Source organism: uncultured Exiguobacterium sp., assembly GCF_964277885.1.
Classification (GTDB): domain Bacteria; phylum Bacillota; class Bacilli; order Exiguobacteriales; family Exiguobacteriaceae; genus Exiguobacterium_A.
In genome coordinates this window covers 1-55,428 of sequence record NZ_CAXYJR010000005.1, presented here as the reverse complement: position 1 = coordinate 55,428, position 55,428 = coordinate 1, and the positions used below count along the sequence as shown (strand labels likewise).

The window sequence follows — 55,428 nt, the reverse complement described above, 5'->3', positions numbered from 1 at the left end:
CTGCGTTTTTTCCCAGTCGGCGAGGAACTTTTCAATTCCTTGCGTCGTGAGTGGGTGGTGTGTGAGTGACTCGATGACCGAGAATGGAATCGTCGCGATGTCTGCGCCCGCAAGAGCAGCGTTCGTCACGTGAACCGGATTCCGGACCGATGCCGCGATGATCTGTGTTGGAATATCATGTACGACAAAAATTTGAGCAATTGTCTCGACGAGCCCCATTCCATCTTGTCCGATGTCATCTAGACGACCGAGGAATGGCGATACGTATGTCGCACCGGCACGGGCTGCGAGTAGTGCTTGGTTCGGGTTGAAGATCAATGTGACGTTCGTCGTGATCTTCTCTTTTGAAAGGGCTGCGACTGCCTCGAGTCCGGCCGGAGTCATTGGAACCTTAACCGTAATGTTCGGTGCGATCTGGGCAAGTTCCTTCCCTTCACGAATCATTCCTTCTGCATCTAGCGCGATAACTTCAGCGCTGACAGAGACGTCCCCGACGATTTCACAGATTTCACGAAGTCGTGTATGGAAATCGACGCCTTCCTTAGCGACGAGTGACGGATTCGTCGTGACACCATCTAAAATCCCCATTTTATGTGCTTTCTTGATGTCCTCTACGTTTGCTGTGTCAATGAAAAATCTCATCTTTCTCGTTCCCCTTTCATCCCTTGAAATCGCTTACGCCTCTATTATAGGTTTTTTTCACGAGAAGTCCTACTGTTTTCCATTGAATACACGTTCACATGATATGAAAAAAGCACGGTAGACTGAAGTCTACCGCACTTTAAAGAGGAGTCGATTAAGCTTTGTTGCTTGAACCGAACTCACGCATCTTACCGATGACAGTTTGTTTGATTGCTTCACGACCTGGTGCGATGAATACGCGTGGGTCATATGCTTCTGGTTTCTCAGCTAACACTTCACGAACGACTTTCGCGAATGAGATTTGGTTCTCTGTGTTAACGTTGATTTTTGAAGTTCCGAGTGAGATCGCTTTTTCGATATCGTGTGTCGGAATTCCAGTTCCACCGTGAAGAACGAGTGGGAGGTTTGTTGCGTCACGGATTTCTTCCATTTCTTTGAATCCGAGGTTTGGTTCACCTTTGTATGGTCCGTGAACAGAACCGAGTGCAGGCGCAAGCGTGTCGATTCCAGTTTCTTTGACGATGCGTACACACTCGTCAAGTTTCGCGTACATGACATCACCGATGACGTCGTCTTCTTGTCCGCCAACTGTACCAACTTCCGCTTCTACTGAAACGCCTTTCGCGTGAGCGTATTCAACGACTGCTTTAGTTGTTTCGATGTTTGTGTCGATCGGGCTGTGTGAATCATCGATCATGACAGATGTAAATCCAGCGTCGATCGCTTCTTTACATTTCTCAACGCTCGAACCGTGGTCGAGGTGGATTGCAACTGGAACTGTGATTTTCATGTCGTGTACGAGACCTTCAACCATTTTCACGACAGTGTAGAATCCGCCCATGTGGCGTGCTGCACCTTCAGATACTCCAAGGATGACTGGTGACTGCTCTTCTTGAGCCGCACCGAGAATCGCTTGTGTCCACTCGAGGTTGTTGATGTTGAATTGACCTACTGCATACTTACCTTCGAGAGCTTTGTTTAACATGTCTGTCATAGATACTAATGGCATAATGACATCCTCCTCTGTTTTGATCGCTGCTTACACGAACTCGTGCAATTTCAGACTGATTATAACATACTGATTCATCGGAACGTACAGCATTTCGCTCGGTTTTTTGGTTTGTGACGGCGACGTGAAAGATTAACCGCTTACATCGTGAGAAATTTGCACAGTCACTTCTTTTTTCAATTCAAAGATGTCAAATGGCTTCCCGAAAAAGGCGACGACTCCTAATCGTTTCGCTTCTTCCATCGCTTCTTTTTCACCGAGTGCCGTCATTAAAATCGTCCGGACGCGTCGTCCGATTCGGTCCTGATGACGCAACACTTCGATCCCAGTCCGCCCCGGCATGTTGACATCCATCAACAATAGATCGTATGCCGCTTGTTGTAAGTAGACGATCGCTTCCTCTCCATCGACGGCGACGTCCGTTTCATACCCTTCTGCCCGGAATAATTGTGCAAGCAAATTCCGGATTCCCGGCTCATCCTCGACGATTAACAATCTGCCCTTCATCTCTGCCACTCCCCCTCTAGTTATTTCCATTCTACACTAAAGCAAAACTTGCTTTATACTGTCCTTGAGAGAAACATAGAAAGGATGAAGAAAAATGATGAAAATCTTAGCTACACAATTCAACGGAAAATTGCAAACGCTCGCAAAACAAGAAGACGAACTATTCGATGTCGTCCGTCTGCTCGCACAAGCACTCGTCGGAGAAGGCACGGTCTACGTCGACGCCTACGGCGAATGTGAAGGACTCTATCCGATGCTCTCAGAAGGACCAGACCAGATGAAACGCGTTACGAAGATCAAGGATCGAAAGACCTTGCACGCTGTCGATCGTGTCTTAATCTTCACACCGGATACGGAACGCTCGGATCTCCTCGCTTCTCTTGCCCGTTACGACGCATGGCATACGCCTTATGCGATCGTCACACTCAGTGACGTGACAGAGACGCTCGAGCGTTCAATTGCTCCACTCGCATTGAAGTTCAACAAAGGACTACTTCCGGCAGAGGACGGTTCACGACACGGGCTGCCGAGTCTTGCCCTTTGTGCGTTCCTCTTGACGCATATTTTGACGCAACTACAAGAGATGACGGAAGAGTGGGATTGACGTTTTTCTTCTATAATATGTAGTTCTTAATCTAATCAATCAAAAAAGACGCGGTGACCTTCAATGATGCTGAAGGTTACCGCGTCTTTGATTACCTTTCTTTTCATTCACCAAGTGAAGCTTGGATGAAGTCATGGAAGAGCGCTTGTGGGCGTTCTGGACGTGAGATCAATTCTGGGTGGAATTGACACGCGACGAACCATTTGTGTTCTGGAATTTCGATGATTTCAACGAGACGACCGTCTGGGCTCGTACCTGAGAAGACCATGCCATTTGCTTCGAACTGCTCACGGAATTCGTTACCGAACTCATAACGGTGACGGTGACGTTCGTAGACGAGCTCGCTTGAATACGCGGCACGTGCTTTCGTTCCGTCTTCAAGTTTACATGGGTAAAGTCCGAGACGGAGCGTACCGCCGAGATCTTCGATGTCTTTTTGTTCCGGCAACAAGTCGATGATTGGATATGGTGTCGCTGGGTCGATTTCCGCTGAGTGTGCGCCTTCGAGATTGAGGACGTTACGAGCGAATTCGACTGTCGCGAGTTGCATACCGAGACAGATACCGAAGAACGGTACGTTGTTTTCACGTGCGAAACGTGTCGCTTCGATTTTCCCTTCGATGCCGCGTTCTCCGAATCCACCAGGAACGAGGATTCCGTCTGCTGAACCAAGCAATTCGTTGACGTTTTCATGCGTCACGTCTTCTGCATTGATCCAGTCGATTTCGATGTCACTATTGAAGGCGAATCCAGCATGTTTCAATGCTTCCGCGACCGAGATGTACGCATCACGCAATTCGACGTATTTCCCGACGAGTGCGATCTTCGTCGTCTTCTCGAGGTGCGTCACTGTGTGGACGAGTTGTTTCCAAGCCGTCATGTCAGCAGCTGGTGTATCGAACTTGAAGTAGTCACAGACGAGTTGATCCATGCCTTGACGTTGCAAGTTGAGTGGTACTTCGTAGAGAGTCGATGCATCTTGTGCTTCGATGACTGCTTCTGGACGTGTGTCACAGAAGAGTGCGATTTTATCTTTCATCTCTTGTGGAACTGGGTGCTCCGCACGTAAGACGATGATGTCTGGCTGAATACCGTAGCTACGGAGTTCTTTAACACTGTGTTGTGTCGGTTTCGTCTTGAGCTCACCTGCAGCCGCAAGATACGGAACGAGCGTACAGTGGACGTACATGACGTTTTCTTTCCCGATATCGTTTTTCACCTGACGAATGGCTTCGATGAACGGAAGCGATTCGATATCCCCTACTGTTCCACCAATCTCTGTGATGACGACGTCAGCGCCCGTTTCTTTTCCAGCACGGAAGACGCGATCCTTGATTTCGTTCGTGATGTGCGGAATGACTTGGACCGTTCCACCGTTGTAGTCGCCACGGCGTTCCTTCTTGAGGATCGTCGAGTAGATACGACCAGACGTGACGTTCGCGTTCTGGCTCAAGTTGATGTCGATGAAACGCTCGTAGTGACCAAGGTCAAGGTCTGTCTCTGCGCCATCATCCGTAACGAATACTTCCCCGTGTTGATACGGGCTCATCGTACCTGGGTCGATGTTGATGTACGGGTCGAATTTTTGGATCGTGACATTGAGGCCACGGTTTTTCAAGAGACGAGCGAGCGATGCAGCGGTGATCCCTTTACCGAGTGACGATACGACGCCACCTGTTACGAAAATATACTTTGTCATGTTAAATATTGCTCCCTTCTCTAATTCACATCTCAACAATACAGAGGTGGTAAAAACAAAAAAGCAAAAGTGCCCCCATTGGAATAGGAGACACTTTTGCTGAAATAAGCACGTTGCTTAAAGAAGCCCATGACTAACTTACGTCATTCGGAAAACTTCGTCAAGCCTAATTTTTCAAAGAAAAATTTCCGTGCTCGTTCGTCAGCCGTCAACGAAAAAACTGCCATTTCTATAGGGAAATAGCAGCTGTACAGTTGTGGTTGATCGTACTTAGACTTCCTCTTCTTCTTCGAAGTCTTCTAAATCTTCTTCGTCGAGATCGTCATCGAGATCATCGATGGCTGCGACTTTTTTGAACGTATCGTCGTCTTCGCTATCGTCAGCTGAATCATAGTCCGCTGTCTTCGCGAATGTATCGAGATCGTCTTCGATCGTCTCGAACTCATCTTCTTCTGCATCATAGTTGAACTCTTCTTCAAACTCATCGAGTTCTCCACGTTGACGCGCTTCGATGACGAGATCCTCATCCGACTTATCGAACGGATACCAAGCGCGGAGTGACCAACGGTTCGCTCCGACGTTGACGAAGTTTCCGTCGATGTTCATGTCTGTATAGAGTTGAGCAAGTTTCTCGAACTTGTCTTCTTCATCTGTAAACGTATGGTACTTTTCGATTTCTGACGTGATGTCATCGAACGTGATTGGCTGTTCGCCAGCTTCTTGCAACATTTCGTTGACGAATTCGATCAGCGAAAGATCAGTAATCTCTTCTTTACTTAAACGGCTGAGGCTCATTGTGACGGCCACTTCCTTTCATTTGCGTTCAATCCATTACTTCTCATTATACGCAAAACGTCTTTTAAAAATCCAGTCTCTATTTAAAAAAAGCTCGAATTGATTCTCGATTCGTGTTTTTCTAGCTCCTGAAAAAGGAATATCCAAGGGAGAAGAAGGAGGAATGACAGATGGAGATGACAATCGAACGGGTCAACGATTTTGATGACTTCAACTGGTTACCAATCTTATCAAAGAGTACACAGGAAGGCTATCCCTTTATTGAACGGATGCTACGTGAACGACGAAATGAAACGTTTCAAGAGGACGGTGAGGCATTGTTCGTTGCCTTATCTCTTTCCGGACACGTCATTGCGTGCGGGGGTTATATGAAACAAACCGACACGAACGACGTCGGTCGGATTCGTCATGTCTATGTCTTACCGGAAATACGACATCACGGTGTCGGTACGCAACTGCTTGAGAAAATCATCCCAGAAGCGCTGTTGACGTATTCCGAGCTCTGGCTCTATACGGACGATGCGAGTACATTTTATGAACGATTTGGTTTTGAGCCGTATACGGCAACCAAGGTGACACATCGACTTTTAAAGCATGCATTCGTCCAACCTTAAGTGTCTTGGATTGACATATCGAGAATCATCGATTAGTTTAAGCGTATGACAAATCAAGTGGATCTATTCAAGGCATTATCGAACGAGGTACGTCTTGATATCTTACGCTGGCTCAAGGATCCCGAGACTCATTTCAATAAGCCGACGGCCCATCTCGCGACGAATCTGTCGGACAAGGGAGGCATTTGTGTCGGAGATATCCAAGAGAAGGCGAACTTATCTCAATCGACCGTCTCCCAATATCTTGCGATGTTGCAAAAAGTCGGATTGCTCGAATCCGAACGTCACGGCAAATGGACGTATTACCGGCGAAATGAAGAAAAAATCCAGGAGCTCGCAGCGTACCTCAAAGGAGAACTTTGATCCGTTCTCCTCGCTTTACATATCGACATTTCTCGATATTTAGATTCGTGAAAGGGTGAATTCTATTGAAAATCGTGTATTACGTACTCGCGTTACTTGCGGGTATCGCTTTAAGTGTCGAAGGAGCCATCTATGGTGAACTCGGGAACTTCGTCGGAAAACTCGAAAGTAGCTTTTATAACTTCTTCGCCGGTACGATCATCATCGGACTGATCGTTCTCTTCTTCGGAAAAGGCTCGCTCGGCTATACATTCCGCGCACCGAAATGGACCTTGCTCGGTGGTCTACTCGGTAGTATCTACTTGACGATTCTGATCATTAGTATCCCGCTCGTCGGTGTCGGTCTCGCGATGATCAGTGTCATCATCGGACAGATGATCGCCAGTATGGTCATTGAACATAACGGCTGGCTCGGTAGTCCGAAACGTCCGATCAATCGCGATAAGCTGATGGCTTCCGCTTTAATGCTCGTCGCTCTATTTCTTATCTTTTAAGGAGGTTCGCTCATGAATATTCTATTACTCGGTTTTACATTACTCGGCGGCGTGATGCTGAGCGCTCAGTCCTCGATCAATGGTGCCTTCAGTCAAAAGGCAGGAGCTCTCGAAAGTACGTTTCTGACTTTCTTCACCGGGATGCTGATTCTTGCTTTAGCCATCTTGTTCTTTGGTCAAGGAAACGTCTTGCTCTTGCTTGAAGCACCACGTTGGCAACTGAGCGCCGTCTTGTTCGGCGTCAGTTATCTCTTCCTGACGATTCTTGCTGTCCCACAAATCGGTGTCACGGCAGCTAGTATCGCGACCGTCATCGGTCAACTCGCAGCAGGTATGGTCATCGACCACATCGGTGCGTTCGGTGGCGTCGTCGTCCCGCTCGATGGAAAACGTCTGCTTGGTCTACTTGCGATGCTAGCTGCGCTTTACTTCGTCTATCGCGGGAACACACGAAAAGACGTGTCGGCTTCATCTGATTCGATAGCATCCTGACGATTGTCCTCACGATTCGTTCACGCGCTTTCCTCAGGCGAGACACAAGCCAGTCTCGACTGTCAGTGACAGCCGACCCGGGTCTTGTTTGTCTCTGACAGCGCAATATCTTGCGCTTTTTCCTGTAGGAGTCGCGTGAACAACGTGAGTCCTAGTACTTCTCGGAATCCAGCAATAAAGAGAAAAACCGAGATGCTGAAGTGAATCTACTTCAGCATCTCGGTTTTTCGTATCGTACGATCCGTTGATGAACGTGCAAGACGAAGACTCCTGCGCGAAAAGCGGAATGGGTGAGACCCCGTAGGCGCGAATGCGGCGAGGAGGCTCGCCTTCCCCCCGCGGAAAGCGAAGTCTTGCACGAGAATCAACACTTGTGTTTTATAAATACTTTATTGATCCAGCTGTTGTCTCTTAAGTAAGCGCAACGCTTCCGTCGCGAGGCGATGATCCGCTTCCTGCGATAGACCGGAAACGGTGATCGTACCAACGACACCGACTCCTTCGATTCGGATCGGGAACGATCCACCGGCATCGGCATAATCAGCCGGAGAAACGGCATACATCGAGTGGTACGAGCGATGTTTACTCTCATTATACCGGCGCATGTAGAGCGAACTATAGCCATGCCGCAAGACGACGTTCGATTTCCGGCGGATCCATTCTTCCTGATCCGGCGCGGTACCGTCGAGCGCCGCGTAATATAGACGCTGTCCGTTCCGTTTGATTTCAACGGCGATCGATAAGTTCTCCTTCATTGCCCGTCCAATCAACTCATGCCCCATCCCGATCGCTTCCGTGTTCGTCAGTGATGTCAGGACGAGTTCGTCCTCTTCCGCTAGCAACACCTTCAATTCTTCCATGCATCCCATTCCTTTCGTAAGAGGCGTCGTTCTTCATCACTGCTGATACGCACCGCTTCAATCAAACGCATCGTTTTTTCAGCGTCGCGCAAATCGACAGGTACTCGTCCTCCGCGAAGTCCTTCCGCCAACTGTTCATAAAACGTCGCATAACTGCCTGGAAGTGTTGCGAGACGCTCGACGGGTTGATCGGCAATTTGGAGGTAGCCGTAGGAATCCACTTCATCTTCACCAAGCTGTTCGTCCACCGGATGACCTTTCGCAAGCCGTCCTTCTTGCGGATCCATTCCGTACTTGATGTAACTGCCGCGCGTCGCATGAAACTCGAAACGCGGGGTTGGTCCTTGGATGAAAGACGTCGAACGAAGAATAACACGACGCGTACCGTAATGTAGCGTGACATGGAAACCGTCATCGACGACAGCGCCGTCACGTTGCAGATAGACGTCGCCTGTCAGTGCATCCGGTTCTCCGAACAAGGCAAGTGCTTGATCGAGTAAGTGTGAGCCGAGATCAAACAGGATGCCAGAGCCACTTCCCGCTTGTTCCCGCCAGCGTTCCCGAACGACCGGGCGATAGCGATCAAAGCGTGATTCGATGACTTGCCAGTCGCCGATCTCGTTCATTTCCATCAATTGTTCAAGTGTCAGGAAGTCACCGTCAAAGCGACGGTTTTGATAGACTGCGACTTGAACGCCGTGTTGTTTCGCTAACGTTTGCAGCGCCAGTGCTTCTTCGATCGTTACGACGGCCGGCTTTTCGAGTAAGACGTGCTTTTTTGCTTCAATCGCTTGTTTTGCCATTTCGAAATGGAGTGCCGTTGGTGTCGTGATGATGACGAGATCCGTGTTCTCATCCTGTAAGGCTTCAGCAAGTGTCGCGACGACCGTCGCCTCACTGAAATAGCGCGCTACCTGTTCCGGTCGACTGGAGACGACTTGTGTCACTTCAAAAGCCGATAACGCTTGTAAGAACGGGACGTGGAACGTCACCGCTGAAAAGCCGAATCCGACGAGCGTCGTTTGAATCGGGTTCATGTTGTTTCCTCCTCTGTCACGTCGAGATCGACATGATAATGATCTAGTCGTTCTTGCCACGCTGCGTCCGGTACTTGATCGGTAACGAGCACATCGATTTGTTCCCAATCACACACCTTATGCAAAAAACGCTTATTGAATTTCGTATGGTCCGCGAGGACGATGACACGGGTCGCGCTTCGAATCATTGCTTTCTTTACGACCGCCTCTTCGAGTTGTTCCGCAAAAAGTCCTTCTTCCGTCAATCCACATGCTCCAAGAAAAACACAATCGACTTGATAATTCAGAATATCGTCTGCCGTCTTGATCCCACTCAAGCTGCGCGCATGCCGGTCGAAACGTCCTCCCGTGACGTACAGCTCAATATCACTCCGCGCTCCGACCTGATCGGCGATATCGAGTGAGTTCGTGATGACTTGAAGCGGATACGGCGGAAGTGCGCGTGCCATCTCAGATACGGTCGTTGCAGCATCGAGCAACAAACGGTCGTTCGCTTGGACGTGATGCGCCGCGCGCTGTCCAATCCGTCGTTTTTCCGGTTTCTCCGTTCGTTGCTCATACGCAAGCGTTCCACCAGCACGGACTAATCCGTTCTTGACGCGGATGATCTCCCCTTCTTGTTCAAGGACGATGACATCACGACGTGCGGTATCCCGTGAAATCTGATACTCCTGCATTAATTGATCGAGCGAAATTTCAGGACTCGTCTTGATCCATTCGCGCATCTGTTGCAATCTGTCGATTTGCCCCATCGCTCCGTCCCTCCTTTTTTTCTTCATTTTAAGTTTTTTCATTAATTTATGCAATTTTAATGCAAATAGTTCTATCGGAATTCGGGTAAATAATGAAGGACAATTACTTTTAGAACGGAGGAATCTGTATGCAAACGATGTTGATCACAGGTGCTTCTTCCGGCATTGGTCTCGCGACGGCGCGACGATTCGCCGAAGCCGGCTGGTCCGTCTACGCTGGTGTCCGGAGTCCCGATGAAATGACCATATCGTTACCGACACTCACCTTCTTACCGCTCGACGTGACCGATGAAACAAGCGTCAAATCAGCCGTCCGGCAAATCGAACAAGAGGTCGATCACCTCGACGTCGTGTTCTGTAACGCTGGTCATGGTTTGTTGCGCGCACTTGGACAAGCAACGAGTTATGAGATCAATCGCCTGTTCGAAACGAATGTCTTCGGTGTCATTCGGACAATCGAAGCCTGCCTGCCTTTACTCAAACAAGCACCGGACGGTAGTCACTTGGTCGCGACATCAAGCGTCAGCGGTCTCGTCGGTCAACCCATGAACGAGCTGTATTGTGCCAGTAAGTTCGCAATTGAAGGATTGTTCGAAAGTCTTGCGACCTACTATAAACCGTACTTCAACATTGACGTCACCTTGATCGAACCGGCTGCCGTCGAGACAAACTTCACCGCAACCGTCCTCGATCAACTGGAACAGACCGGTGGCTTACACGAAGACGATTTCAAACCGATCATCACCGCTTACCTGCAGACGTACCGAGCGCGTCATGCCAATCGTCAATCAGCGGAAGCACTGGCTGAACTGATCTTCGAAGTCGTTCACGGCGACGAACGCCCGTTACGGATACGAACGACGGAAGCCGACGAACAATTCGTTGCCCATAAGACGCGGCATGATCCGTCAGGACTCGAAGGTCTCGCTAAAATACGACGTCTGACATTAAATCTCGATTGATTCCCCTTCTTTTAAAAATTCATTCCGCCTCATGAATGCGCGCCTACTATACTGAGACTATCTACCTAAAATCATCTAGAAGGGCGGAAAGCCATGCCATCCTTATTTCTTTTTACGATCGTCTATCTGATTCCGACCTTCATCATGTTTTATATGGCGGTCGATATTTTCTTGCGCAATCCATCACGTCCACAGCACCGATTGCTTAGCTTATTCACGTTCGCTTACGGGATGTTGTTCCTCGGTGAATTTTTCCGAAACGCCTCCCCGATCGAGTCGAGTCCGGCGTTCGTGACCTACTGGTTCGGGAATGCCGGTCTAATCGTCTTCAGTACATCGCTCCATTTCATCTTTCGCGTCTCGAATTTATGGAAACGGATGCCACGACTGCTCTATCCGTGGATTTTCTATCTGCCGATGGGCATCGTGCTGACGACATACGTATTCCAGACGAACGTCATCAACAGTCAACAATTCATGCAGGTCGGGCAGTTCATCTACCCGGAATTCAATACGCAATATTTAGTGACGATGACGGTCGGAAACGTCTTTCACCTTCTTGTCATCGGTCTGCTTTTATATGCGCGAACACAGTTGAAGGATGCGCGTCGCGGCATCATTAACGTTTTGTTGAGTGTCGCCGTTCTCGTTCTTGCTTGGGATGTCGCCTTCGGCTACTGGTCGTTTTATGGCATCATGCCACCGTATGCCTATATGTATGGCGGTTTGTTCTGGGCAGGAGCTCTTGCGATTGCGATGCGCCGGTTCGATTATCTCGCGTCATACCAAAAGCGCTTCGCGACGCTTTACAATTTGAATCCTTCGGCAATCCTGCTGCTTGACCGGGACGGGCGGATCGAAAGTGCCAATCCGGCCGCTCATCGCCTGTTTGAGACAGACGACTTAACGGCATGTACATTTTCGAGTTACTTACCGGACAAAAAACAAGCCGATTGGTCGTTGCATTACATGACGCACTTTTTGTCGCAACGGAAATTCAACGAATTCGAGACGAAGATTTTAACAGCACAACGACAAGAACGCTACGTCGTCATGGATGCCGACTTCGTCTTCATCGAACAAGAGCTGCACGGAATGCTGTTGATCCGCGATATTCAGTCCTTCAAGGAAGCGGAGCAAACGATTCGTTTCTTCGCCTACCACGATCCGTTGACGAAGATTGCGAATCGTCGGAGCTTTTACGAACGCGCGGCGCAAGAGTTACTCGAACTTAATCGAGTTGCGATCATCGTCGTCGACCTCGACGGTTTCAAAGCAATTAATGATACGTATGGACATCAAATCGGTGACGCTTTCTTGATTCACATCGCTCGTTTGCTTGAGGAACGGGCTCGCGCACACGGGTTCGCAGCTCGTGTCGGCGGAGATGAGTTCTTCTTACTCTATCGTCATCCGACCGTCGCCGCGCTCCATGCCTATGCCGCAGACCTGTTGACGTATTTGCAAGACAACCCTTACATGTTCGCTGAAGTAACGATTGAAATCCGGACGAGCATCGGACTCAGCTACTCGTCGGACCATGGTGTCGATCTCGATACGCTGATTCAGCATGCTGACCAAGCGATGTACCGCGTCAAACATGCCGGAAAGAACGATTATCTCATTCATGATACGATGGACTCGACGCAACGATCCTAAAGGAGAGATTCGATGATTTCTGTAGTGACGATTTTTTCACGCTTATTCAAAGGATTGCGCCGCGCCTTTCACTTATCCTATTTTCGTGGTCTATTGATTCTCTGCCTGTTGACGCTCGTCTCCGGAACGATCTTCTATAGCACGGAAGAAAACCTCTCGGTCGTCGATGCGCTATACTTTTGTATCACGACACTCAGTACAGTTGGGCATCCAACGTTCGTTCCGACGACGACGCTCGGTAAGGTCTTTACGATGGCGTACATCACGATTGGATGTGGATTGTTCTTGACGTTAATCGCTACGTTGTCGTACGTTTTGATCAAACAACCGGAAGAGGATTAAGGAGGAAGGAACTATGCGTCAAGCTGCCATCCAAAACAATTTCGATTGGTGTCGCCTCGTTTGTGAACAAGCCGGATGCCAAGTGACGGAAACTGAGTCGACCTGGCTTGCTCAAGGGAGCGTTCCGAGTTATTATCCGGAACTGATGGTCCGCCTTCCTCATCAACGAATTGGTGCGACTGGTGTTTACAGCATCAAGGACTGCACGGCGAGCTATGATTTCTCAAGCATCGGTCTCAGTCACCTGTTCACAGCAGAATGGATGACAAGGCCTGCTATACTCGATCGCCGCGCCCTCCCTGTCGATTGGTCTGTCGTAACGGATGCCGCGCATTTCACTCGCTTCCAAGCAATCCAGGCGACACCGGAATTACCGGAGTCGTTATGGCACCATCCGGACGTCCGCTTCTTCTATTCCGAAGCACAACAGGCCAGTTGCATCGCTTACTCGAATCAGATGACGACCGGATTGATGTACGTTAGTTCCGACTATCTTGATGAACGCTTATGGGACGATATCGCCCGCTTGTGTTCGGCACACTTCCCTGGTCAACCACTCGTCGGATATGAGTACGGCGACCACCTGATCACGGCGCTCGAAGCCGGCTTTGACGACGTCGGTCCACTGGCGGTCTGGATTCGGACGACGTCTGAAGACGCATAAAAAAACCGAACCAATTCCCTTTCTCCTCAGGAGAAGGCGAATCGGTTCGGTTTTTTACATCAAGCGGCTGATGAATGCGGTCGCGATCCCGAAGTAGACGAGGAGCGACAAGATATCGTTCAACGTCGTGATCAGTGGTCCGGACGCAATCGCTGGGTCAATCTTTAAGCGATGCAAGATCAACGGAATGATCGTTCCAGCTAGTGTTCCGAAAATCAACGTGATGACGAGCGAGCTACCGACGACAAGACCTAAGACAGCACTCCCTTGCCAGACGTAGGCGATGATGGCGATCAAAACTCCACAAATGACACCGATGATCAAACCGACCCAAAGTTCCCGTAGAATCAAACGAGTCGCGACCCGCTTATCGACTTCACGCGTGATCAATCCCCGGACGACGACCGCGAGCGATTGGGTACCGGTATTTCCGGTCATCCCCGCAATCATCGGCATGAAGAAGGCGAGCGCGACGACTTTCGAGAGCGTCTCTTCAAACTGACTGATGATTGATCCGGAGACGAGCCCGATGAACAGTAATAAGACGAGCCACGGCAAACGCCGAGTCGCAGCAATCCACGGCTTCGTCTCGAAATCAATCGATTTACCGGACGCCGAGAGTTTCTCGATGTCTTCGTTCGCTTCTTCCCGTAAGACATCAAGCGCATCATCGACCGTGATCAGTCCGACGAGAATGTCGCCCTCGACGACGGGTAACGAGACGAGATCATAGCGTTCGAACAATTGCGCGACTTCTTCTTGATCGGTCTCTGCTGCGACCCGGATCACCTTCGTCTCCATGACGTCACTGATCCGTTCCGTATTTTCAGCTAAGATGACATCCCGGTATGAGATGACCCCAACGAGTTCACTGAGTTGATTGACGACGTAGACGTAGTTGATCGTTTCCGAGTATTCGATATAGTCGCGCATCTTCTCGACCGTCTCACCGACCGTGAAATCCTCACCGACCCAGATGAACCGGTTCGTCATCAAGCGCCCTGCCGTTTCCGGTGGATACGTCAAGAGATTGCGGACGATCAGTGCTTCGTCTGTCCGCATGCTGCCAAGCAAACGGTCGGTCTCTTCCGGTCCCAGTTCCTCAAGTAAATCCGCGACATCATCGTTCTCCATTAAATCGAGGACGTGCCCAGCACGCTCGACGTCTAGACGACGCAAGACAGCGAGACGCTGCTCTCCTTCAAGCTCCTCGAGCACATCCGCCAACCGTTCGTGATCGAGATAATCGAGGAGTCGTGCCTGATCGTCTTCTCCTAATTCTTCATACACTTGTGCGATGTCATACGGATAGACTTCTTCGATGACTTGCTGTGCTTGCTCCCGCTTTTCCTTCGCAAGCGCATCGAGCAATAGCCACTTCCATTCTTGTTCTGCTGTCTGACGCAATCTCCTCACCCCCTGCATTCTGCCTTTTTATCTTAGCACGAGTTGATTCGCGATCGATATCGAAAAACAGTTGACATCTGTTTCCCGCGGCTTTAAAGTTTGCCTTAAGGAAACATTATTTGCAGATCGAATCTTTTCCCAGTGATTGGAACCAAAAATTTTTATCCCACTTTTTGCCCTAAGGAAACTTTCCTTCTCTATACCACAAACTAAAGGAGTGATCATTCATGTACGCCCTTGACGTTGATCGTCTCACCGTCTCCTATTTTGATACCCATGCACTCGACGATGTATCCGTCCGTCTTCCGGTTGCTTCATTGATTGGCATCATCGGACCAAACGGTGCTGGTAAATCAACTTTCTTAAAAGCCATTCTCGGTCTGATCCCGGCCCGGATCGAGCATTTATGCGTGCTCGACCAATCACTTGAAGCCGTCCGGTCGCGCGTCGCTTACGTCCCGCAACGAAGTGCGATCGATTGGGACTTCCCGGTTCGTGTGCAGGATGTCGTGTTGATGGGCTGTTATCCGAAGCTCGGCTTATTCAAACGACCATCGAAAGCTCAAAAAGCGTTCGCTATGGAATGCCTCGAGCGCGTCGGTATGGCGGATCATGCCGAACGCCAAATCGGTGAACTGTCAGGCGGACAGCAACAACGGGTCTTTCTGGCGCGTGCCCTTGCCCAAGAAGCAGAACTACTATTGCTGGACGAACCGTTCGTCGGGATCGATGTCGCAAGTGAGCAGATGATCATTGAACTCTTACGGACACTTCGGGCCGAGGGACGGACGATCGTCGTCGTTCACCATGATTTGCATAAAGCAGAGGACTACTTCGACACATTGATGCTGTTGAACAAACAACTGATCGCTGTCGGTCCGCCGTCTGATATTTTGACGCCGGAATGGCTCGAACCAGCATATGGCTTACCCCTATTCGAGCGACGCAAGGAGGAACAAGGATGACGTTCATCGAGGCATTACTTCAGTATGAGTTCTTACAAAAAGCGATGATCACCGCTGTCATGGTCGGCATCATCTGCGGTGTAATCGGTTGTTTCATCATCCTTCGCGGGATGTCGTTGATGGGTGATGCGATTTCACACGCTGTCTTACCAGGCGTAGCCATCTCGTATTTGCTTGGTATCAACTTTCTGATCGGTGCTGTCGTCACAGGTCTCGTGACGGCGCTTGGAATCGGCTTCGTCAGCCAGAACAGTCGTATCAAAAACGATACGGCAATCGGCATCCTGTTCACGTCCGCCTTTGCCCTCGGGATCATCCTGATTTCGTTCTTACGCAGCAGTAGCGATCTCTATCACATTCTGTTCGGCAACGTCCTCGCGGTCCGGCCAAGCGACATGTGGATGACCGTCATCATCGGATTAATCGTCCTCAGCGGAATCTTCTTGTTCTACAAAGAGTTATTGATCAGCTCGTTTGATCCGACGATGGCGAAAGCCTATGGACTATCGACACGCTGGATTCATTACGGACTGATGACGTTACTGACACTCGTCACCGTCGCTTCACTCCAGACCGTCGGCATCATCCTCGTCGTCGCGATGCTGATTACACCGGCAGCAACCGCGTATTTGCTGACGAACCGTCTCTCACGGATGCTGTTTCTAGCAGCTGGATTCGGTACGTTGTCCGCCATCGTCGGACTATATTTCAGTTTCACCTATAATCTATCTTCCGGTGCGTCGATCGTCCTCGTCGCGACGACGTTGTTCGCACTCGTCTTCGTCTTCTCACCACGTCACGGTCTGATGCGTCACCGGAAACAAAAGGAGTCCACTGTATGAGATTAAAACTTTTTCTGTTCGTCCTCCTCAGCACAGTTTTGCTCGTTGCTTGTTCGACACCAGCAGAAGATAACGGCAAGCTGAAGGTTGTTACGACGTATTCGATCCTCGCTGACCTCACACGTGAGGTCGGTGGTGAACATGTCGATGTCCACAGCATGGTCAAGATCGGGGCAAACCCGCACGAGTATGACCCACTTCCAGCAGACGTACAAGCGATGGCAGATGCTGACGTTGTCTTCTACAACGGGTTGAACTTAGAAGCCGGCGGTGCGTGGTTCGATAAACTGCGGGCAACGACTGGCAAAGACGCGTCTGATGCGCCTGTCTATCGTTTAAGCAAAAGCGTCGAACCGAAATACCTGACGACGAAAGGTAAGGAATCGGAGACCGATCCGCACGCGTGGCTCGATCTAAACAATGGCATCCGCTACGTCGAAAACGTCAAGCAGGCATTAATCAAGGAAGATCCGAAGCACAAAGCCGACTACGAAAAAAATGCCGATGCCTATATCGAAAAACTGCAGACGCTTGATCAGGAAGCGAAACAGCAGTTTGCCGCTATTCCGAAAGCAGAACGTCATCTCGTCACGAGCGAAGGAGCCTTCAAATACTTCGGAACTGCCTATGACGTCAAAGCGGATTATATTTGGGAGATTAACTCGGATAATCAAGGGACTCCGGCACAAGTCCGCCGGATCGTCGATACGATCAAGGAGCAAGATATCCCTGTCTTATTCGTCGAAACGAGCGTCGATCGACGGAGTATGGAAACCGTCTCAAGGGAGACTGGCGTTCCGATCGGTGGCACACTCTTCACCGATTCGCTTGGCGCACCTGGAAAAGACGGTGATACGTATTACAGCATAATGCAAACAAACATCGAGACGATCACGGAAGCACTCGCCAAGTAAGCGTCAACAAATCGTCACGCCTTCTGGATACGTCTTTCCTTATAATGAAGGCAAGACGATGAAAGAGAGGCACATTATGCAAACACGACTATATCGTTACGCCTTTCCCCTCAGTATCAGCCTGTTGCTCGCTGCATGCGGGACGGCTGATCAAACGGGTGCTCCGAAAACAGAACAGACGAATCACGGAGATCATGCGGACCATGCCAGCAACGGTGCTGATGATCAACTCGAGAAGACCGCGGGATCAGACACGTTACCCGCTTTTCTGAACGAACAGGATGAGTCGATCCAGACAATTTACCGCTCCGTCGCTAAACATCCTGATCTCTTGAAAAAGATGCCTTGTTATTGCGGTTGTGGTGAATCTGCCGGTCATACGAGCAACTATGAATGCTTCATCGAAGAGCAGACTGCTAGTTCCACGACCTGGACGACGCACGGCATCACGTGCGGCACCTGTCTCGATATCGCGGCACAGTCGATCGTCGCTTATCAAAAAGGTAGCTCTGTTAAAGAAATCCGGACTGCCATCGATCAAGCGTACGCGAAGACTGGTGTCACACCGACGCCGACGCCAGCGATTTAAAAATAGCCTGCTTCTTGTCACGAACCATGTGATCTGAAGCAGGCTATTTCGTTTAGACCGTCACAGCAACTTGCGCCGTCAACGCCATCGTATTTTGTTCCGAATCCTTAAAGAACGCCATCCACGTCTCTTCCGTCTCGGAACGCGTGATCATGTGTGGTTCTCCGAGAAAAACGACACCTTGTTCTTGCATCCGCTTATATTCTACTTGCAACGAATCAACCTCAAAATATATAACGGAACTCGGATGATCGAATGCCTCTGTCTCTGGCAAAGTTAACATCAATCGAATATTCCCACACTGAAGGAAAACCATCGTCTCGAGTTCAAATAGGACGGATAATTGCAACACATCCCGATAAAATGCTGTACTACGCTTAATATCCTTCACTGGAATTCCAATCTGTTGAATGCGTTTCATTTCATTTCCTCCCTCTGTTTGGCTCGTAAGACAAGCGGTCGACCCGACAACAGCTCATCCAGTTGATAGTACGTATGCGAACGGATTGGTCGATCCGTTCGCGGCAGGTGACGGAGCTCGTACGCCACCTCAAGTAAGTAAAACTTGTATTCCTCCCCTTCATCAAAACCGAAGCTCGCGCGCCGTTCTTCGATATACGCAAGGACACGCTCCTGTTGTGAGAACGAGAGCCGCTGGACTTGGGGCGCAAGTGCTTCATGCGGAGAGAGCACGATTTCCCGCTCCGTGCGATACAGTCGATGCATGACGCCACCACTTTGACGCAAGGCAATCAGACGCGCAGGTCGATATGGACGGGGGTGTGGATGCGCATGGACGAGGAAACGTTCAATCGTGACTTGAGTCGGTCCTGCCGGTAGAGAGATGACGTCATACATACAAAATCGCTCCTTCTCAAAAAATAATAGCTTCTCTTATATGCTACCATATCTATCCAGTATTCTTTCGTTGACGACAGAAGGGGAATCCATTTTCAAAGTTTCGTAACTGGTTTTAAGACGAAGCGAGCGTGGAACAGATGGAGAGAAGCGATTCCTATCTAGAAAGGATGATTGTAGATGTCGAACATGTCCGCTGTCGGTTTTCACCGACACTTACCACTAACGGAACACGAAAGTCTGATTGACCTGGAACTACCACGCCCGGAAGCAACGGGACACGATCTCTTAGTTGAGATCAAAGCTGTCTCCGTCAACCCGGTCGATACGAAAGTCCGTGCTCACGGGAAAGACGAAGACGCCCCGAAGGTTATCGGTTACGATGCAGCCGGAGTCGTCGTTGAAGTCGGCGATGATGCCTCCCTCTTCCAAGTCGGTGATGAAGTTTATTACGCCGGTGCAATCCAGCGCCCCGGTTCAAACAGTGACTTCCAACTTGTTGATGAACGAATCGTCGCCAAAAAGCCGGAACGGTTGACGTTCAGCGAAGCCGCTGCTCTCCCGTTGACGACACTGACAGCTTACGAAGCATTGACCGATCGTCTCGGATTGACGTTTGATGCTAAGTCGAATCTTAAGAAGACGATCCTCATCATCGGAGCTGCTGGTGGTGTCGGTTCAATCGCGACACAACTCGCGAATCACGCTGGGCTGACCGTCATCGGAACGGCGTCGCGTGACGAGACGATTGATTGGGCGAAGGAACACGGTGCACATCATACGATCAATCACCACGAGGCATTCCGTCCTCAGCTGGAAGCCCTCGGCTACAAATACGTCGACTATATCTTCTGCCTCAATGCGACGGACCAACATTTCGAGACGATGGTCGATGTGATCGCACCGCAAGGAAAAATCTGTAGCATCGTCGAGACGGATCAAAAACTCGATTTAAGTGCGCTCCAACAAAAGAGTGCGACGTTCGTTTGGGAATTCATGTTCACGCGTCCGCTGTTTGCGACAGAGGACATGATCCGCCAACATGAGATTCTGACGCAAGTCGCAGCATGGATCGAAGAGCATACACTTGAGACGACGGTCACGCAGACATTGATCGGCATGAACGCCAAAAACCTGAAAGAAGCACATCGTCTCGTCGAAAGTGGAAAAACGATTGGGAAGATTGTCGTCGAACATCATTAATGGGCATCGGAGCAGGTTGGGCGTAAAATCCCGTCCTGCTTTTTTGTCGTTCTAAGTTTTCTTTGTGAACCTGTATCTCTTACTTTGAAGATATTTTAAGCATTATGACTATATTTATTCGTCTAAAAAATGTACGATTACGGTAACAAATATTCCAACGTAATACATCTAATTGACGCTTGACTCACATAGACAAAGGAGCATCCATAATCCATATGCGAAAATGGTTCAATCAAAAGATCAGCCGACAGATCATGTCGTCGTTTTATCTCATTCTTATTACACTATCGATCTCTTCCCTGGCTGCTTATTTTTATACGAACCACCAAGTCACGGATGCGAAACAAGAGCTCGATGCGATCAGCATGCGCGAAGATCGAGCGACGAAACTCTGGGACGATTGGCAGTCCCTTCAATACGAGATGCGGGGCTATATCGTCTTTGGAGATGACGCCGTGCTCGACGTGATTGATGAAAAAAAAGCCTCACTCGAACAACAGACGGCTTGGTTTGAGAAAAATCGTCTCTACAAGGCGGATCAAATCTATGCGTCTGATATTCGTTCGCTCTATAATTCTTATACGAACTTCGTCATGCCAAGCTTAATTAAATATGTCCAAGCAAAACAAGAAGGAAAGATTGACGAACGTTTCTTGCAGATGCCAAGTCTGAAGGCGATGATGCCACAAGTACCACGAGATCCGAATCGGAAATTCAAGATGAATGCCTCGAACAGTGAGACGATGCGTAAAAGTGTCAACACGATGGAGAGTACGTTCACGAACTACCGGAGTAGTCTCCGCGCGAAAGAACTCGGTGCAAAAGAACAACTTGTCACTCAGACGAAGTATGCCGAGTGGATCTGGCTCGTCAATCTGCTCGTCCTATTCCTCGTCATCTTGCTCATCGTCCGTCCGTTCATCGAACGGACGACGCGACAAATCCATCTCCTCAGCAAGGAGAGCAAGCTTCTCGCAAGTGGTGAGCATACATTACCACTGATTCCACTTAACCGTGCTGACGAGATCGGTGAATTGAGTCAATCGTTCCATCAGATGGCGACAGCCTTGATTGAAAACAAACATCAATTGATGTCGACGAACGTCAATCTCGAAGATGCGTTGAAACTGACGCAACGGAACGAGTCCCACTTGCGTCTACGGAATCAATTGACAGAGACACTTGCATCGCGCGATAGCATCAGTGCTTATCCTGTTGTCATCCAAAAGATGGTCGAAATCACGAACGCGACGCAAGGTGCTCTGATTTTCAAGGATGGAACGAAAGTGATCGACATCGTCTTTTATCCGCAGACACCGCTCACAGTCGAGGACTGGATGCCAACGATCGAGCCGTTATTGCGTGAGTCGCGACAAGACAAACGACCGCATACACAGTTCGAAGACGAAATCGCACGCGCCGTCACACCAGTTCTTGATCCGAGTCAAAATGAGATCATCGCCTATATCTTCTTGTCCCGCGATCAGGATCCGTTCGATCGTTATGAGCAGGAAGAATTAGCCGCCTTCGCGCGTCAGCTGGCATTATCGCTCTTGCGGATGCGGACGTTCGACGAGATTGAACGCGAACGGGAAAAAACAGCGCGACTGTTGAACTCGATTCGTGAATCGATTGTTTATATTGAACCTGAAGGTGATATTCAATTGATTAATCGACCGTTACTTGACCTGTTTGATCATCCGATTGATGACAGTATCGATGAGAACGGACTAATGAATATCACTCCGTCTGTCGTCAAACTCAAACACCGTGTGGATCAATTATCAGAATTCGAACGTTACTTGAAAAAGACGTTCGTGAAACGAGAAATCGGTGAAGGGATCACTTTCTCGATCGATCACGAGCGACGCTTCATCAAGACGTACTCCGAGAGCATCCACTATGGTGGACAGTTCCGCGGGATACTACTCGTCTTACGTGACGTGACGAATGAGGTCGAGATTGACCGGATCAAAAACGAACTCGTCTCGACGATCTCACACGAACTGCGGACACCACTCTCGTCGATTTATGGCTTTACTGAGCTGATGATCCAGCGAGACCTACCACCGAAGCGACAGAAGAAGTATCTCGAAGCGGTCCACTCGGAAACGGAACGCCTCTCGCTGTTGATCAATGACTTCCTCGACCTGCAACGGATGGAAGCAAACCGTCAGGAATATGAGATGGCACCGTTCGATATCGTCGCGATGATTCGGGATTTGAAACAGTTGCATAGCCTGTCGTCTTCTTCCCACGAGATTAAAATATTCCGAAACGTTGAACCATTGATCGTCGAAGGGGATGCGAAGAAGATTCGCCAATTGTTCAGTAACCTGATCAACAATGCAATCAAATACTCACCAGCGGGTGGAACGATCGATATTCAACTGACGCGACATGCGTCACGTGTCACGGTTGCGATTCAAGATGAGGGTATCGGGATTCCAGCTTCTGCGATGAGTAACCTGTTCCAAAAATTCTATCGTGTTGACAATTCGGACACCCGTCAAATCGGCGGTACTGGTCTTGGGCTCTCGATCTGTCGCGAAATTGCGCGTGGACATGATGGAGAAATCCATGTCGAGTCAATCGAAGGACAAGGCTCGACGTTCACAGTCGAACTTCCGTTAACACAAAACACATAATGCATACGAAAAAGCGCCAGAATGCGAATCAGCATTCCGGCGCTTTTTAAATTAGGTAATGTTATGAGTTGAGACGGCTTGCCACTTCAACCGTCCGTTTCGCTTGATGACGCACGGCTGGTTCAACGGATTCGACCATGTTGCCGTCTTGGTCGACCGTGACCGATGTACCATATGGATTTCCGCCTGCTGCGAACAAGACAGGATCCGAATAACCCGGTGCCGCAACGATAGCACCCCAGTGGAACATCGTCGTATAAACTGCGAGAACAGTCGCTTCCTGACCGCCATGCGGATTCTGTGCCGACGACATTGCACTGACGACTTTATTGACGAGTTTGCCTTGTGCCCACAGTCCGCCTGTCGTGTCGAGGAACTGTTGGAATTGTCCTGGGACATGACCGTAACGTGTCGGGACGCTAAAGATAATCGCATCTGCCCAGTCGAGTAGATCCGGTGTCGCTTCTTCGATATCACGTGTGGCATCCGCATGTTTTTGCCACAATGGGTTCGAAGCAATCGCTTCTGCTGGGGCTGTCTCCTTGATTTTCGCAAGACGGACTTCCGCCCCTGCTGCTTCTCCCGCTTCTTTTGCCCATGAGGCAAGTTGATGGTTCGTTCCGGTTGCGCTGTAATAGATGACCGCTAGTTTCACGTTTGACATGACTTCGCTCCTTTTTTAAAAGACAGTGACGGACGATGGACGTACACGCTTTCTATTCCCGCTTTCTGCGCAAATTAACGTCAATTGTTTGAATTCAAGAGGAAATTTAGACCAATTTTTCGACTACATCATGGAACGAGCGAACATGGCTGTCCACATCTGGGCGTTCCACCATCAAACGTTTAGGGTAAAGAACGTGTGATGACACACGTAAGGAGTACTGACCATGGCGATTCGCTACACCCTTTATCTGTTACTCGGCATGCTGAAGTTCATGCTATTTAGTTATTTTACAAAAACCGACCTTTCGCTTCATTTAACACTGATGAATCTTGCTGGCATGCTGATCCTATCGAGCTGGACGTTACTGATTCCGTGGAATAAACGCCGCTGGGTCTGGCTCGGTCTACTGCTGGCGCACAGTTTTCTGCTGGCTTCCGACATGTGGTACTACCGTTACTTCGAGGACTTCCTCTCCGTCTCGCTCCTCTCACAGATGACGCAGATGAGTGACGTCAGTAGCGGCTTCACTGCCTTGATCGTACCGCAAGACTTCCTCTTGTTCGCTGATAGTTTGATTTTCATGGTACTGCTCTTTGTCTTCCGCAAACGACCGGAGGTAACGACAGCGCAAACACGACGCCGGACAGCTGGACTCCTTGCAGTCAGTGGCATTATTTTGTCTGCCTCGCTGCTGACGTACCGGACGCTAACGGAAGATCGTCAACCGACGGCAACAATCTCCGATATGCGTGACTATTACTTGTTCGGCTTTTGGGGTTATCACGGGTGGGATGTGTTCAAAGGTGTGACCGGACGACCAAGTGACGGACTGACGGCACAGGAACAACAGCGCATCAATCAAAAGGAACAGACGAATCCAACTGGTCCGAAGCAGACACCAAATATCATTCTGGTGCAGCTCGAGTCGTTCCAGGCTTCAGTCATTGACCAGACCATCAACGGTGAAGAAGTGACGCCGAACCTGAATCAATTGAAGAAGGAATCGCTCTACTTCTCGTCGTTCTACCACCAGACGCATGAAGGACGAACTTCGGACGCTGAGTTCATCACGAACACATCGCTTTATCCATTGAAATCAGGCTCTGTTTATACACAATATCCGACGAATGAATTCGAGCCTCTCCCTGCATTACTTGAGAAAAACGGGTACGATACGGCAGCGATGCATGCCTATGAAAAAGTCTTCTGGAATCGTAACGATGTTTACAAGAACATCGGTTTTAAGCACTTCTTCAGCCAAAAGGATTATTCAAAAGAGAAGAAAATCGGCATGGCGCTGAACGATCAGCAGTTCTTCCTCGAATCGATTGATCACATGGAGACGTTGCAAGAACCGTTCTTCTCGTTTTTAGTCGCGCTGACGAGTCATACGCCGTATGAGATCGACAAGGAAGACCAGACGCTTGATCTGTCTGGATATAAGGATCCGATGCTGAAACGGTATTATCAGACTGTCCATTACGTCGATACTGGTGTCGGAAAGATGATCGACGAGTTGAAACAACGGGATCTTTGGGACCAGTCCCTCGTCATCTTTTATGGTGATCACGATAGTGGACTCGTCAATGAAGGCAGTGAGATGAGCAAAAAAGCGGATGTCTCGTCTCCGGTTGCTGCCTTTGAACTCGAGCGCCGCATCCCGCTCTTCATCAAAAAACCCGATCAACAAACCGGTCGGATCATGAAAGAGAATGGCGGACAGATTGATATCGCACCAACGATCATTGATCTGTTGAATCTCAAGACGTCCTATATGATGGGTCAATCCCTCGTCGACGACAAACCGAATCTGACGGGCTTCCGCGATGGTTCGTTCCGCTATCAGGACTATTACTATGAAGCAGATTTGACGAAAGCATCCGGTGAAGGCACCTGTTACGACGTCTCAACGAAAAAGAAAGTTGAGCTGAAGTTCTGTCGAAATCAAGTGAAGGATGTGAGTAAGCAGTTAAAGCTGTCGGATAAGATTATTGAGGAGAATGAACTGGAGTAATCAAAGTGCATCTGATTTTCTTAAAATAAACAAGCCTGACTTCTCACTAGACGTGAAGAAGGTCAGGCTTGTTTATTGATTGTTATCTCCACCTATCCTCGAGCCCATCAATAGCAAGTAAAATGGTCTTCGATCCATTGCCATTCTTCGTCAAACAAGACTTTTCTTTTTGTTTGAATGATCCAATGAAATAGTTTAGGAACCGCTTGATAGGAATGCTGGTATCGATGTAAAAATCGAAGAGCGATTAGGACTTCATCTGTTTGTATTTGTCGCGTTCGCTTCAATAATGTTTGTACACGTTTGATCACCGGTTCAATCGCTACTTCATAACCATGTCGCTCAATTGCGACTAACGCATACTCTCTCACATTGCTAGATCGATCTTTTAGGCCATGCAAAAGTATTGAAGGATCTAATCCATTTCCAAGTTCACTCAGTGCAGCTAAAGCCGAACGTCTCACGTCTCCTCGAGAATGATCCAACAAAGGAGTCAAATAAGGAACGGCTCGCTCTGTTCCAATCGTGGCTAAAACAAAATTAGCACTCATGATATCAAAAGAGTTATTTGATGTCGTAATCAAACGAATTAGCACATCCTCTGCTGTCTCATCTCGACAGGCTCGCAATGCTTGAATCGCAGCCTCTCGAACAGACGACCGAGAATCGTCTATGTATTTTACGATTCGTTCTGTATCAGGAATGCATTGTTGTTTTGCTAGTTCTTCCAAAATGGTTTCGAGAAGACTCGGCTTTGTCTCTTGCTCCAGTCTCTCAAGCAATAACATCCCTGCACGAACATCTCCCGAATTCACACCAATCGTTCCAATCATAAAATAAAGATGTTGTTTTTGTTCTGCTTGTTTCACTTTGTCGAGTAACGTGTTCAATATCGGAAGTATATTCACATCCCTAAATTGACGGACTCTTGCATAAGCTAAGTCGGATGGTGAGCCTTCGTTCGTATAGCACTTTAATTCTTCATGATAGAGGTATTCTTCATCAGACATCTGTTCAACTAAATATAAAATCTCATCGTCCTTCATATTTTGCAGTTGCTCCTTAGTCCTTTAAATATCTTTTTTAACTTTTTTCTAAAGCAAATTGAATCAATTGATACGATAGCCAAAACATTAAGCATCCTATTCCAAAATCTAATACTTTCCACGCTTTTGGTTGTTTAAATACAGGAATGAGCCATCTCGATCCATATCCTAATCCAAAAAACCAGACAAAAGAGGCAACTAAGGCTCCAATTAAGAAATTGACTTTTTGATCAAATGTCAAAGTCCCAGCTATACCACCGATGACGACGACCGTATCTAAATACACATGTGGATTTAAAAGTGTAATTGCTAATGTAACTAAAATTGTTTTATGAATGGGAATGATTTTAACATCGGTTGAAATATCGATTGCACCTGACGATGAAAACGCGCTTCGAAAAGATTTGAATCCATATAATAGCAGAAATAGTCCTCCGACAATCGCAAGACCAACATTCGCAAACGTATTGTTTTTAATAACAGTACCGACCCCTAATACACCCGTGCACATCAGTATCACATCACATAAAAAACACACCAAGGCTACCCAGAAAATATTATTTTTTAATAAACCTTGTTTTAAAACGAATGCATTTTGTGCTCCAATAGCGATAATGAGCGTCCCAGACGTTACTATACCTTTTAAAATTTCATTCATTCGATGACCCCTATCTCTCTTTTGATCTCTAACGTAAGGCGACGATTAAATGTTAAATCTCTCCTCATTCACTTCTAGTGAATTCTATATATGTATATTGTTTAAACATTAAGTATAATATTACAAATAAAAGAATAATTATTCAACTCATTCTGAAAGTATGAATTATAAAAAAGTACCGAACCCTATTTACTAGGATTCGGTACTTTAGAGATGAAATGCCTTACATCATTCCGCCCATTCCACCCATGCCGCCCATATCAGGCATTGCAGGAGCAGATCCAGCTGGCTCTGGTTTGTCCGCGATGACGGCTTCTGTCGTCAAGAACATCGCTGAAACGGATGCTGCGTTTTGAAGTGCTGAACGCGTTACTTTCGCTGGGTCGACGATTCCTGTTTCAATCATGTCGACATACTCGTCTGTTGCCGCATTGTAGCCCATTCCTGGCGCTTCATGCTTGAGACGCTCGACGATGACGGAGCCTTCTTGACCTGCGTTTTCCGCGATTTGACGAAGTGGTGCTTCGAGTGCACGAAGAACGATGTTGACACCTGTTGCTTCGTCGCCTGTTGAGACCGACAGAATCGATTCGACGGCTTTCGTGACGTGGATGAGGGCTGTTCCCCCTCCTGCTACGATACCTTCTTCGACCGCTGCGCGTGTTGCGTTGAGTGCATCTTCGATCCGGAGCTTACGTTCTTTGAGTTCTGTCTCAGTTGCTGCCCCGACTTTGACGACTGCTACGCCACCTGCGAGTTTCGCCAGACGCTCTTGTAATTTCTCACGATCGAAGTCGCTTGTTGTCTCTTCGATTTGTGCACGGATTGTCCCGACACGTGCTTCGATTGAATCGCCGTGTCCGTGGCCTTCGACGATCGTTGTGTTGTCTTTTGAAACGACGACTTTCGACGCGCGACCGAGTTGCGTGATTTGTGTTTCTTTCAGATCAAGACCGAGGTCTTCTGTGATCAATTCTGCGCCTGTGACGATCGAGATATCCTCAAGCATCGCTTTCCGGCGGTCACCGAAGCCTGGTGCTTTAACTGCCACCGCATTGAACGTACCACGGAGTTTGTTGACGACGAGTGTCGCGAGTGCTTCACCTTCGACGTCTTCTGCGATAATGAGAAGTGGTTTGTTTTGTTGGACGACTTGCTCGAGGACCGGAAGAATCTCTTGGATGTTCGAGATCTTTTTATCCGTCACAAGGATGTACGGGTTCTCAAGGACCGCTTCCATCTTGTCTGAATCCGTGATCATGTATGGTGATGCGTAACCACGGTCGAACTGCATCCCTTCGACGACGTCGAGTTCTGTCGTGAAGCCGCGTGATTCTTCGATCGTAATGACACCATCTTGACCGACACGTTCCATCGCTTCCGCAATCAATTGACCGACTTCTTCGTCCGCTGCTGAGATTGCTGCGACTTGGGCGATTGCTTCTTTACCTTCGATTGGTTTTGCGATCGTGTGCAACTCTTCGACGGCACGGCGAACCGCTTTTTCGATTCCTTTACGGATGACCATCGGGTTCGCACCCGCTGTGACGTTTTTAAGACCTTCGCGAATCATCGCTTGTGCGAGGACTGTCGCTGTTGTCGTACCATCCCCTGCGATCTCATTCGTTTTTGAGGCAACTTCTGCGACGAGTTTTGCACCCATGTTTTCGAAGTGATCTTCGAGTTCGATTTCTTTTGCGATCGTCACACCATCATTCGTGATGAGTGGTGAACCGAACTTCCGCTCGAGGACGACGTTGCGTCCTTTTGGTCCGATCGTGACTTTGACTGCATCCGCTAATGCGTCGACCCCGCGGAGCATTGCCCGACGTGCTTCTTCACTGAATAAAATCTCTTTTGCCATGACTGAAATCCCCCTTTAGATGATTGACTGAATTACTCGGCTACTGCCAAAATATCGCTTTCGCGTAAAATTAAGTATTCATTGCCGTCGACTTTGACCTCTGAACCGGCATATTGTGCATAGATGACGTGATCTCCGACACTCACTTCAAGTGGTACACGTACGCCTTGCTCTGTCACACGGCCTGTACCGACAGCGACGACTTTACCCTCTTGTGGTTTTTCTTTCGCTGACCCAGGAAGAACGATTCCTCCGAGTGTTGTTTCTTCTTTTTTAACGACTTCGATCACGATGCGATCACCAAGTGGTTTTAACATGCGAAACATCCTCCTTGAAAATGACTGTTTTTTAGCACTCACTTTCGTTGAGTGCTAACATATTTTTATCTTATACGCTTTCTCTTCCGAATTCAAGCCTGAACCTTTATCCGTTTTCCCGAAATCGACACCTTTGAATCATCGTCAATCGTGCGCCAAGACCGTTTGTTTGTTACAATCGGGACAGTACCTTCATTACAAAGGAGTTGTGTCCTGTACGATGAAAAATCCAATCAGTCTGCCTTTTCTGATGGCGGAGAAGTGGCAAAAGCGTCACGTCATCCCGATCATCATCTATCTGATCGTCCAATTGGTTCCGGGTTCGTTCCAGTATTTCCTTCCGAAGAACGTCATTGCTGACGTCGCCGGTTGGTGGCTCGCGATCGGCTTCACCGTCGCCGTCATCGTCTCCTACTACTGCCTGCGTCCCGATTGGCAGAAGTGGAAGGCAGAAGGACGTCAAACCGATCCGATGGATACACTAAAATGGATCGGGATTGGGATTGCGCTCCTGTATGCGCTCTTGATCAGCGTCAATTTGATTGATGCCTGGATGGCAGGCGGAATCGAAAATGTCGCGAAATCGCAAAATACGGATCAGATCATGAAAGCGATCCAAGTCATCCCACTCTTACAAGTCATGGTCGTCTTACTTGGACCGATCATGGAAGAGTTCTTGTTCCGGCACATCATGTTCGGCAATCTCTCATCGAAGCTCGGTTTCTTCTTTAGCTTCATCCTGACGGGTGGCTTGTTCGCCCTCATCCACCAAGACAACAAATTTTTAATCTATGTCGCGATGAGTTTCGTCTTCTCGCTCGTCTTCGTCAAAACGCGCCGGATCCTTGCTCCAATCGCCATTCATGTCTTTAACAACGGAATCGTCGTACTCGCCATCTACGCGATGTCTTAATTTACGAAAGGTCGTGTTTTCATGCGTCAAAGCTCGAACTTCATGGCAGTATTCTATGCCATATTCGGTATTCTCTTCATGTTCCTCGCCTACAACAACTCGGTCGAAGCAGGAACGGTCTTTAACTTCTGGACGATCCTGCTGACATTGTTCGCTGCGATCGACTTCTACCGTCTCTACTTGATCTTCCGCTTCCGCGCAGCAGCAAAGAAGATGATCAAGAAGGAACAGGACAAAAAGAATGACAAACAATAAAAAAACGAGATTTCCGTCAGACGGGAATCTCGTTTTTTGGTTTATTCTTTCGCTTGACCCTTGCGGTAGGAATCGATGATCGTCTTCGCCACATCGAGACTCAACCGTTCATCTAAGACCAAGTTCTTGATCATGTTGACGAATTCGACATCTTCCTGCTGCACCGAATCAATCCGCTCGATCAACTGGTTCAACTTCGCCCGGACGGTCGGGTAGGATACTTGATAGGCCGTTGCCATGTCCTTCAACGAACCAGAGCTCAAGACGAACTTTCGGATGAACTCGAGATGTTCCTGTTCGAGTGCCAGTACCCAAGCGGGCACGTCTTGTCGTTCCATCGTGTTCCCTCACTTCTCTTACAAATCTTGAATCTCCATTCGTTCTTTTTCACGCTTCAGTTGCTTGCGGCGCGAGTCGACACCCATCTCAGCCATCGAGATCATCATGGACAACCCAACACACGTACCGATTCGGATCAATGACTCCCGATCCGACGAGTGTGGTCCTGCTCCGAAATACCAGTAAATTCCGAGACCGATGATGATCGCTGGAATGATGAAACTCCAGACTCTTCCGCGCCGTGCTAAGTAAAATTGTACGATACAGACTGTGACAATACCAATGACGATTCCTACCGTTTGCATCCTATCGCCTCTCCCTTATGACTATATCAACAATATTAACTTTAAAATTAATAATATTCAACATATTTTTAACTATAATCAAAAATAAGATCTTTTCTTTAAAAACAATCGACTTTCATCTATTTTCAGGGACGAAAAAAAGAAGGACTGACGATTCAGTCCTTCCTTGTATTTACGATAGTCACGCACTGCGGACGTCGTCTTTTTTACCTTCTGTCGACATGAACGTCTCGAGTTGGTCTTCATCCAGGACACCTTCCCACTTCGCGATGACGAGTGAAGCGAGCGTGTTTCCTGTAACGTTGACGACCGAGCGCATCATATCCATGATTCGGTCAATCCCCGCGATGAAGGCAAGTCCTTCTGCCGGGATACCGACCGTACCGAGTGTTGCGAGTAACACGACGAAGGAGACGCCAGGAACGGCAGCCATCCCTTTTGATGTCAGCATCAAGACGAAGACGAGTGTGATTTGCGTCCCAATCGATAGAGGAATATCGTACATCTGCGCGATGAACAAGGCAGCGAGTGCTTGATAAAGTGCTGATCCGTCAAGGTTAAACGAATAACCCGTCGGTACGACAAAGCTGACGATTGATTTCGGCACGCCCATCTTCTCGAGTTTTTCCATGATCCGTGGAAGAACTGTTTCTGAAGAGGCTGTCGAATACGTCAAGAGCAATTCATCCTTGAAGACGCGGACGAAGTCCGAAACACGAACACCAACCCACTTCATGATGCCGCCGAAGACGATGATCATGAAGAGAAGCGCTGTGACATACAATGTCGCGATGAGCTTGAATAACGAACCAAGCGAGTCAATCCCGAACGTCGAAACCGTCACACCAATCAGGGCGAAGACACCGATTGGCGCGAACTTCATAACGATGTTGACGAGATTGAACATCGCCGCTGCGACACCTTCGAAGAAACGAATGACCGGTTGACCCTTCTCTCCTGCAAAACCGACACCGAGTCCGAATAAGACTGAGAAGAAAATAATAGCGAGCATATCACCGCGGACCATCGCATCGAGAATGTTCGTCGGTACGATATTGACGATTTTTTCGACGAGTCCTTCGTCTTTTGTCGTCTCTTCCGTCGCGACATAGGATGAGATATCCGTTTTATCAAGTGTCGACATATTAATGCCAGCACCCGGTTCAATCAGATTGGCTGCAAATAACCCCGTGAAGATGGCGATCATCGTCACGATCGTGAAGTAACCTAGTGTTTTGACGCCGAGACGTCCGAGACTCTTCGGACTACCGACCGATGAGACACCGAGGACAATCGTCGTGAAGACGATCGGGACGACGATCATTTTCATCATCCGGATAAAGATATCACCGATTGGCTTAAGCCACTCCGCGACATGGGGATTCCCATAAAATACACCACCGACTGTGATCCCGAGAATCAAGCCGATTAAAATCTGCCAGGCAAGGCCAATGGGCTTACGTTTCGTAGTTGTCATACGCTTCCTCCTTATACATCCGTCTTACTTGTATCCTACATGTAGTGGAACATAAGTAGAATTTTGTCCTAAATACAGTACATTGTCAAATCCACCTGTTATAGTACAAAACTGAATTCTGTACGAAAAAACGTCCAAAATCCGCTTGTTTCCAAGCATTTTGGACGTTTTCATATTATTCAAGATTGTTGATTGACGCGTTCCTCAATCAACGCACGATTGCGTTTTTTGAAGACTTCATTGTGTGACGAGACCATCGCTACTTTTGGTGCTTCCGGCTCGATGAAGCGTTTCGCCCGGTTAACGGCATTTGCCGCATCTTGGAACGCACCCGAGATCAAATGGACCTTCCCGTCATGCGACAAGATATCTCCAGCTGCATATAATCCCGGGACACTCGATTCACTCGCGGCATTCCCCGCGATGTAGAAATCGTCGACCCGTGCGATATCGAGATCACACGCATCAAGCAGTGCCGCATCCTGTTCATACCCATGATTGATGATGACTTCATCAATTGAAATCTCGACGATCTCGTCTGTTTGACAGTCAATCAACTCGACCGACGCGATCCGTTGATGATCGGGACTGGCGATCAATTTATGAATCGTCGTATTAAGTAGGCAGACCGCCGAGCTTTTGACGAGCTGGTCGACTTGCGCCTCATGTCCCGAGAAACAATCCCGGCGATACGTGACGTAGACCTGTTTCGCGACCGGTTCAAGTTCGTTCGCCCAGTCAATCGCCGAGTTCCCACCACCTGAGACGATGACGGTCTTTCCTTTAAAGCGCTCGATTGATTTGACCGTATAGTTCAAGTTCGACACTTCGAAACGTTCCGCGCCTTCGACCTTTAATTTTTGTGGATTGAGGATACCGCCGCCGACCGCGACGATGACCGTCTTCGAATAATGGATCCGACCTGATTCCGCTTCTAAGACGAAGTTTCCGAAGACGTCTTTTGCGATCGAGATGATCTTTTCATTCAATTGAACGGTCGGTTGGAACGTCAGTCCCTGTTCGACGAGTTGAGCCATGAGTTTTTCACCAGTGATCGGCGGTTGTCCACCGACGTCCCAGATCATCTTTTCCGGATAGACGTGCAGTTTTCCTCCGAGTTCTGCTTGATACTCGATCAATTTCGTCTTCATGCCCCGAAGACCACTATAGAACGTCGAATATAACCCTGCTGGTCCTCCACCGATGATCGTTACGTCGAACAACTCCTGTTCCCTCATCTCACTCACTCCTCATCCTTGATTGTTATTGATTATCATTCTCACTACCTCATGATAACGTGAACATCTCTTGAATACAAGAAAAAATGTTGACAGCGTTTTTACAGGACTGGTATGGTTAGTGAGACGATAGTGATAATCATTATCAGTGAAAACGGAGAGAACAACGAAGGAGTCGGCGCGTATGGTACGTCTAGCAACAGAAGAAATCAATATCGGCTACGGTGATCGCCCCATCGTTAAAGACTTGTCCGTCCAAATTCCCGATCGTCAGATTACGACGATCATCGGCGCGAACGGATGTGGTAAATCGACTTTGCTGAAAGCGATGACACGAATCATTCCTCATCAATCAGGGCGTGCGTTGCTCGATGGTCTTGATATCGCAAAGGAAAGCACGAAGCTGCTTGCTCGGAAGATGGCTATTCTGCCACAAACTCCGGAGAGCGCAAGTGGTTTGACGGTCGCAGAGCTCGTCTCATACGGTCGTTTCCCGTATCAAAAAGGATTCGGACGCTTGACGAAACACGATTACGAGATCATCGATTGGGCACTCGAAGCAACGGATACGATGGCATTCAAACATCGTCCGGTCGATGCGCTGTCGGGTGGTCAACGTCAACGGGTCTGGATCGCGATGGCACTCGCCCAAGAGACAGACATCATCTTCCTCGATGAACCGACGACTTATCTTGATCTCGCCCACCAACTCGAGGTGCTCGAACTGCTCGAGCATCTCAACCGGACCGAAGGACGAACGATCGTCATGGTCCTGCATGACTTGAATCAAGCAGCCCGCTTCGCTGACTACATCATCGCCATGAAAAATGGTGAAGTCGTCAAAGCCGGAACATGTGAGGAAGTCATCGCAAAAGATGTTTTACAAGAAGTATTCCATATCGATGCTGAAATCGGACGCGATCCGCGGACGAATAAACCGATGTGTATCACTTACAACTTAATCAAGGGAGATTGAATCATGAAGAAACTACTTGTACCGGTTCTACTCATTCTCACGCTCGTCATCGCAGCGTGTGGTAATACGGAGAAAAAAGACGACGCAGCATCTGGTTCGAAAAACGAGACGATCACGTACAAATCGGAGAACGGTGACATTAAAGTTCCAGCTCATCCAAAACGTGTCGTTGTCCTCGCTGGTTTTGCTGGCAACGTCATGGCACTCGACGTTCCTGTCGTTGGTGTCGATTCATGGTCAAAAGCGAATCCGAAGTTCGACAAGCTTAAAGATGTCACGGAAGTTTCGGAAGAGAACGTTGAAAAAATCATCGAACTCGATCCCGACTTGATCATCGGCTACTCGACAACGAAAAACCTCGATAAAATTAAAAAAATCGCTCCAACAGTCACGTACACATACGGAAAAGTCGACTACTTGACGCAACATATCGAAATCGGTAAATTGCTCAACAAAGAGCAAGAAGCACGCGACTGGGTCAAAGACTTCAAAACACGCGCTGCTGCTGCCGGTAAAGACATCAAAGCAAAAATCGGTGAAGATGCTACCGTGTCTGTCATCGAAAGCTTCGATAAACAACTCTACGTCTTCGGTAACAACTGGGGTCGTGGAACAGAGATTCTTTATCAAGAAATGAAATTAAAAATGCCGGATAAAGTCACGAAGATGGCATTAAAAGACGGATACTACGCGTTGTCACCAGAAGTCCTTCCTGAATACGCAGGCGACTACCTCGTCTTCAGTAAGAGTGCGGAAGCGGACAACTCGTTTACAAAAACGGATACGTTCAAAAACATTCCAGCCGTCAAAAACGATCGTGTCTTCGAAGTCGATTCGAAGGAGTTCTACTTCAACGATCCGATCACACTCGAACGTCAACTCGAGTTCTTCAAGAAAAGTTTCCTTGGTGCATAATGAATAAGGGAGGGAACCTGCGGGATCCCTTCCTTTTTTTGCGGCTCATCCCCTGAATCAGAAATGGAGGCGACATTCATGTCAGCTGGTCGAATTCCGTTCGGCATAAAAATCACACTCGGTCTTGTCCTCTTTTTCGGGATGTTCTGGATCGCGATGACGTTCGGCGCTGCCGATACGACGATCCGCGAAGTCTGGAACGCCTTGACGTTCGGACCGTTGAATGAAAAAGCAAAAATCGTTCAGGAAATCCGCTTGCCACGGGAACTGGCAGCGATCCTCGTCGGTGCGGCACTTGGTGTCTCAGGTGCCATCATGCAGGCCATGACACGCAATCCCCTCGCCGATCCTGGTCTGCTTGGTCTGACGGCAGGTGCGAATGCGGCACTTGCGCTCGTCATCGTCTTGTTCCCGAAGATTGATTACTTTGGGATCATGATCGCGTGTTTTATTGGCGCAGCACTTGGGGCAGCACTTGTCTTCGGAATCGGTGCTTCGAAAAAGGGCGGCTTCTCACCGCTCCGGATCGTCCTTGCTGGTTCCGCGATCTCTGCTTTTCTGTACGCGATTGCGGAAGGCATCGGGATCTACTTCAAGATCGCCCAAGATGTCTCTCAATGGACGTCTGGTGGACTCGTCGGCTCGACCTGGGGGCAACTGCAAGTCATCGCACCAGTCATCGCAATTGGAATCGTGATCGCATTCATCTTCTCACGACAGTTGACGATTCTTAGTCTATCAGAAGAAGTCGCACTTGGACTCGGGCAGAACATCCAGCGGATCAAGGCGGTGCTTTATATCGTCGTCATCCTGCTTGCCGGTGCTGCCGTTGCCCTCGTCGGTAACATGGCGTTCATCGGGCTGATGATTCCACATATCGTCCGCGCAATCGTCGGGACGGACTATCGGTTCATCCTGCCGATGACTGCGATCTTTGGTGCAACATTCATGTTGCTTGCCGATACGATCGGACGGACACTATATGCACCCTATGAAACGCCAGTCATCGCGATCGTCTCGATGCTCGGGCTACCGTTCTTCCTCTTGATCGTTCGGAAAGGAGGGCGTGCTTTCTCATGATGGAATCTCGTTTACGCCGTCGCCAGCAACTGACATTTTGGACGTTACTGGCACTATTGATCGCAACACTCGTCGTCAGCATCGGTCTCGGACCTGCTTCTCTCTCGTATGATCGTTTACTGCCGACATTACTTGGAAATGGATCGTTCAAAGAGGAATTCGTCCTCTATTCGCTCCGCTTGCCGCGACTGCTCATCACTGTCATGGCAGGAATGGCGCTCGCCTTATCGGGAGCGATTTTACAAGGCATCACTCGCAATGAACTCGCCGATCCTGGTATTATCGGCATCAATACCGGAGCTGGCGTCGCCGTCGCTTTGTTCTTCCTGTACTTCCCGACCGATGTCGGGTCGTTCATCTATCTGCTACCGATTGCCGCTTTCCTCGGTGCACTCGTAACCGCGACAGCGATCTACCTGTTCTCGTACGACCGCGTCCAAGGACTCCAACCGATCCGCTTGATCTTAACCGGTGTTGGCTTCTCAATGGCACTGTCTGGAATCATGGTCATCCTGATTTCATCGACGCGTCGTGAAAAGGTCGACTTCATCGCCAAATGGCTCGCCGGTAACATTTGGGGGACGGACTGGATCTTCGTCTACTCGCTGTTACCGTGGTTACTCGTCTTGATTCCGCTCACGTTCTATAAAGCGAATAAGCTCAATCTGCTTGCCTTGAATGAACCGGTCGCGATCGGTGTTGGCGTCGCGATTGAAAAGGAACGGATCCAACTCTTGCTGACAGCCGTCGCGCTCGCTGCTGCTGCCGTCTCAGTCACCGGTGGGATTTCCTTCATCGGTCTGATGGCGCCACATATTGCCCGCGCGCTTGTTGGACCACGGCATCAGTTCTTTCTGCCAATCGCTCTCCTGCTCGGCGGCTGGTTGCTCGCGTTCGCTGATACGATTGGACGCAACATCGCGGGACCGGACGGGGTACCGGCTGGAATCGTCGTCGCCTTGATCGGAGCACCGTACTTCATCTATCTGCTGTTAAAAAAATAATCAAAAATCCGCATCCATCAGTGAAAGACACTGATGGATGCGGATTTTTTGATTTTATCGTTTCCACCACGCACGTTCGATTTCCCCCATCGAGACGTACGCTGGATCGATTTGTTTGGCTAATCGGTTCAGCCGAGTGACCCCAAGACTGACTCCAACAATCCAAAAGAGGAAGACAACGAATAAATACCCAGGGGCACTTGGAATTGACAGCATGACGACGGCGATCAGCCATGCCACGACATAACCGATGATTGTCAGGCGGGCTACCTTTTGAACAGTCTGTTGATAGATAGCTGGTGTTAAATACGACTTCATGAGTCGTAGCCGTACGATTTCCCGTGCGACTGCCGTCGCACAGAGAAAAAAGAACATGACTGGGAGAAAGACGGATGAACTTGCCGGCATAAACCAGGCAGGCACCGCACAAATCAATACAGGGATTAAAAAGTAATAGGCGACGACACGCACCGGACGTTTCATTAAATTCAGACGTGCTTGTCGCTCGAATAGGTGTTCCATTTCGATGTTCCTTTCTGTCTGACGAAGCGGGCTACCTCAACGTCACTGATATAATCTGGATCGCGCGCTCCGTCACGTCGGATGATCCATTCGATGATGAAATAAAGCGGCGTCAAGATGGCAAAAATCGCTACTAACATCATCCAGAACGGCCCCTCGATCGTCTGGATGATGACGATCGTCAAGACGGCGTACAGCAGAACATGACTACCGATACGGAGTAGAAATTGCCGGCGAATTTGTGCGTTTGAGAGATAGTCTTCTAAAATTTTTCGTTTTTTTAGTTGATAACGAAAATCGGAGGCGAGAAAAACGGCTGGAATTGCCAAAATCAGCATCGGGAGATCCTTCCATTCAATCAAGATACCGACTGTTATGAATAGAAACATGTTCCAATACCAACGTGTACCGAGCCATTCGACGTCCCGGTACGCGAGGGCAAGTTTTTGTAGACGTTCTTCTCGAGCCGTTTGCATAGCCTCTTCTCCTTTAGCGCGCTTTGTGAATTTCTTTTTCCGTGATATACGTTGGATCAATCTTTCGTGAGATGAACTCTAACGTTTTTCGACAGAGCCAGTAGAACGGAATGACGACGATAACGAGACCGATCAAGAAAGACGTGTTTGGTCGATCAGCCGCCCAGACGATTAGACCGGCGAGTGCTCCGTACTGTAAGATGCCGATCAGCACATGTACCTGATAGAGACGTCTTGCTGAAGCCTCTGATGTATATTTCGCGACAAGCGCGAACCGTTTCCGTTGTAGCAACATGTCATAGCCAAAATACAATAACGGGACGATCATCGCGTAGACCGGCTTCTCGAGTGTGTTACTCAGTGCTAAGAATACCGCAAGCATGACCCACATACCGGTCTTCGTCTTTTGATGCATCTCTTCGTACAGCGTTGCTAAAGCTTCCGTTTGTGTATGTACGTGTTGCATGATCTCCCACCTCTCTATACTGTCATATACTTACATTTTACTGCATCGGTTTCATCTGTAGTACGATTTTTGAAAAAAAAGACGTCCCACCGCTTAGGGTAAGACATCTTTCATGAAGACTAGACTACGCACTGACTTGAATGATGAGGTAAATGACGCTATAGGCGACAATCGCGAGCGGTATCATCGCGACACCGATCAGCCAGCCGTTTCGATCACGGATACCAAGATATAAGACGAGACACCCTACGATGAAGGCGATTAAGGTCGTAAATGGATTCATGGTTGTTCCCCCTCTAATTGTTTCTGCTCTTAAAATTCCCCCTCCATCTAGACGATAAACCACTCCAAGCGCCTGAATACGCAACGAAAGCCAGACGGATGCCCGTCTGGCTTATTCATCGTTGACTTATTTTTTCGTGATGACGACTTTTTTCGTGACAACGTGTCCACCAAGGTCCTTCAGTTTCAAGTTGTACGTATTTTTCCCCTTCTTGAGTGTCACTGTTTTCGTGATCGTCTTCTTGAAGGCTCTCATTTGATATGGTTCCTTGAATGTATGGCGGTACACCGCATTATCATTCATATCAAATCGAATCTCATCATAGTTATCTTGGAGAACGATTTTAAGAGACGCTGTCTTTGTTTTTGCTGATACTGTTTTTGGTGCTGTCACTTTTAAAGTTGGCAATGTCGAATCTAGAATGACTTGACGACTAAATACTAAGCGATTTCCTTTTCCATCATAGGCTTCGACCTTAAACGATTTGACGCCATCTTTCGTATAGGTTACATCATGGCTGAACACATACTGCTGTTTGGCTGCATCAAAACGCAGTTGGACCGCCTTTCCGTTAATCTTGAATGATTTGATCCCTGACTCATCTGATACGTGACCTGCGATAGTAATCACTTTAGATGTCGAAAGACCGAGTGCGACCGGTGTATCGATTTGGACGGTCGGTACCGCTTTATCGATTCCTGTCGTGTTCACCGATTTCGTCACTGTATTTCCTGCATAGTCCTTCACGACGAAATCAATCTTCGCAGACTTCGAGAGACCTTTTAGTTCATATGCTTTTTCTGTCGGTGCTAGCGGCTGTTTGAGGACACTTGTTCCATCGACGAGAATGTCATACGACGCTACACCTGTTCCTTGATCGCCTGCTGTCCATGAAAGTGTTTCTTTTGCAGTATCCCATTGAACCGTTGCTGCTGGTTTTTTCGTGTCAATATAGACGGGGAAGAGATTCGACTGCCACTTCGCATTCGGATAATCGATGACTGATTTGACTTGGTAATAGTAAAGACCGTCTTTGACTGGTTTTCCATTGACTGTTCCATCCCAAGCCGCACTTATGACGGGTGTGAATTTATCTCCCTCACCACTATCATAATAGTTCTTCACAACGTCTGTTTGTAGATCTAATTTACGGAGTGTTGCTTTATTCCGGTCAAGAATCGAATACTCGACTTTTCGTGCATTACGAAGGAACGAGAGGACTGGGAACGCTTCATCCACGCTACCATCATTGTTCGGTGAGAACGCAACCTTGTTTTCAACGACTTTTCCCGCCGTGTTCGTTCCGAGGAACTCGAAATCATCTTTTACTTCTGTCGCTAACCCAGTTAATCCGTAGAACGTCTTCTCTTCGTCATAACGCGGTGCATCGACGATCGGTGCCTGATCCCACTTTCCTTTGAATCCGACGTATGGTACTGTCAATTCCGGGTTTTTGCTCTTCGTATCGATTAAACGAACGAAACCTTCAACGAAGTAGCCATTTTCAAAGACTTGCTCAAGCGGAAGACCATTTGCCCAATCAACGGTATCTTTTAAGTCGACCGATACACTTACTTTCGTTGAGCTCTTCGGATTAATGGAGACAGTGCTTGCTTTCTTCGAACCGACTGCGAATGCAATCGGGAACGTTCCTTTATTCGGATCGACCGCATCCACTGAGTTTTTCTTATAAATATTGTTGGCTTCCAGGAAGTTCGTCCCTTCTGCACCGAGATCCGATTGAACCGTACCAGCTAATTGATACGTCACTTTTTCGCTACTGTAGTTTTTCAAATCGAGTGTGAACGTGAATTTCTCGCCGACCTCTTTGAGTGCAGCTTTTCCTTCACCTGATTTCGTTTCCGTAACGACGACTGGTGTTTTCATCGCAGCACGTAGATCCATCAGACCAGCACCTTCACGACGTGGTGAATAGAAGCTACCAGTTTTCGCTTCAGCATTATACTGCCCTTTATCAAGCTGTGGACGTGACGTGTTCATGAGGATGTTCTTCGCGAGTTTAACGCGTGTCGCACCGTCGACTTTGAAGTCCTTCGCAATCCGTTGCATGACGAGTGCTGTTCCTCCAGCGACGTGTGGTGCTGCCATCGATGTTCCACTCATGACGCCATATTCGTTATCATTGAGCGTCGAGTAGATTTTTCCACCCGGTGCTGTGATTTCTGGTTTGAAGTCAAGGTTTGGTGTAACACCCCATGATGTGAAATCAGACATCTCGCCCGCTACTGGGTTATCTGCTGAGACCGCTTTTCCATCGAACGTCACAGCAATTGCTTTTCCTGCTTTCGCTTTTTCTTCGAGGTCATTCCCGTCAGCGATGCTGAGCGTCACCATCGGAATCGTCGGATTGTTGAGTGCCATGCTGACATAATCCCCATGATCGACTCGTCCACGAACGATGACACCGGCTGCTCCTTGTTTCTCAGCTTCTGCTTGAATCATGCCGTAATTGAAACTACCGTTACGCACAACAAAGACAACTTTTCCTTTGACATCCTTTCCTTGATAGTTCGATGCTTGACCATCGCCGACATAAATGACGTCTTGCTTTTCCTTATTGAATACCTTAATCGGATTCGGCGAGTCCTGTTTTTGGTATGCCAAATACCCAGCATCCTGTCCGTCAATCGTTAGCGCCATACCTTCAAGCGTCAATTTCGTATTCTCTAAAGAAGCAACTTGTAGCGCTTGGCTGATCAACCCTGGAGATCCTACGACTCCAATGTCAGGATTCGCTGTATACGGATTGCCTGCACCATGTCCTGTGAATGCCGAGTTTCCAGCAGAGATCGCACATAAGATGCCGTTGTTCATCGCGTTGACGATCGCCCGTTGCTCTGGGTCATCCGCGTTGACGAACGATGCTGTTGAACCGAGACTCATGTTGATGACATCGGCTCCGAGTGCGATCGCATCATCGATCGCTTTGATGTAAATATCACTGAATGTCGATGGCATGCCTGGATCATTTCCGAATACCTTCATGGCAAGCAGCTGTGTTTCTGGCGCGACACCTTTGATCCCGCCATTTGCTTCGTCTCCATTGGCACCGACCGTACCCGCAACGTGCATTCCGTGCATCGATGCGCCTGCGCCTAAATCACGGATTTCACTATCGTGATCGGCATAGTTATAGCCGTATGGGACTTTTTCTGTGAAATACTTTCCTTTTAAGCCTTTTGTTTCTTTGGCACTCTCAACTTTAGAAGCTGTTAAATCCACCTTCGTTTCCGGGCTCAAAACCATGTCTTTATGCGACGGGTCAATTCCCGTGTCAATGACCGCTACGATCGTTCCTTCCCCTTTGAAACCGTAATCCTGCCATGTCTCTTTCGCATTGACCATGTCCTTGCTATATAACATATCCGGCTTAGCGCCTTTATCAGCTTTTGGTCGTGCGTATTCGTGCGCGATATGTACATCCTTGACCCCATCTAACTTCTTAATATCTTGAATATCCCCGAACTTTACTTCTCCACTAAAACCGTTCAAAACTGTCGTAAAGCTTTCTTTATATGTCACCGGAATCGCTTGTTTCGCGATAGCAGACTTGACTGATTTCTGAACAGTGACGAGACGTTCCTTAATGGATTCTTTTTCGGCATTGCTCAATGTGCTATACCGCTTATTTTGCGCCTGTGCGATTTGAATCGCTGGCTTTTGCTCCATCTCGATGACGACGCGGACCTTGTCAGACTGCTTATACACCTTCTCCTGCCCTGTTTTCTTAAGTGAGAGGGCGTGCGGCTTTTGACCACTTGACTTGTCTTGCGAGGACAGTGCTCCTTGAGCGCTGACCAAGTTGGAAGATGTCATCAAGACAGCTGCCAAGAGTGCGATTTCCTTCTTCATGCTTCTTTTCCCCTTTTCTAAAAAACTATAATGATGTTACCAACAAAACATTTAAACGAAAATTCTGTATATTTAGTTTAATGAAATAGATGGAAATAAACAATTCAGTTCTGTCTGTTTTATATAATTATTTGTTTTTATTGCCACATTATATTACATCTCCATATTTTGAGAACAACAAAAAAACTCTTGAATTCTCAAGAGTTTGAAATATACGAATTTGGTGGAGACTATCGGGATCGAACCGACGACCTTTTGGCTGCCAGCCAAACGCTCTCCCAGCTGAGCTAAGCCCCCATGAATTATCTTTAGTATACGCATCGCTAACTGCTTTATCAATATAAACGTAACGCTTTCATAAAAAAGAATTCCTCCCGAAATGGCTGGAAGGAATTCACGATTCATTTATTCAATTCACGCATCAAATCCGCCTGTCGTTCAAGCTCTGCCTGTTGCTCGAGGATCAAGACCTTTTTGTACGTTCGCGCAGAAATTAAGATACTGATTTCATAGAGAACGAACAATGGCACCGAGATCATCAAGTGTGACGTCACGTCTGGTGGTGCGATCAATGCCGCAACGACGAACAACGCGAAATACGCATATTTCCGATTCTTTCGCATGAAATATGGCGTCACAAGACCAAGACGTGTCAGGAACATCGTCACGACCGGCAATTGGAAGAGAAGACCGAACGGCATCGTCAACCGGATGAGGAAACTGAAATAGTTTTCGACTCCGATGACTTGCTCGATCCCCAATTCTTTCCCGAGATCCGTTGAGACTTCGAGCAAGAAGGGAAGCAACCAGAAATACGAGAAGGCTACACCAGCCAAAAATAGAAAGAAGATGACTGGAATATACGTCAGTGTTGCTTTTTGTTCCTTTTCATAAAGCCCTGGTCGGACGAATGCCCACAGCTGATACATCCAGAACGGTGACGCTAAAATCAGCGCGATAATGAACGCAAGATTCAAATACAACATTAAAGGATCGGCGACGTTGAAGGCATTTAATCCGATACCGAGCTCTTTTAAGTCCGCTTGTAAAAAACGGACGAGCGGTCGGACGAGCGGAAATGCGACAGCGAACAGGACGACGACGATGAGGAGCGACCAGACGATCCGCTTACGCAGTTCGTCCAGGTGCGACGTCATGCTTTGTTCTTGATCAACCGTCATGATTCAATCACTTCTCTTTCGGTTCGTCCTTTTTATCGTCGTCCATGATGCCGTTCGTAGCATTTTTGAACTCTTTCAATGTCTGACCGGCAGCACGACCGAATTCCGGTAACTTCTTCGGTCCGAAGATGATCAACGCGACGACAGCGATTAATCCGATACTCGCAGGTCCGATACCTAGCGTGAGCGGGATAAGGTTTTCCATTATGATTTCACTCCTTCAGCTGATTGCGAATAATGCTTCATGAAATAAACTAACGACTGCAACTCGATCGATAAATCGATGTGATGGACCCGGACGCTCGCTGGCACGTTCAACCGCGCAGGCGTAAAGTTCAGGATGCCTGTCACACCATACTCGACTAACTCATCCGCTACTGACTGTGCGAACTGGGATGGAACCGTCAAGATGGCGACATCGACCTGATTCGCTTCGATTTGTTCTTTCATGTCCGAAACATGATAGATTGGAACGTCATGCGTCGTTGTTCCGACCTTCTCTTCGTCCGCATCAAACGCAACGACTATCCGAGTACTATTATTCTTTAAAAAGTTATAATTTGCAAACGCTGTTCCGAGATGACCGACCCCAATTAAGGCAACATTCGTCACCTCATCTTGATTCAAGGTTTTGCGGAAAAACGTTAACAGATGTTGAACGTTATATCCATATCCCTTCTTCCCTAATGCCCCAAAGTAGGAAAAATCGCGACGAATCGTTGCTGAATCAACCTTCACCGCCTCGCTTAACTCAGCAGAAGAGACGCGGAGCTTGCCTGAATTGTATAAACTTTGGATGAAGCGATAATATAGCGGCAACCGTTTTGCTGTCGCTTGTGGAATTTTTGTGTCTGGTCCATTCATCCTGCAGTTCCCCCTTCGGCCACATCCATCGTGGCACCCAAATCTTTGCAAAAAGCTTTCTACTCTTCTTGATTGTAAACCACTTCACATATAGTCACAAATAATATATTCCGCAGGACCTCGCGCTTTTGTTCGTGATAGACTAAAGGGTGGAAGGATGGATGGAAATGATACTCTTACAAGTCAACCAACTCTCGAAATCATTCGGCGTCGAGCCGATTTTAGAAAATATCAAATTGGAAGTACAAGAGCGGGACCGGATTGCGCTCGTCGGACGAAATGGTGCCGGTAAATCGACTTTGCTCAAAATCATTGCTGGCGAACTCAGTCATGACTCGGGTGACATCATGAAAGGCAAGGATGTCAAAATCGGTTATCTCGCACAAGACAGTGGTCTCGAATCGAATGAGACGATCTGGAACGAGATGCTGACTGTCTTCGAACATTTACAGGAACAAGAACGGACACTGCGCCGGATGGAAATCGAGATGGGCATGGATCATATCTTGAACGACCCGGTCGCTTACGATCGTCTCTTGAAGACATATGACCAAGCACAACACGACTTCTCAGAAGCCGGTGGTTATCAGTTTGAAGCGAATATCCGCTCTGTCCTGCATGGCATGCGCTTTTATCCGGACGATTACTCGCGCCGGATCCAGACGTTATCCGGTGGTCAACGGACACGTCTCGCCTTAGCGAAGATGCTCCTGCAAGCACCAGAGCTTCTTATTCTTGATGAGCCAACGAACCACCTCGATATCGATACACTCGCTTGGCTCGAAAGTTACCTCGGTGGTTATCGTGGTGCCGTCCTGATCGTCTCGCACGACCGGTACTTCCTCGACCAAGTCGTCAATGTCGTCTATGAGCTCTCTCGCAATGTCTGTCGTAAGTTCACTGGGAACTATACAAAGTACTTGGAGCAAAAAGCGGCCTTGTACGATCAGGAAATGAAGCAGTTCGAACAGCAGCAAGAAGAGATCGCGAAGATGCAGGACTTCATTCAACGCAACATCGCCCGGGCGACGACGACGAAACGTGCACAAAGTGTCCGAAAACGACTCGAGAAGGTCGACCGGCTCGATCGGCCAGATGGAGATGAACGCAGTACGGTCCTGTCCTTCCCGATCGAAAAACAGAGTGGGAATGACGTTCTTCAAGTCAATCAATTGGCGATCGGTTACGAAGAAGCTGTCTCAAAAGACATCACGTTCCGCTTGCAACGCGGCGAATCACTGGCACTCGTCGGACCGAATGGAATCGGAAAGTCAACGCTCTTAAAAGTCCTCGTCGGCCGCTTACGTCCCCTCTTCGGTGATTTCCGTTTCGGAACCGGCGTCTCGATCGGGTATTACGATCAAGAGCAGGCGGAACTCAATGACCGGAATCGTGTCATCGATGAGATTTGGAACGAATGGCCACTGATGCGCGAACAAGAAGTCCGTTCCGTCCTCGGGCAATTTCTATTTAGTGGCGATGATGTCTTTAAGATCGTCCATGAGCTATCCGGTGGCGAACGCGGACGTCTCGCACTTGCGAAACTGAAACTCCGGAAAACGAACGTCCTCGTCCTCGATGAGCCGACGAACCACTTGGATCTGGATTCGAAGATGGTCCTTGAGAACGCGCTCGTTGACTATGAAGGGACGTTGTTATTCGTTTCTCACGACCGTTACTTCATCGATCGAATCGCGACTCGTGTCATCGAGATGAGTGAAACGGGTGTGGCAGAATACCTCGGCGATTATTCATATTACATGGAGAAGAAAGCCGAGCAAGAAGAGATCGCTCGTCTTGAAGCCGAGGAAGCAAAAGCAGCAAAAGTCACGGCTTCGAAGACAATCGACAAGGAAGCACAGAAAGAAGAGCGCAAGCGCCGCCAGCAAATCGAACAACTCGAACAAGATATCGAGCGGCTTGAACAACGTTCAGCGGAAATCGAACAATTACTCTGTGAACCAGAAGTCTTTAATGACATTCCGAAAGCGACAGCTCTTTCAGCAGAACGTGATCAAATCGACGTTGATCTACTGGAATTGATGGAACGATGGGAGAATCAACACTGATGCGGACGAAAAGTTTTTTCATTAACCTCATCTTAGGATTACTATCCGGTGTTCTCTATTTCGTGCCGTTGTATGCCGATTATGTATCCGTCTTTATCCGACCGGATGCCTTTAATGCCGTTTACTTATTGTTCATCCTCATCTCATGTATGATCGGTCTCGTCATCCAGACATGGAGTGGTCTTCTCGTCAGTCTACTCTCGGGACTCTGTTGTACGCTTCTGACGACACAGCTATTCGTCGAGCTCAATGATCCGTTGATCCTATCGTATTATGGTAGGGTCTCACCGCTCATCGCTTTCTTGATCAGCTGCGTCGGAATCTGGGCGCTGGCCATCGTGTTCTATTTACTTGATGGCTATCAGTACAGTAAACGTCATGGTCTTGAAGCCTCTTCAAACGAAATTGATCCGCAACCTTGAAGTTTAATTAACTCATTAGAGGTGCGATATAAGAAAAAGGAGTGGAGAGACCGGTCTAGCTACCGGAATCTCCACTCCTTTTGTTTGAATCGAAACGTTCGTCGTCAGAATGGATCGGACGATGAATCAGGCATTCACACTTCCATCATTTTGTCGGTCGAGCAATCGTAAACGTCTTCCCGATCGTCGCATAATCATTTCCTGCTAAACGAGCGACAGCCTTCAGACCTGCCGCGTCAATCCGGAACGACTCGACGAGTTCATCCGCGACGTGATAGCGCAGTACTTCCCCAATCAAAAGATCGGCACCTTCTAGCTCGACGTGTTGCGTCAAGCGCATCTCGAAGCGAATTTTCGCTTCCGCGATTCCCGGTACTTCGATTGCGTCACTATCGACGAGTGTTAAATCCGTCCGCTTAAGCTCACTTTCACCGTAAGCAAGTGGCGCTGCTGTCTCATTGACTGCGTCGACGATCTCTTCGCTGACGATATGGATGACATAACTTTGTTTCGCTAAGATGTTACGTGCCGTATCCTTCTGCCCCTGATCCGTCCGTTGTACGGCGATCACCAGTTGCGGCGGACTGCTTGAAGCGACCGTAAAGAAGGAAAACGGTGCGGCGTTGACCGTCCCGTCTTCTCCTTGCGTTGTCACGAAGGCGATTGGACGCGGAATGATGCTTCCGATCAGTAATTTATAATTGTCTTTTGCGCTAAGCGTTGATGCCTCAAACTTCATGAATGACCCACCTTTTTCTTCACCCGATGAGTGCAGCGAGTGAGTAGTCTCCAGCACCGATCATCGCTACACCAAGCGCGATGACGATCAATGCCATGTTGTATTCGTACCCGTTCTGAGTCACCCAGTAACCATTCGCACCATGTACTTTAACGATTGCGACAAGCATCGATCCGACGATGAGGAGTGCTGCGATCCAGAGGAACACACCTCCTGCAAACAACAAGCCGCCGATCAATTCAGCAAGACCTGCTGTAATCGCGAGTGCCTTCCCTGGCTTCATGCCGATTGATTCGAACCAACCGCCTGTTCCAGCGATTCCGTGTCCGCCGAACCAACCAAATAATTTTTGTGTCCCGTGTGCAGCAAACGTTAAGCCAATGATTAAACGAATGATTAAAAGTCCTGTATCCATCATTTCTCTCTTCTCCTTTTACCTAATGTATTTTAGTTACTTTAAGTAACTCGATAAACAGACTATATCCTATCACTTACTAAAAGTAAATAGATTTGTTTTAGTTCTTTTTGTTACATTAAGTAAAATGATTCGATTTTTTTAGCAGAAGCGGGTATACTACAACTATAGAAAGGATGAGTGCTGATGGAAGAAGTCGCAATCCAACCGGCTCTTTGTCCCAAAGTCGAACATGCCTTTGAAATCTTAGGTAAGAAATGGACAGGTCTGATCTTACGCCACTTGTTGACGAAGACATGTCGTTTCAATGAGATTCAAGATGCCATTCCCGAATTATCAGGTCGTATGCTCACGGAACGTATGAAGGAGCTCGAAGCGGAAGGCATCGTCATCCGGACTGTCATTCCCGATCGTCCGATTAAGATTCAATACAGTTTGACCGACAAAGGGCGCCAACTCGAACCGGTCATTCGTTCCATTGAGGAATGGGCCGAACTACAAGACTAATGTATAGAAAAGCATCTTCTTCGGAAGGTGCTTTTTTATATGTCCTTTGACATTGATAATCATTATCAATTAAAGTAGAGAAGTACAGTGAAAGGAGGAAGATGCATGCATATCGCGATTGGATTCGTCAGCATGTCCGGGAATACGGAAGATATCGTCTCGCTCATTCAACATGAACTCGAGCAACACGATGTCAAAGTGACGATCACGGAACTGGATCAATTCGTCGGGGAGGACTTATCACGTTTTGATGGTCTTTTACTCGGCTCATATACGTGGGGAGACGGTGATTTACCGTATGAAGCAGAAGACTTCGTTGAGGAACTCCGCGAACAATCCTTAGACGGGATACCGGCGGCTGCTTTTGGTTCGGGGGATCTTGATTATCCGAAGTACTGCGCAGCCGTTGATTTGATCGAAGGAGCGTTAAAAGAAGCCGGTGCGACAATCGTCACCGATGGCTTGAAAATTGAGTTTGATCCGAATACCCCGGAGAAACAAGCCGCTTGTCGTGCGTTCGCGCAAACGTTTCATCGCTTTTTACAACAGGTTCATGCTTGAGTGTCGTTTGAATCCGTACTGTAAGGGAATCGTTAAAGCAGACTCTATGAAAGTGAGATGAATGTTTTATGACGATTCAAGCACTCGTCTTTGACGTCTACGGTACATTATTCGATGTCCATTCCGTCAAAGAACAAGCCGAAGCGCTGTATCCGGATCACGGAGAAGCGATCAGCAAACGCTGGCGGGCGAAACAACTGGAGTACTCTTTCCTCCGGCAATTGAACGGGCAATACGTGCCGTTCAGCCAAGTGACACAAGATGCCCTCCGCTATACGTTACTCGAACTGAAGCTCCATGTGACCGAGGAACAAATCACGACCTTAATGGAGACGTACCTGACGCTTGATGTGTATCCTGAAGTCAGCTCCGTTCTCGAGACGATGGCGGATAAGCGTCTGGTCGTCTTCTCGAATGGTTCCCATGATATGCTCGATCCGCTGATCGAACAGTCAGGCTTAGCCGATCGGTTCGAACATCTCGTCAGTGTCGATGACATTAAACAATATAAACCAGCACCTGCTTCTTATATGCATGCGTTAAATACACTCGGTCTAAAACGCGAGGAGATCCTTTTCATGTCCTCGAACGGTTGGGACATCACCGGGGCAAAGAGTTTCGGCTTCAAAACGGCATGGATCAATCGAAATGGACTTCCGGTTGAGGAATTGAATCTCGATCCCGATCGTATCTATGATGACTTGACGGGTATCACTGAATGGCAATGAACGAACAACAGCGGACTCCTGTTTAGGAATCCGCTGTTTTCATGGATTTAGTAATTCGAAAGACGTGAGTAGCCCTTCTTGAATAAATCGAGTTTCAGCCCGCCCTCTTTTTCAATAAAGAAGAGGTATTCGTTTTGATCCGTATCTTTATAGAAGACCTTAAATAACGTCACAGTCCGTTTTTTATTGTTCTCAACAGCCGTCACCTCATGCTTCGAGATTACTTCTGCTTGGACCTGTTCCGCATCCATCTTTTGAATCATCGGTTCAAATGACTTCTTCTCTTGATCTGTCACCGGTGTTCCGGGAGCAATCGTGAAATAATCATCACTCGCCTTGTTCGTTAAACCATACTTCCGATCGACGATGACGACGTTAGTGAGCTTACCATTGACTGTCTGATCAAAAGCATATAACTTTTGAATCCGGGTCTTTTCCCCTTCTGCTCGTCCGATTTCATAAAGTGGACGTTGTTTCGTATTCGTCTCGACCGCTTTCTTATCGGGTACGAGTTCTTCCTTATAGGCGACTTGGTATGCGTTGACGATTTCTCGGATCTGAAGTCCGATCGCGACGATGACCAGTACCGCTAACAATGCGATGATGACTTTTTTCATTCCATTTCCCCCAAGTTGTTCGGATTCCTTACTTTAAATCTAGCCCAGGTTCTGCGTTCATGGCAAGTGTCGAATGGCGTAACGCGCGATATGGATGAATCGCAGCTGCTCCAATCATCGCCGCATTGTCTCCACACAGGTGCATCGGCGGAATGACGAGATCGATTCCTTCCTTCGCACACGCTGCTTCGAGACCTTGACGTAATCCTTTGTTGGCAGCGACGCCACCAGCAAGCAACAGTTGACGTCCCCCTTTATCCTTCACGGCACGGACCGCCTTCGTCACGAGTACCTCGACGACGCTCGCTTGGAAACTCGCGGCTAAATCTTCCGGGATAATCGTTTCTCCCCGTTGTTCGGCGTTATGCACGGCATTGATGACTGCTGACTTCAAACCGCTGAAGCTAAAGTCATACGAATCCTTCTCGAGCCAGACACGCGGAAAATGAAACGTATCCTGACCGGTCTGTGCCAATTGATCGATTCGTGGACCACCTGGATACGGTAACTTCAACGTTCGAGCAACTTTATCATATGCTTCCCCAGCGGCATCATCCCGTGTTTCACCAATGACTTCATATACGCCGTCTTCCGGCATGTAAATCAGTTCCGTATGTCCACCTGATGCAATCAAACAGACTAGCGGGAACTCAAGCTCTTGCACGAGACGATTTGCATAGATATGACCTGCGATATGATGAACACCAATCAATGGTTTATCATGCGCAAAGGCGAGTGCCTTCGCTGCGCTGACGCCAACGAGTAGTGCTCCGACAAGTCCAGGTCCTTCCGTAACAGCGATCGCATCGATATCGTCGATCGTGACGTTCGCTTCCGTCAAGGCGTCATCGATGACGTATGTGATCCGTTCAACGTGATGCCGTGATGCCACTTCAGGCACGACGCCACCGAATCGTTTATGACTTTCGATTTGAGACGAGACGACGTTCGATAAGATGTCGATTCCTCCGCGGACGACGGCAGCCGCCGTTTCGTCACAACTCGATTCGATTGCTAGAATCAATGGTTGTGTCATAGGTCTTCTCCCTCCAGTTCCAGCCAGTAGATGGCAGCATCTTCATTGTTATCTTGATAATATCGCTTTCGGACACCGACATACTGGAATCCGAGCTTTTCATATAAAGTCCGCGCTGGTGTGTTCGAGACACGTACTTCGAGTGTCATTGCCCGCAAACCAAGCGCACGACCGACGGCGATCAATGCCGTTAGCAAGTCTTCCCCGAGCCCTTTTCCGCGATGAGACTGCTTGACGGCAATATTCGTAATATGTCCTTCATCCGCGATGTGCCACAGACCAGCAAATCCGACAATTCCGTCTTGATCGGCAACGACATAATAAGCGTTCGGATTTTGCGTCATTTCCGCTTCGAAGGCATCTAGCGTCCACGGTGTCGCAAACGATTCGAGTTCGACCGCATGAACACCTGCAGCATCGTGTACGGTCATGCGACGAATGCCCTTACTCATGACGTTGTGCCTCGATCCATTTCGCTTCTGCTTCAGCCAGACGCAGGTATCGTGGCTCAAACGCATGCGCTTCGACCGTCTGATGTGTTGCACCGAGTAAAGCGAGTACGCCGGCACGCGGCGTCCGGAAAGCAGGAGCCGCCTTTTCGAAAGGCTGAAGAATCTCTTCGAACGCCTCGACGTCTCCTGTGACGAGCGTATCTGACGGTAACGTCTTTACAAAAGACGCAATCTCAACATGCTGCTCTTCACTGATTCGTTTCCCGGCGTCGTATACTCCAACAAACCCTGCTCCACGCCGCGCATCTTGAATTGCTGCGACGCGTCCCGTATGACCGGTCGAAGCTGCCATCAGTTCAAGTGTAGAGATAGCAACGAGCTCGATGCCGAGTGTATAGGCAAGGGTCTTCGCTGTCGTCGCCCCAATCCGTAATCCCGTATAAGAACCAGGACCGTCAGCAACGACGATTCGTGTCAGTTGAGCCGGTGTCCATTTTGCTTCCGCCATCAAGCGCTCAAGTAACGGCATGAGTTTCGTCGCATGATTCAAAGACGTGACATAAGAAGCTTCTGCTACAATCTGTTTCCCGTCTGAAAGAGCGACCGATAATTGTTTCGTCGATGTATCAATAGCTACGATTTTCATGATTTCAATCCCTCACATAATGTAATGTATCGTTCTCCGATCGGCGTCAGCTCAAAACGTCGGCTATCGTCACCCGTTCGTGTGATCGTGATTGCCAACCGTTCAGGTGGAAGACTGTCCGCAATCAATTCAGACCACTCAACGACAGCGACGCCTTCCCCATTCAAATATTCTTCAAGTCCGATATCATCACCGGAACCTTCCAGGCGATAGACATCCATATGATAAAGAGGAAGACGTCCCGTATAGACTTTCATGATTGTAAAGGTTGGACTGTTGACGTGACGCGTCACACCTAGCCCTTTCGCAAAGCTTTGCGTAAAGGTCGTTTTCCCAGCACCTAAATCTCCATCGAGCGTAATGACCATTCCTGCTTCAGCACGTCGTCCGAGTTCAAGGGCCAAGGCAGTCGTTTCCTCCAAGCTGTTCATTTCCAGTTCTATCATACGATGTCTCCTCCTTTAATACGTACTGTTCGTCCTTCTCTATTGTACCGGACGAAAAAGGCAAAAAAAAATACGAAACGCTGAACGTTTCGTAGTAAAGTTGAAGTTAAGTTTAAAATTGGTTGCGGGGGCCGGATTTGAACCGACGACCTTTGGGTTATGAGCCCAACGAGCTACCAGACTGCTCCACCCCGCGACGATAAACGTTTCGGATTTGATTATTTAAAAATTGGTTGCGGGGGCCGGATTTGAACCGACGACCTTTGGGTTATGAGCCCAACGAGCTACCAGACTGCTCCACCCCGCGATGATATAACGTTTCGACAGATATTAATATAACATGTGTCTTTTAAATTGGCAAGTCTTTTTGCCTTATTTCTTTTTACTAACTATCATAATGAATATTCTTCTATACTGATACGAAAGGAGTGAGCAGATGGGATACTTATTAGATTTACGAAAAATCGTAGGAAATCGACCGTTGATCAGCGTGGGCGCGACTGTACTCGTCCTAAACCCACAATCTGAACTGCTATTTCAATATCGTTCAGATACACACAGTTGGGGACTTCCCGGTGGTTCGATGGAACCAGGTGAGACACTGGAAGAAGTCGCGATGCGTGAGTTACAGGAAGAAACCGGACTTCAAGCGCGCAGCGTTCAGCTGCTAGACGTTTTTTCCGGTCCTGATTACTTCTTTCGTTATCCAAACGGCGATCAAACCTACAGTGTGATCCATCTCTTTCAAGCAAAAGGCGTATCGGGTACATTACAAATGACGGACGGAGAGAGTCTCGACTTACGGTATTTCTCCCTGAATCAATTACCAACACCGCTTGAAGCGCGTGCTGCAGCGCTCTTACAGCAAGTTACACCTCGTCTTCTTAGCACAACCCATTCTTTTTAATCTAGATGCTTCGCTTAAAACTGACGCTTAACGTCCATTTGTCAGTTTTTTATTTCTTTCCTAGTCTAAAAGGAGTACACAAAAAGACCGATCTGCAATCTACAGATCGGTCAAGTGCCTGGCAACGTCCTATCCTCACAGGGGGAAGCCCCCAACTACTTTCGGCGTTCAAGTGCTTAACTTCCGTGTTCGGCATGGGAACGGGTGTGACCACTTGGCTATCGTCACC

63 protein-coding genes, 3 tRNA genes and 1 rRNA gene (1 of these 67 only partly in view) are annotated in these 55,428 nt (G+C 48.3%); 28 read left to right on the top strand and 39 right to left on the bottom strand.

The window, feature by feature from the left end; all coding sequences use genetic code 11:
* From fsa to ACHWTJ_RS02160, 3 genes are all read right to left on the bottom strand, one after another.
* Positions 1–642 carry the 5' portion of a fructose-6-phosphate aldolase gene (gene fsa, locus ACHWTJ_RS02170; RefSeq protein WP_023469552.1) on the bottom strand. Its footprint begins 6 nt before the window's first position, so only the first 642 of its 648 coding nucleotides appear in the window; its start codon is at positions 640–642; the stop codon falls past the left edge of the window.
* Positions 643–796: 154 nt separating this feature from the next.
* Positions 797–1,651: a class II fructose-1,6-bisphosphate aldolase gene (gene fba, locus ACHWTJ_RS02165; RefSeq protein ID WP_058704156.1), complete on the bottom strand. Its 855-nt coding sequence runs from the start codon at positions 1,649–1,651 to the stop codon at positions 797–799.
* A gap of 132 nt (positions 1,652–1,783) precedes the next feature.
* A complete protein-coding gene (locus ACHWTJ_RS02160; protein WP_294740205.1) occupies positions 1,784–2,158 on the bottom strand; it encodes a response regulator in 375 nt (124 codons plus the stop codon).
* A 94-nt stretch (positions 2,159–2,252) separates the two neighbouring features.
* On the opposite strand from ACHWTJ_RS02160, the gene ACHWTJ_RS02155 reads away from it, so the two are divergent.
* Positions 2,253–2,762, top strand: a complete 510-nt coding sequence (locus tag ACHWTJ_RS02155) for a DUF2529 family protein (protein ID WP_035395788.1) — start codon at positions 2,253–2,255, stop codon at positions 2,760–2,762.
* 103 nt (positions 2,763–2,865) lie between these two features.
* On the opposite strand, the gene ACHWTJ_RS02150 is transcribed toward ACHWTJ_RS02155, so the two are convergent.
* Together ACHWTJ_RS02150 and rpoE are read right to left on the bottom strand one after the other, a co-directional pair.
* Positions 2,866–4,461, bottom strand: coding sequence for a CTP synthase (locus ACHWTJ_RS02150; RefSeq protein ID WP_294740204.1), 1,596 nt, complete (start codon positions 4,459–4,461; stop codon positions 2,866–2,868).
* Between the two features lie 270 nt (positions 4,462–4,731).
* Entirely contained in the window at positions 4,732–5,256 is a 525-nt protein-coding gene (gene rpoE, locus ACHWTJ_RS02145; protein ID WP_023469562.1) for a DNA-directed RNA polymerase subunit delta, read from the bottom strand.
* Positions 5,257–5,426: 170 nt separating this feature from the next.
* Here rpoE and ACHWTJ_RS02140 point away from each other — a divergent pair, with 170 nt between their 5' ends.
* From ACHWTJ_RS02140 to ACHWTJ_RS02125, 4 genes are all read left to right on the top strand, one after another.
* A complete protein-coding gene (locus ACHWTJ_RS02140; RefSeq protein WP_294740203.1) occupies positions 5,427–5,870 on the top strand; it encodes a GNAT family N-acetyltransferase in 444 nt (147 codons plus the stop codon).
* Positions 5,871–5,915: 45 nt separating this feature from the next.
* Positions 5,916–6,233: a helix-turn-helix transcriptional regulator gene (locus tag ACHWTJ_RS02135; RefSeq protein WP_023469564.1), complete on the top strand. Its 318-nt coding sequence runs from the start codon at positions 5,916–5,918 to the stop codon at positions 6,231–6,233.
* Positions 6,234–6,298: 65 nt separating this feature from the next.
* Entirely contained in the window at positions 6,299–6,727 is a 429-nt protein-coding gene (locus tag ACHWTJ_RS02130) for a DMT family transporter (protein ID WP_294740201.1), read from the top strand.
* 12 nt (positions 6,728–6,739) lie between these two features.
* Positions 6,740–7,219 (top strand): DMT family transporter, encoded by a 480-nt coding sequence (locus ACHWTJ_RS02125; protein WP_214724201.1) that lies wholly within the window; start codon positions 6,740–6,742, stop codon positions 7,217–7,219.
* Positions 7,220–7,608: 389 nt separating this feature from the next.
* On the opposite strand, the gene ACHWTJ_RS02120 is transcribed toward ACHWTJ_RS02125, so the two are convergent.
* The 3 genes from ACHWTJ_RS02120 to ACHWTJ_RS02110 are packed head-to-tail and all read right to left on the bottom strand — an operon-like array spanning position 7,609 to position 9,868.
* On the bottom strand, positions 7,609–8,079 hold the full coding sequence (locus ACHWTJ_RS02120) for a heme-degrading domain-containing protein (protein WP_087681540.1): 471 nt from the start codon (positions 8,077–8,079) through the stop codon (positions 7,609–7,611).
* Positions 8,067–9,116 (bottom strand): Gfo/Idh/MocA family oxidoreductase, encoded by a 1,050-nt coding sequence (locus ACHWTJ_RS02115; protein ID WP_394679021.1) that lies wholly within the window; start codon positions 9,114–9,116, stop codon positions 8,067–8,069. The genes ACHWTJ_RS02120 and ACHWTJ_RS02115 overlap by 13 nt, the downstream gene beginning before the upstream one ends.
* Positions 9,113–9,868, bottom strand: coding sequence for a DeoR/GlpR family DNA-binding transcription regulator (locus ACHWTJ_RS02110; protein ID WP_394679020.1), 756 nt, complete (start codon positions 9,866–9,868; stop codon positions 9,113–9,115). Before ACHWTJ_RS02110 ends, ACHWTJ_RS02115 begins: the two co-directional genes overlap by 4 nt.
* A 128-nt stretch (positions 9,869–9,996) precedes the next feature.
* On the opposite strand from ACHWTJ_RS02110, the gene ACHWTJ_RS02105 reads away from it, so the two are divergent.
* The 4 genes from ACHWTJ_RS02105 to ACHWTJ_RS02090 all read left to right on the top strand — a co-directional run bounded on the left by ACHWTJ_RS02105 (position 9,997) and on the right by ACHWTJ_RS02090 (position 13,495).
* Entirely contained in the window at positions 9,997–10,830 is an 834-nt protein-coding gene (locus tag ACHWTJ_RS02105; protein ID WP_394679019.1) for an SDR family oxidoreductase, read from the top strand.
* 93 nt (positions 10,831–10,923) lie between these two features.
* Entirely contained in the window at positions 10,924–12,489 is a 1,566-nt protein-coding gene (locus ACHWTJ_RS02100; RefSeq protein WP_394679018.1) for a diguanylate cyclase domain-containing protein, read from the top strand.
* A gap of 12 nt (positions 12,490–12,501) precedes the next feature.
* Complete coding sequence (locus tag ACHWTJ_RS02095) at positions 12,502–12,831, top strand: potassium channel family protein (protein ID WP_294740196.1); 330 nt, start codon at positions 12,502–12,504, stop codon at positions 12,829–12,831.
* A gap of 13 nt (positions 12,832–12,844) precedes the next feature.
* Positions 12,845–13,495 (top strand): hypothetical protein, encoded by a 651-nt coding sequence (locus tag ACHWTJ_RS02090; protein WP_294740195.1) that lies wholly within the window; start codon positions 12,845–12,847, stop codon positions 13,493–13,495.
* Between the two features lie 54 nt (positions 13,496–13,549).
* Here the strand turns inward: ACHWTJ_RS02090 and mgtE are convergent, their stop codons facing one another.
* Complete coding sequence (gene mgtE / locus ACHWTJ_RS02085; protein ID WP_294744635.1) at positions 13,550–14,902, bottom strand: magnesium transporter; 1,353 nt, start codon at positions 14,900–14,902, stop codon at positions 13,550–13,552.
* A 227-nt stretch (positions 14,903–15,129) separates the two neighbouring features.
* Between mgtE and ACHWTJ_RS02080 the strand changes: the two genes are divergently transcribed.
* From ACHWTJ_RS02080 to ACHWTJ_RS02065, 4 genes are all read left to right on the top strand, one after another.
* The gene (locus ACHWTJ_RS02080; protein ID WP_394679017.1) at positions 15,130–15,867 is read left to right on the top strand and encodes a metal ABC transporter ATP-binding protein; all 738 of its coding nucleotides are present in this window, start codon (positions 15,130–15,132) and stop codon (positions 15,865–15,867) included.
* Positions 15,864–16,709, top strand: a complete 846-nt coding sequence (locus tag ACHWTJ_RS02075) for a metal ABC transporter permease (protein ID WP_394679016.1) — start codon at positions 15,864–15,866, stop codon at positions 16,707–16,709. Before ACHWTJ_RS02080 ends, ACHWTJ_RS02075 begins: the two co-directional genes overlap by 4 nt.
* A complete protein-coding gene (locus tag ACHWTJ_RS02070) occupies positions 16,706–17,623 on the top strand; it encodes a metal ABC transporter substrate-binding protein (RefSeq protein WP_394679015.1) in 918 nt (305 codons plus the stop codon). Before ACHWTJ_RS02075 ends, ACHWTJ_RS02070 begins: the two co-directional genes overlap by 4 nt.
* 76 nt (positions 17,624–17,699) lie before the next feature.
* The gene (locus tag ACHWTJ_RS02065) at positions 17,700–18,212 is read left to right on the top strand and encodes a PCYCGC motif-containing (lipo)protein (RefSeq protein WP_394679014.1); all 513 of its coding nucleotides are present in this window, start codon (positions 17,700–17,702) and stop codon (positions 18,210–18,212) included.
* Positions 18,213–18,264: 52 nt separating this feature from the next.
* Here the strand turns inward: ACHWTJ_RS02065 and ACHWTJ_RS02060 are convergent, their stop codons facing one another.
* Positions 18,265–18,633 carry a VOC family protein gene (locus ACHWTJ_RS02060; protein ID WP_294740189.1) on the bottom strand — a complete coding sequence of 123 codons (369 nt, stop codon included), beginning with the start codon at positions 18,631–18,633 and terminating at the stop codon, positions 18,265–18,267.
* Positions 18,630–19,070 carry a hypothetical protein gene (locus tag ACHWTJ_RS02055; RefSeq protein ID WP_294740188.1) on the bottom strand — a complete coding sequence of 147 codons (441 nt, stop codon included), beginning with the start codon at positions 19,068–19,070 and terminating at the stop codon, positions 18,630–18,632. The genes ACHWTJ_RS02060 and ACHWTJ_RS02055 overlap by 4 nt, the downstream gene beginning before the upstream one ends.
* Positions 19,071–19,259: 189 nt before the next feature.
* On the opposite strand from ACHWTJ_RS02055, the gene ACHWTJ_RS02050 reads away from it, so the two are divergent.
* Both ACHWTJ_RS02050 and ACHWTJ_RS02045 read left to right on the top strand, forming a co-directional pair.
* Positions 19,260–20,273 (top strand): zinc-binding alcohol dehydrogenase family protein, encoded by a 1,014-nt coding sequence (locus ACHWTJ_RS02050; protein WP_394679822.1) that lies wholly within the window; start codon positions 19,260–19,262, stop codon positions 20,271–20,273.
* Positions 20,274–20,488: 215 nt separating this feature from the next.
* Complete coding sequence (locus tag ACHWTJ_RS02045) at positions 20,489–22,921, top strand: ATP-binding protein (protein ID WP_394679013.1); 2,433 nt, start codon at positions 20,489–20,491, stop codon at positions 22,919–22,921.
* Positions 22,922–22,982: 61 nt separating this feature from the next.
* On the opposite strand, the gene wrbA is transcribed toward ACHWTJ_RS02045, so the two are convergent.
* Entirely contained in the window at positions 22,983–23,585 is a 603-nt protein-coding gene (gene wrbA, locus ACHWTJ_RS02040; RefSeq protein ID WP_023469582.1) for an NAD(P)H:quinone oxidoreductase, read from the bottom strand.
* Between the two features lie 226 nt (positions 23,586–23,811).
* On the opposite strand from wrbA, the gene ACHWTJ_RS02035 reads away from it, so the two are divergent.
* Entirely contained in the window at positions 23,812–25,602 is a 1,791-nt protein-coding gene (locus tag ACHWTJ_RS02035) for an LTA synthase family protein (RefSeq protein ID WP_394679012.1), read from the top strand.
* 107 nt (positions 25,603–25,709) lie between these two features.
* Here the strand turns inward: ACHWTJ_RS02035 and ACHWTJ_RS02030 are convergent, their stop codons facing one another.
* From ACHWTJ_RS02030 to groES, 4 genes are all read right to left on the bottom strand, one after another.
* A complete protein-coding gene (locus tag ACHWTJ_RS02030) occupies positions 25,710–26,648 on the bottom strand; it encodes a HEAT repeat domain-containing protein (RefSeq protein ID WP_394679011.1) in 939 nt (312 codons plus the stop codon).
* Positions 26,649–26,685: 37 nt separating this feature from the next.
* Positions 26,686–27,306: a LysE/ArgO family amino acid transporter gene (locus ACHWTJ_RS02025; RefSeq protein ID WP_294740183.1), complete on the bottom strand. Its 621-nt coding sequence runs from the start codon at positions 27,304–27,306 to the stop codon at positions 26,686–26,688.
* 223 nt (positions 27,307–27,529) lie between these two features.
* Complete coding sequence (gene groL, locus ACHWTJ_RS02020; RefSeq protein WP_029342811.1) at positions 27,530–29,170, bottom strand: chaperonin GroEL; 1,641 nt, start codon at positions 29,168–29,170, stop codon at positions 27,530–27,532.
* 32 nt (positions 29,171–29,202) lie between these two features.
* Complete coding sequence (gene groES / locus ACHWTJ_RS02015) at positions 29,203–29,487, bottom strand: co-chaperone GroES (RefSeq protein ID WP_023469587.1); 285 nt, start codon at positions 29,485–29,487, stop codon at positions 29,203–29,205.
* A 220-nt stretch (positions 29,488–29,707) separates the two neighbouring features.
* On the opposite strand from groES, the gene ACHWTJ_RS02010 reads away from it, so the two are divergent.
* Positions 29,708–30,400, top strand: a complete 693-nt coding sequence (locus ACHWTJ_RS02010) for a CPBP family intramembrane glutamic endopeptidase (RefSeq protein ID WP_294740181.1) — start codon at positions 29,708–29,710, stop codon at positions 30,398–30,400.
* 21 nt (positions 30,401–30,421) lie between these two features.
* Complete coding sequence (locus ACHWTJ_RS02005) at positions 30,422–30,655, top strand: DUF4305 domain-containing protein (protein ID WP_023469589.1); 234 nt, start codon at positions 30,422–30,424, stop codon at positions 30,653–30,655.
* 41 nt (positions 30,656–30,696) lie between these two features.
* Here ACHWTJ_RS02005 and ACHWTJ_RS02000 read toward each other — a convergent pair whose 3' ends face one another.
* The 4 genes from ACHWTJ_RS02000 to ACHWTJ_RS01985 form a co-directional block, all read right to left on the bottom strand.
* Entirely contained in the window at positions 30,697–30,993 is a 297-nt protein-coding gene (locus tag ACHWTJ_RS02000) for a DUF2089 family protein (protein WP_023469590.1), read from the bottom strand.
* 18 nt (positions 30,994–31,011) lie between these two features.
* A complete protein-coding gene (locus tag ACHWTJ_RS01995; protein ID WP_394679010.1) occupies positions 31,012–31,299 on the bottom strand; it encodes a hypothetical protein in 288 nt (95 codons plus the stop codon).
* Positions 31,300–31,480: 181 nt separating this feature from the next.
* On the bottom strand, positions 31,481–32,776 hold the full coding sequence (locus ACHWTJ_RS01990; RefSeq protein ID WP_294740178.1) for a cation:dicarboxylate symporter family transporter: 1,296 nt from the start codon (positions 32,774–32,776) through the stop codon (positions 31,481–31,483).
* 179 nt (positions 32,777–32,955) lie between these two features.
* Entirely contained in the window at positions 32,956–34,014 is a 1,059-nt protein-coding gene (locus ACHWTJ_RS01985; RefSeq protein ID WP_394679009.1) for an NAD(P)/FAD-dependent oxidoreductase, read from the bottom strand.
* Between the two features lie 184 nt (positions 34,015–34,198).
* Here ACHWTJ_RS01985 and ACHWTJ_RS01980 point away from each other — a divergent pair, with 184 nt between their 5' ends.
* The 4 genes from ACHWTJ_RS01980 (at position 34,199) to ACHWTJ_RS01965 (ending at position 37,989) form a co-directional block, all read left to right on the top strand.
* On the top strand, positions 34,199–34,990 hold the full coding sequence (locus tag ACHWTJ_RS01980) for an ABC transporter ATP-binding protein (protein WP_023469594.1): 792 nt from the start codon (positions 34,199–34,201) through the stop codon (positions 34,988–34,990).
* A gap of 3 nt (positions 34,991–34,993) precedes the next feature.
* Positions 34,994–35,905 (top strand): iron-hydroxamate ABC transporter substrate-binding protein, encoded by a 912-nt coding sequence (locus ACHWTJ_RS01975; RefSeq protein ID WP_394679008.1) that lies wholly within the window; start codon positions 34,994–34,996, stop codon positions 35,903–35,905.
* Positions 35,906–35,983: 78 nt separating this feature from the next.
* Positions 35,984–36,985 (top strand): iron ABC transporter permease, encoded by a 1,002-nt coding sequence (locus ACHWTJ_RS01970; protein ID WP_294740175.1) that lies wholly within the window; start codon positions 35,984–35,986, stop codon positions 36,983–36,985.
* The gene (locus ACHWTJ_RS01965; RefSeq protein WP_029342818.1) at positions 36,985–37,989 is read left to right on the top strand and encodes an iron ABC transporter permease; all 1,005 of its coding nucleotides are present in this window, start codon (positions 36,985–36,987) and stop codon (positions 37,987–37,989) included. Before ACHWTJ_RS01970 ends, ACHWTJ_RS01965 begins: the two co-directional genes overlap by 1 nt.
* Positions 37,990–38,043: 54 nt before the next feature.
* On the opposite strand, the gene ACHWTJ_RS01960 is transcribed toward ACHWTJ_RS01965, so the two are convergent.
* The 9 genes from ACHWTJ_RS01960 to ACHWTJ_RS01920 all read right to left on the bottom strand — a co-directional run bounded on the left by ACHWTJ_RS01960 (position 38,044) and on the right by ACHWTJ_RS01920 (position 45,654).
* Entirely contained in the window at positions 38,044–38,511 is a 468-nt protein-coding gene (locus tag ACHWTJ_RS01960; protein WP_294740174.1) for a hypothetical protein, read from the bottom strand.
* The gene (locus tag ACHWTJ_RS01955; RefSeq protein WP_294744613.1) at positions 38,478–38,987 is read right to left on the bottom strand and encodes a hypothetical protein; all 510 of its coding nucleotides are present in this window, start codon (positions 38,985–38,987) and stop codon (positions 38,478–38,480) included. The genes ACHWTJ_RS01960 and ACHWTJ_RS01955 overlap by 34 nt, the downstream gene beginning before the upstream one ends.
* A 13-nt stretch (positions 38,988–39,000) precedes the next feature.
* A complete protein-coding gene (locus ACHWTJ_RS01950; protein WP_294740172.1) occupies positions 39,001–39,453 on the bottom strand; it encodes a hypothetical protein in 453 nt (150 codons plus the stop codon).
* A 124-nt stretch (positions 39,454–39,577) separates the two neighbouring features.
* Complete coding sequence (locus tag ACHWTJ_RS01945; protein WP_200904908.1) at positions 39,578–39,736, bottom strand: hypothetical protein; 159 nt, start codon at positions 39,734–39,736, stop codon at positions 39,578–39,580.
* A 126-nt stretch (positions 39,737–39,862) separates the two neighbouring features.
* Positions 39,863–43,609 (bottom strand): S8 family serine peptidase, encoded by a 3,747-nt coding sequence (locus ACHWTJ_RS01940; RefSeq protein WP_394679007.1) that lies wholly within the window; start codon positions 43,607–43,609, stop codon positions 39,863–39,865.
* A 221-nt stretch (positions 43,610–43,830) separates the two neighbouring features.
* A tRNA-Ala gene (locus ACHWTJ_RS01935) sits at positions 43,831–43,906 on the bottom strand.
* 104 nt (positions 43,907–44,010) lie between these two features.
* Positions 44,011–44,790 carry a twin-arginine translocase subunit TatC gene (gene tatC / locus ACHWTJ_RS01930; RefSeq protein WP_035410816.1) on the bottom strand — a complete coding sequence of 260 codons (780 nt, stop codon included), beginning with the start codon at positions 44,788–44,790 and terminating at the stop codon, positions 44,011–44,013.
* A 7-nt stretch (positions 44,791–44,797) separates the two neighbouring features.
* On the bottom strand, positions 44,798–44,995 hold the full coding sequence (locus ACHWTJ_RS01925) for a twin-arginine translocase TatA/TatE family subunit (RefSeq protein WP_029342825.1): 198 nt from the start codon (positions 44,993–44,995) through the stop codon (positions 44,798–44,800).
* Positions 44,995–45,654, bottom strand: coding sequence for a redox-sensing transcriptional repressor Rex (locus ACHWTJ_RS01920; protein ID WP_023469604.1), 660 nt, complete (start codon positions 45,652–45,654; stop codon positions 44,995–44,997). The genes ACHWTJ_RS01925 and ACHWTJ_RS01920 overlap by 1 nt, the downstream gene beginning before the upstream one ends.
* Before the next feature lie 167 nt (positions 45,655–45,821).
* Between ACHWTJ_RS01920 and ACHWTJ_RS01915 the strand changes: the two genes are divergently transcribed.
* The gene (locus ACHWTJ_RS01915) at positions 45,822–47,723 is read left to right on the top strand and encodes an ABC-F family ATP-binding cassette domain-containing protein (protein WP_294744609.1); all 1,902 of its coding nucleotides are present in this window, start codon (positions 45,822–45,824) and stop codon (positions 47,721–47,723) included.
* Positions 47,723–48,145: a hypothetical protein gene (locus ACHWTJ_RS01910; RefSeq protein ID WP_294749781.1), complete on the top strand. Its 423-nt coding sequence runs from the start codon at positions 47,723–47,725 to the stop codon at positions 48,143–48,145. The genes ACHWTJ_RS01915 and ACHWTJ_RS01910 overlap by 1 nt, the downstream gene beginning before the upstream one ends.
* A gap of 145 nt (positions 48,146–48,290) precedes the next feature.
* On the opposite strand, the gene ACHWTJ_RS01905 is transcribed toward ACHWTJ_RS01910, so the two are convergent.
* A complete protein-coding gene (locus tag ACHWTJ_RS01905; protein WP_023469607.1) occupies positions 48,291–48,884 on the bottom strand; it encodes a flavin reductase family protein in 594 nt (197 codons plus the stop codon).
* Between the two features lie 19 nt (positions 48,885–48,903).
* Positions 48,904–49,302 (bottom strand): DoxX family protein, encoded by a 399-nt coding sequence (locus tag ACHWTJ_RS01900; RefSeq protein ID WP_294740167.1) that lies wholly within the window; start codon positions 49,300–49,302, stop codon positions 48,904–48,906.
* A 183-nt stretch (positions 49,303–49,485) separates the two neighbouring features.
* On the opposite strand from ACHWTJ_RS01900, the gene ACHWTJ_RS01895 reads away from it, so the two are divergent.
* The 3 genes from ACHWTJ_RS01895 (at position 49,486) to ACHWTJ_RS01885 (ending at position 51,095) form a co-directional block, all read left to right on the top strand.
* Complete coding sequence (locus tag ACHWTJ_RS01895; RefSeq protein WP_023469609.1) at positions 49,486–49,806, top strand: helix-turn-helix domain-containing protein; 321 nt, start codon at positions 49,486–49,488, stop codon at positions 49,804–49,806.
* 105 nt (positions 49,807–49,911) lie between these two features.
* Entirely contained in the window at positions 49,912–50,367 is a 456-nt protein-coding gene (locus tag ACHWTJ_RS01890; RefSeq protein WP_294740166.1) for a flavodoxin, read from the top strand.
* 68 nt (positions 50,368–50,435) lie between these two features.
* Complete coding sequence (locus ACHWTJ_RS01885) at positions 50,436–51,095, top strand: haloacid dehalogenase type II (protein WP_394679006.1); 660 nt, start codon at positions 50,436–50,438, stop codon at positions 51,093–51,095.
* Between the two features lie 47 nt (positions 51,096–51,142).
* Here ACHWTJ_RS01885 and ACHWTJ_RS01880 read toward each other — a convergent pair whose 3' ends face one another.
* The 7 genes from ACHWTJ_RS01880 to ACHWTJ_RS01850 form a co-directional block, all read right to left on the bottom strand.
* Positions 51,143–51,712: a hypothetical protein gene (locus tag ACHWTJ_RS01880; protein ID WP_294740165.1), complete on the bottom strand. Its 570-nt coding sequence runs from the start codon at positions 51,710–51,712 to the stop codon at positions 51,143–51,145.
* A gap of 28 nt (positions 51,713–51,740) precedes the next feature.
* Positions 51,741–52,748: a tRNA (adenosine(37)-N6)-threonylcarbamoyltransferase complex transferase subunit TsaD gene (tsaD, locus tag ACHWTJ_RS01875; RefSeq protein ID WP_294740164.1), complete on the bottom strand. Its 1,008-nt coding sequence runs from the start codon at positions 52,746–52,748 to the stop codon at positions 51,741–51,743.
* Positions 52,745–53,200: a ribosomal protein S18-alanine N-acetyltransferase gene (gene rimI, locus ACHWTJ_RS01870; protein ID WP_294740163.1), complete on the bottom strand. Its 456-nt coding sequence runs from the start codon at positions 53,198–53,200 to the stop codon at positions 52,745–52,747. Before rimI ends, tsaD begins: the two co-directional genes overlap by 4 nt.
* Positions 53,193–53,846, bottom strand: coding sequence for a tRNA (adenosine(37)-N6)-threonylcarbamoyltransferase complex dimerization subunit type 1 TsaB (gene tsaB, locus ACHWTJ_RS01865; protein ID WP_394679005.1), 654 nt, complete (start codon positions 53,844–53,846; stop codon positions 53,193–53,195). Before tsaB ends, rimI begins: the two co-directional genes overlap by 8 nt.
* Positions 53,843–54,292, bottom strand: a complete 450-nt coding sequence (gene tsaE / locus ACHWTJ_RS01860) for a tRNA (adenosine(37)-N6)-threonylcarbamoyltransferase complex ATPase subunit type 1 TsaE (RefSeq protein ID WP_023469616.1) — start codon at positions 54,290–54,292, stop codon at positions 53,843–53,845. The genes tsaB and tsaE overlap by 4 nt, the downstream gene beginning before the upstream one ends.
* Positions 54,293–54,411: 119 nt before the next feature.
* Positions 54,412–54,488 (bottom strand) — tRNA-Met (locus ACHWTJ_RS01855).
* A 34-nt stretch (positions 54,489–54,522) separates the two neighbouring features.
* Positions 54,523–54,599: transfer RNA gene (locus ACHWTJ_RS01850), tRNA-Met, on the bottom strand.
* Between the two features lie 129 nt (positions 54,600–54,728).
* Between ACHWTJ_RS01850 and ACHWTJ_RS01845 the strand changes: the two genes are divergently transcribed.
* Positions 54,729–55,199 (top strand): NUDIX hydrolase, encoded by a 471-nt coding sequence (locus tag ACHWTJ_RS01845; RefSeq protein WP_294744597.1) that lies wholly within the window; start codon positions 54,729–54,731, stop codon positions 55,197–55,199.
* Between the two features lie 116 nt (positions 55,200–55,315).
* Here the strand turns inward: ACHWTJ_RS01845 and rrf are convergent.
* Positions 55,316–55,428 (bottom strand): 5S ribosomal RNA (gene rrf / locus ACHWTJ_RS01840); the annotation flags it as partial.

Coding starts and splice junctions, on each gene's coding strand:
- fba (WP_058704156.1), bottom strand. CDS start 1,651: ATGCCATTAGTATCTATGACAGACATGTTAAACAAAGCTCTCGAAGGT.
- ACHWTJ_RS02160 (WP_294740205.1), bottom strand. CDS start 2,158: ATGAAGGGCAGATTGTTAATCGTCGAGGATGAGCCGGGAATCCGGAAT.
- ACHWTJ_RS02155 (WP_035395788.1), top strand. CDS start 2,253: ATGATGAAAATCTTAGCTACACAATTCAACGGAAAATTGCAAACGCTC.
- ACHWTJ_RS02150 (WP_294740204.1), bottom strand. CDS start 4,461: ATGACAAAGTATATTTTCGTAACAGGTGGCGTCGTATCGTCACTCGGT.
- rpoE (WP_023469562.1), bottom strand. CDS start 5,256: ATGAGCCTCAGCCGTTTAAGTAAAGAAGAGATTACTGATCTTTCGCTG.
- ACHWTJ_RS02140 (WP_294740203.1), top strand. CDS start 5,427: ATGGAGATGACAATCGAACGGGTCAACGATTTTGATGACTTCAACTGG.
- ACHWTJ_RS02135 (WP_023469564.1), top strand. CDS start 5,916: ATGACAAATCAAGTGGATCTATTCAAGGCATTATCGAACGAGGTACGT.
- ACHWTJ_RS02125 (WP_214724201.1), top strand. CDS start 6,740: ATGAATATTCTATTACTCGGTTTTACATTACTCGGCGGCGTGATGCTG.
- ACHWTJ_RS02120 (WP_087681540.1), bottom strand. CDS start 8,079: ATGGAAGAATTGAAGGTGTTGCTAGCGGAAGAGGACGAACTCGTCCTG.
- ACHWTJ_RS02115 (WP_394679021.1), bottom strand. CDS start 9,116: ATGAACCCGATTCAAACGACGCTCGTCGGATTCGGCTTTTCAGCGGTG.
- ACHWTJ_RS02110 (WP_394679020.1), bottom strand. CDS start 9,868: ATGGGGCAAATCGACAGATTGCAACAGATGCGCGAATGGATCAAGACG.
- ACHWTJ_RS02105 (WP_394679019.1), top strand. CDS start 9,997: ATGCAAACGATGTTGATCACAGGTGCTTCTTCCGGCATTGGTCTCGCG.
- ACHWTJ_RS02100 (WP_394679018.1), top strand. CDS start 10,924: ATGCCATCCTTATTTCTTTTTACGATCGTCTATCTGATTCCGACCTTC.
- ACHWTJ_RS02095 (WP_294740196.1), top strand. CDS start 12,502: ATGATTTCTGTAGTGACGATTTTTTCACGCTTATTCAAAGGATTGCGC.
- ACHWTJ_RS02090 (WP_294740195.1), top strand. CDS start 12,845: ATGCGTCAAGCTGCCATCCAAAACAATTTCGATTGGTGTCGCCTCGTT.
- ACHWTJ_RS02080 (WP_394679017.1), top strand. CDS start 15,130: ATGTACGCCCTTGACGTTGATCGTCTCACCGTCTCCTATTTTGATACC.
- ACHWTJ_RS02075 (WP_394679016.1), top strand. CDS start 15,864: ATGACGTTCATCGAGGCATTACTTCAGTATGAGTTCTTACAAAAAGCG.
- ACHWTJ_RS02070 (WP_394679015.1), top strand. CDS start 16,706: ATGAGATTAAAACTTTTTCTGTTCGTCCTCCTCAGCACAGTTTTGCTC.
- ACHWTJ_RS02065 (WP_394679014.1), top strand. CDS start 17,700: ATGCAAACACGACTATATCGTTACGCCTTTCCCCTCAGTATCAGCCTG.
- ACHWTJ_RS02060 (WP_294740189.1), bottom strand. CDS start 18,633: ATGAAACGCATTCAACAGATTGGAATTCCAGTGAAGGATATTAAGCGT.
- ACHWTJ_RS02055 (WP_294740188.1), bottom strand. CDS start 19,070: ATGTATGACGTCATCTCTCTACCGGCAGGACCGACTCAAGTCACGATT.
- ACHWTJ_RS02050 (WP_394679822.1), top strand. CDS start 19,260: ATGTCCGCTGTCGGTTTTCACCGACACTTACCACTAACGGAACACGAA.
- ACHWTJ_RS02045 (WP_394679013.1), top strand. CDS start 20,489: ATGCGAAAATGGTTCAATCAAAAGATCAGCCGACAGATCATGTCGTCG.
- wrbA (WP_023469582.1), bottom strand. CDS start 23,585: ATGTCAAACGTGAAACTAGCGGTCATCTATTACAGCGCAACCGGAACG.
- ACHWTJ_RS02035 (WP_394679012.1), top strand. CDS start 23,812: ATGGCGATTCGCTACACCCTTTATCTGTTACTCGGCATGCTGAAGTTC.
- ACHWTJ_RS02030 (WP_394679011.1), bottom strand. CDS start 26,648: ATGAAGGACGATGAGATTTTATATTTAGTTGAACAGATGTCTGATGAA.
- ACHWTJ_RS02025 (WP_294740183.1), bottom strand. CDS start 27,306: ATGAATGAAATTTTAAAAGGTATAGTAACGTCTGGGACGCTCATTATC.
- groL (WP_029342811.1), bottom strand. CDS start 29,170: ATGGCAAAAGAGATTTTATTCAGTGAAGAAGCACGTCGGGCAATGCTC.
- groES (WP_023469587.1), bottom strand. CDS start 29,487: ATGTTAAAACCACTTGGTGATCGCATCGTGATCGAAGTCGTTAAAAAA.
- ACHWTJ_RS02010 (WP_294740181.1), top strand. CDS start 29,708: ATGAAAAATCCAATCAGTCTGCCTTTTCTGATGGCGGAGAAGTGGCAA.
- ACHWTJ_RS02005 (WP_023469589.1), top strand. CDS start 30,422: ATGCGTCAAAGCTCGAACTTCATGGCAGTATTCTATGCCATATTCGGT.
- ACHWTJ_RS02000 (WP_023469590.1), bottom strand. CDS start 30,993: ATGGAACGACAAGACGTGCCCGCTTGGGTACTGGCACTCGAACAGGAA.
- ACHWTJ_RS01995 (WP_394679010.1), bottom strand. CDS start 31,299: ATGCAAACGGTAGGAATCGTCATTGGTATTGTCACAGTCTGTATCGTA.
- ACHWTJ_RS01990 (WP_294740178.1), bottom strand. CDS start 32,776: ATGACAACTACGAAACGTAAGCCCATTGGCCTTGCCTGGCAGATTTTA.
- ACHWTJ_RS01985 (WP_394679009.1), bottom strand. CDS start 34,014: ATGAGGGAACAGGAGTTGTTCGACGTAACGATCATCGGTGGAGGACCA.
- ACHWTJ_RS01980 (WP_023469594.1), top strand. CDS start 34,199: ATGGTACGTCTAGCAACAGAAGAAATCAATATCGGCTACGGTGATCGC.
- ACHWTJ_RS01975 (WP_394679008.1), top strand. CDS start 34,994: ATGAAGAAACTACTTGTACCGGTTCTACTCATTCTCACGCTCGTCATC.
- ACHWTJ_RS01970 (WP_294740175.1), top strand. CDS start 35,984: ATGTCAGCTGGTCGAATTCCGTTCGGCATAAAAATCACACTCGGTCTT.
- ACHWTJ_RS01965 (WP_029342818.1), top strand. CDS start 36,985: ATGGAATCTCGTTTACGCCGTCGCCAGCAACTGACATTTTGGACGTTA.
- ACHWTJ_RS01960 (WP_294740174.1), bottom strand. CDS start 38,511: ATGGAACACCTATTCGAGCGACAAGCACGTCTGAATTTAATGAAACGT.
- ACHWTJ_RS01955 (WP_294744613.1), bottom strand. CDS start 38,987: ATGCAAACGGCTCGAGAAGAACGTCTACAAAAACTTGCCCTCGCGTAC.
- ACHWTJ_RS01950 (WP_294740172.1), bottom strand. CDS start 39,453: ATGCAACACGTACATACACAAACGGAAGCTTTAGCAACGCTGTACGAA.
- ACHWTJ_RS01945 (WP_200904908.1), bottom strand. CDS start 39,736: ATGAATCCATTTACGACCTTAATCGCCTTCATCGTAGGGTGTCTCGTC.
- ACHWTJ_RS01940 (WP_394679007.1), bottom strand. CDS start 43,609: ATGAAGAAGGAAATCGCACTCTTGGCAGCTGTCTTGATGACATCTTCC.
- tatC (WP_035410816.1), bottom strand. CDS start 44,790: ATGACGGTTGATCAAGAACAAAGCATGACGTCGCACCTGGACGAACTG.
- ACHWTJ_RS01925 (WP_029342825.1), bottom strand. CDS start 44,995: ATGGAAAACCTTATCCCGCTCACGCTAGGTATCGGACCTGCGAGTATC.
- ACHWTJ_RS01920 (WP_023469604.1), bottom strand. CDS start 45,654: ATGAATGGACCAGACACAAAAATTCCACAAGCGACAGCAAAACGGTTG.
- ACHWTJ_RS01915 (WP_294744609.1), top strand. CDS start 45,822: ATGATACTCTTACAAGTCAACCAACTCTCGAAATCATTCGGCGTCGAG.
- ACHWTJ_RS01910 (WP_294749781.1), top strand. CDS start 47,723: ATGCGGACGAAAAGTTTTTTCATTAACCTCATCTTAGGATTACTATCC.
- ACHWTJ_RS01905 (WP_023469607.1), bottom strand. CDS start 48,884: ATGAAGTTTGAGGCATCAACGCTTAGCGCAAAAGACAATTATAAATTA.
- ACHWTJ_RS01900 (WP_294740167.1), bottom strand. CDS start 49,302: ATGATGGATACAGGACTTTTAATCATTCGTTTAATCATTGGCTTAACG.
- ACHWTJ_RS01895 (WP_023469609.1), top strand. CDS start 49,486: ATGGAAGAAGTCGCAATCCAACCGGCTCTTTGTCCCAAAGTCGAACAT.
- ACHWTJ_RS01890 (WP_294740166.1), top strand. CDS start 49,912: ATGCATATCGCGATTGGATTCGTCAGCATGTCCGGGAATACGGAAGAT.
- ACHWTJ_RS01885 (WP_394679006.1), top strand. CDS start 50,436: ATGACGATTCAAGCACTCGTCTTTGACGTCTACGGTACATTATTCGAT.
- ACHWTJ_RS01880 (WP_294740165.1), bottom strand. CDS start 51,712: ATGAAAAAAGTCATCATCGCATTGTTAGCGGTACTGGTCATCGTCGCG.
- tsaD (WP_294740164.1), bottom strand. CDS start 52,748: ATGACACAACCATTGATTCTAGCAATCGAATCGAGTTGTGACGAAACG.
- rimI (WP_294740163.1), bottom strand. CDS start 53,200: ATGAGTAAGGGCATTCGTCGCATGACCGTACACGATGCTGCAGGTGTT.
- tsaB (WP_394679005.1), bottom strand. CDS start 53,846: ATGAAAATCGTAGCTATTGATACATCGACGAAACAATTATCGGTCGCT.
- tsaE (WP_023469616.1), bottom strand. CDS start 54,292: ATGATAGAACTGGAAATGAACAGCTTGGAGGAAACGACTGCCTTGGCC.
- ACHWTJ_RS01845 (WP_294744597.1), top strand. CDS start 54,729: ATGGGATACTTATTAGATTTACGAAAAATCGTAGGAAATCGACCGTTG.